The 55,167-nt window shown below is 65.9% G+C and carries 56 protein-coding genes (2 of these 56 only partly in view); 27 read left to right on the top strand and 29 right to left on the bottom strand.

Going from position 1 to position 55,167, the window contains the following annotated elements:
* The 7 genes in view from fliE to AVJ23_RS17120 are tightly spaced (at most 10 nt apart) and all read left to right on the top strand, a layout consistent with a single transcriptional unit that may run on beyond the window.
* Positions 1-101, top strand: partial view of a flagellar hook-basal body complex protein FliE gene (gene fliE, locus AVJ23_RS17150; RefSeq protein ID WP_058863440.1) — the end only. 193 nt of this gene lie to the left of the window's left edge; the window shows 101 of its 294 coding nt (coding positions 194-294); its start codon lies beyond the left edge, outside the window; its stop codon occupies positions 99-101.
* A 3-nt stretch (positions 102-104) separates the two neighbouring features.
* Positions 105-374, top strand: a complete 270-nt coding sequence (locus AVJ23_RS17145; RefSeq protein ID WP_058863439.1) for a flagellar biosynthetic protein FliQ — start codon at positions 105-107, stop codon at positions 372-374.
* Position 375: 1 nt separating this feature from the next.
* Positions 376-1,089, top strand: a complete 714-nt coding sequence (locus AVJ23_RS17140) for a flagellar hook-basal body complex protein (protein WP_058863438.1) — start codon at positions 376-378, stop codon at positions 1,087-1,089.
* 10 nt (positions 1,090-1,099) lie between these two features.
* A complete protein-coding gene (gene flgG, locus AVJ23_RS17135; protein WP_058863437.1) occupies positions 1,100-1,885 on the top strand; it encodes a flagellar basal-body rod protein FlgG in 786 nt (261 codons plus the stop codon).
* On the top strand, positions 1,885-2,301 hold the full coding sequence (flgA, locus tag AVJ23_RS17130) for a flagellar basal body P-ring formation chaperone FlgA (protein WP_058863436.1): 417 nt from the start codon (positions 1,885-1,887) through the stop codon (positions 2,299-2,301). The genes flgG and flgA overlap by 1 nt, the downstream gene beginning before the upstream one ends.
* Positions 2,298-3,038: a flagellar basal body L-ring protein FlgH gene (gene flgH / locus AVJ23_RS17125; RefSeq protein WP_058863435.1), complete on the top strand. Its 741-nt coding sequence runs from the start codon at positions 2,298-2,300 to the stop codon at positions 3,036-3,038. Before flgA ends, flgH begins: the two co-directional genes overlap by 4 nt.
* A 10-nt stretch (positions 3,039-3,048) precedes the next feature.
* The gene (locus tag AVJ23_RS17120) at positions 3,049-3,552 is read left to right on the top strand and encodes a flagellar basal body-associated FliL family protein (protein ID WP_058863434.1); all 504 of its coding nucleotides are present in this window, start codon (positions 3,049-3,051) and stop codon (positions 3,550-3,552) included.
* On the opposite strand, the gene AVJ23_RS17115 is transcribed toward AVJ23_RS17120, so the two are convergent.
* The 11 genes from AVJ23_RS17115 to AVJ23_RS17065 all read right to left on the bottom strand — a co-directional run bounded on the left by AVJ23_RS17115 (position 3,549) and on the right by AVJ23_RS17065 (position 17,176).
* The gene (locus tag AVJ23_RS17115) at positions 3,549-3,977 is read right to left on the bottom strand and encodes a hypothetical protein (protein WP_058863433.1); all 429 of its coding nucleotides are present in this window, start codon (positions 3,975-3,977) and stop codon (positions 3,549-3,551) included. The genes AVJ23_RS17120 and AVJ23_RS17115 overlap by 4 nt on opposite strands.
* Positions 3,974-5,065 (bottom strand): EscU/YscU/HrcU family type III secretion system export apparatus switch protein, encoded by a 1,092-nt coding sequence (locus AVJ23_RS17110; RefSeq protein ID WP_058863432.1) that lies wholly within the window; start codon positions 5,063-5,065, stop codon positions 3,974-3,976. Before AVJ23_RS17110 ends, AVJ23_RS17115 begins: the two co-directional genes overlap by 4 nt.
* A gap of 6 nt (positions 5,066-5,071) precedes the next feature.
* The gene (locus tag AVJ23_RS17105; protein ID WP_058863431.1) at positions 5,072-5,839 is read right to left on the bottom strand and encodes a flagellar biosynthetic protein FliR; all 768 of its coding nucleotides are present in this window, start codon (positions 5,837-5,839) and stop codon (positions 5,072-5,074) included.
* Positions 5,836-7,923 (bottom strand): flagellar biosynthesis protein FlhA, encoded by a 2,088-nt coding sequence (flhA, locus tag AVJ23_RS17100; RefSeq protein ID WP_058863430.1) that lies wholly within the window; start codon positions 7,921-7,923, stop codon positions 5,836-5,838. The genes AVJ23_RS17105 and flhA overlap by 4 nt, the downstream gene beginning before the upstream one ends.
* Before the next feature lie 243 nt (positions 7,924-8,166).
* Entirely contained in the window at positions 8,167-10,416 is a 2,250-nt protein-coding gene (locus tag AVJ23_RS17095; RefSeq protein WP_058863429.1) for a hypothetical protein, read from the bottom strand.
* A complete protein-coding gene (gene motA / locus AVJ23_RS17090; RefSeq protein ID WP_058863428.1) occupies positions 10,413-11,282 on the bottom strand; it encodes a flagellar motor stator protein MotA in 870 nt (289 codons plus the stop codon). The genes AVJ23_RS17095 and motA overlap by 4 nt, the downstream gene beginning before the upstream one ends.
* Before the next feature lie 56 nt (positions 11,283-11,338).
* Positions 11,339-12,442, bottom strand: coding sequence for a flagellar basal body P-ring protein FlgI (locus tag AVJ23_RS17085; RefSeq protein WP_058863427.1), 1,104 nt, complete (start codon positions 12,440-12,442; stop codon positions 11,339-11,341).
* A complete protein-coding gene (locus AVJ23_RS17080) occupies positions 12,442-13,440 on the bottom strand; it encodes a flagellin (RefSeq protein ID WP_058863426.1) in 999 nt (332 codons plus the stop codon). Before AVJ23_RS17080 ends, AVJ23_RS17085 begins: the two co-directional genes overlap by 1 nt.
* Before the next feature lie 10 nt (positions 13,441-13,450).
* Positions 13,451-14,899: a flagellar hook-associated protein FlgK gene (gene flgK / locus AVJ23_RS17075; RefSeq protein WP_058863425.1), complete on the bottom strand. Its 1,449-nt coding sequence runs from the start codon at positions 14,897-14,899 to the stop codon at positions 13,451-13,453.
* A 35-nt stretch (positions 14,900-14,934) separates the two neighbouring features.
* Positions 14,935-16,245 carry a flagellar hook protein FlgE gene (locus tag AVJ23_RS17070; RefSeq protein ID WP_058863424.1) on the bottom strand — a complete coding sequence of 437 codons (1,311 nt, stop codon included), beginning with the start codon at positions 16,243-16,245 and terminating at the stop codon, positions 14,935-14,937.
* 94 nt (positions 16,246-16,339) lie between these two features.
* On the bottom strand, positions 16,340-17,176 hold the full coding sequence (locus tag AVJ23_RS17065) for a flagellar motor protein MotB (protein WP_058863423.1): 837 nt from the start codon (positions 17,174-17,176) through the stop codon (positions 16,340-16,342).
* A 210-nt stretch (positions 17,177-17,386) separates the two neighbouring features.
* On the opposite strand from AVJ23_RS17065, the gene AVJ23_RS17060 reads away from it, so the two are divergent.
* Together AVJ23_RS17060 and AVJ23_RS17055 are read left to right on the top strand one after the other, a co-directional pair.
* Positions 17,387-19,555 (top strand): YjbH domain-containing protein, encoded by a 2,169-nt coding sequence (locus AVJ23_RS17060; RefSeq protein ID WP_058863422.1) that lies wholly within the window; start codon positions 17,387-17,389, stop codon positions 19,553-19,555.
* A gap of 5 nt (positions 19,556-19,560) precedes the next feature.
* Positions 19,561-20,223, top strand: a complete 663-nt coding sequence (locus AVJ23_RS17055) for a YjbF family lipoprotein (RefSeq protein WP_058863421.1) — start codon at positions 19,561-19,563, stop codon at positions 20,221-20,223.
* On the opposite strand, the gene AVJ23_RS17050 is transcribed toward AVJ23_RS17055, so the two are convergent.
* On the bottom strand, positions 20,220-20,843 hold the full coding sequence (locus AVJ23_RS17050; protein WP_058863420.1) for a sugar transferase: 624 nt from the start codon (positions 20,841-20,843) through the stop codon (positions 20,220-20,222). The two genes, AVJ23_RS17055 and AVJ23_RS17050, sit on opposite strands and share 4 nt — an antisense overlap.
* Complete coding sequence (locus AVJ23_RS17045; RefSeq protein ID WP_240484701.1) at positions 20,840-21,661, bottom strand: NAD-dependent epimerase/dehydratase family protein; 822 nt, start codon at positions 21,659-21,661, stop codon at positions 20,840-20,842. Before AVJ23_RS17045 ends, AVJ23_RS17050 begins: the two co-directional genes overlap by 4 nt.
* 214 nt (positions 21,662-21,875) lie before the next feature.
* Here AVJ23_RS17045 and AVJ23_RS17040 point away from each other — a divergent pair, with 214 nt between their 5' ends.
* Positions 21,876-22,913 carry a polysaccharide biosynthesis/export family protein gene (locus AVJ23_RS17040; RefSeq protein WP_240484699.1) on the top strand — a complete coding sequence of 346 codons (1,038 nt, stop codon included), beginning with the start codon at positions 21,876-21,878 and terminating at the stop codon, positions 22,911-22,913.
* A 69-nt stretch (positions 22,914-22,982) separates the two neighbouring features.
* Here the strand turns inward: AVJ23_RS17040 and AVJ23_RS17035 are convergent, their stop codons facing one another.
* Positions 22,983-23,447 carry a c-type cytochrome gene (locus tag AVJ23_RS17035; protein WP_058863418.1) on the bottom strand — a complete coding sequence of 155 codons (465 nt, stop codon included), beginning with the start codon at positions 23,445-23,447 and terminating at the stop codon, positions 22,983-22,985.
* 143 nt (positions 23,448-23,590) lie between these two features.
* On the opposite strand from AVJ23_RS17035, the gene AVJ23_RS17030 reads away from it, so the two are divergent.
* Positions 23,591-24,802, top strand: coding sequence for an MFS transporter (locus AVJ23_RS17030; RefSeq protein ID WP_205626878.1), 1,212 nt, complete (start codon positions 23,591-23,593; stop codon positions 24,800-24,802).
* A gap of 2 nt (positions 24,803-24,804) precedes the next feature.
* Here AVJ23_RS17030 and AVJ23_RS17025 read toward each other — a convergent pair whose 3' ends face one another.
* The 3 genes from AVJ23_RS17025 to AVJ23_RS17015 are packed head-to-tail and all read right to left on the bottom strand — an operon-like array spanning position 24,805 to position 27,088.
* Entirely contained in the window at positions 24,805-25,398 is a 594-nt protein-coding gene (locus AVJ23_RS17025; RefSeq protein ID WP_058863417.1) for a Smr/MutS family protein, read from the bottom strand.
* Entirely contained in the window at positions 25,395-26,393 is a 999-nt protein-coding gene (mltA, locus tag AVJ23_RS17020) for a murein transglycosylase A (protein ID WP_058863469.1), read from the bottom strand. The genes AVJ23_RS17025 and mltA overlap by 4 nt, the downstream gene beginning before the upstream one ends.
* 38 nt (positions 26,394-26,431) lie before the next feature.
* A complete protein-coding gene (locus AVJ23_RS17015; protein WP_058863416.1) occupies positions 26,432-27,088 on the bottom strand; it encodes a Tim44/TimA family putative adaptor protein in 657 nt (218 codons plus the stop codon).
* A gap of 103 nt (positions 27,089-27,191) precedes the next feature.
* Here AVJ23_RS17015 and AVJ23_RS17010 point away from each other — a divergent pair, with 103 nt between their 5' ends.
* Together AVJ23_RS17010 and secB are read left to right on the top strand one after the other, a co-directional pair.
* Positions 27,192-27,710, top strand: coding sequence for an FxsA family protein (locus AVJ23_RS17010; protein WP_058863468.1), 519 nt, complete (start codon positions 27,192-27,194; stop codon positions 27,708-27,710).
* Positions 27,711-27,758: 48 nt separating this feature from the next.
* Entirely contained in the window at positions 27,759-28,277 is a 519-nt protein-coding gene (gene secB, locus AVJ23_RS17005; RefSeq protein WP_058863415.1) for a protein-export chaperone SecB, read from the top strand.
* 10 nt (positions 28,278-28,287) lie between these two features.
* Here secB and dnaQ read toward each other — a convergent pair whose 3' ends face one another.
* From dnaQ to AVJ23_RS16985, 4 genes are read right to left on the bottom strand one after another with little or no spacing between them, the layout of a single operon-like run.
* A complete protein-coding gene (gene dnaQ / locus AVJ23_RS17000) occupies positions 28,288-28,977 on the bottom strand; it encodes a DNA polymerase III subunit epsilon (RefSeq protein ID WP_058863414.1) in 690 nt (229 codons plus the stop codon).
* Positions 28,970-29,563, bottom strand: a complete 594-nt coding sequence (coaE, locus tag AVJ23_RS16995; RefSeq protein ID WP_058863413.1) for a dephospho-CoA kinase — start codon at positions 29,561-29,563, stop codon at positions 28,970-28,972. Before coaE ends, dnaQ begins: the two co-directional genes overlap by 8 nt.
* Positions 29,560-30,393: a shikimate dehydrogenase gene (locus tag AVJ23_RS16990; RefSeq protein ID WP_058863412.1), complete on the bottom strand. Its 834-nt coding sequence runs from the start codon at positions 30,391-30,393 to the stop codon at positions 29,560-29,562. The genes coaE and AVJ23_RS16990 overlap by 4 nt, the downstream gene beginning before the upstream one ends.
* Positions 30,390-30,989, bottom strand: coding sequence for a Maf family protein (locus tag AVJ23_RS16985; protein WP_058863411.1), 600 nt, complete (start codon positions 30,987-30,989; stop codon positions 30,390-30,392). Before AVJ23_RS16985 ends, AVJ23_RS16990 begins: the two co-directional genes overlap by 4 nt.
* A gap of 535 nt (positions 30,990-31,524) precedes the next feature.
* Here AVJ23_RS16985 and rho point away from each other — a divergent pair.
* The 6 genes from rho to AVJ23_RS16955 are packed head-to-tail and all read left to right on the top strand — an operon-like array spanning position 31,525 to position 38,317.
* The gene (gene rho / locus AVJ23_RS16980; RefSeq protein ID WP_058863410.1) at positions 31,525-32,796 is read left to right on the top strand and encodes a transcription termination factor Rho; all 1,272 of its coding nucleotides are present in this window, start codon (positions 31,525-31,527) and stop codon (positions 32,794-32,796) included.
* Between the two features lie 6 nt (positions 32,797-32,802).
* Positions 32,803-34,086 (top strand): tRNA uridine-5-carboxymethylaminomethyl(34) synthesis GTPase MnmE, encoded by a 1,284-nt coding sequence (gene mnmE / locus AVJ23_RS16975; RefSeq protein WP_058863409.1) that lies wholly within the window; start codon positions 32,803-32,805, stop codon positions 34,084-34,086.
* 3 nt (positions 34,087-34,089) lie between these two features.
* Positions 34,090-35,967, top strand: a complete 1,878-nt coding sequence (gene mnmG, locus AVJ23_RS16970) for a tRNA uridine-5-carboxymethylaminomethyl(34) synthesis enzyme MnmG (RefSeq protein ID WP_058863408.1) — start codon at positions 34,090-34,092, stop codon at positions 35,965-35,967.
* A complete protein-coding gene (gene rsmG, locus AVJ23_RS16965; protein ID WP_058863407.1) occupies positions 35,964-36,584 on the top strand; it encodes a 16S rRNA (guanine(527)-N(7))-methyltransferase RsmG in 621 nt (206 codons plus the stop codon). The genes mnmG and rsmG overlap by 4 nt, the downstream gene beginning before the upstream one ends.
* Entirely contained in the window at positions 36,577-37,386 is an 810-nt protein-coding gene (locus tag AVJ23_RS16960; RefSeq protein WP_058863406.1) for a ParA family protein, read from the top strand. Before rsmG ends, AVJ23_RS16960 begins: the two co-directional genes overlap by 8 nt.
* Before the next feature lie 28 nt (positions 37,387-37,414).
* On the top strand, positions 37,415-38,317 hold the full coding sequence (locus tag AVJ23_RS16955) for a ParB/RepB/Spo0J family partition protein (protein ID WP_058863405.1): 903 nt from the start codon (positions 37,415-37,417) through the stop codon (positions 38,315-38,317).
* Positions 38,318-38,323: 6 nt separating this feature from the next.
* Here the strand turns inward: AVJ23_RS16955 and hemW are convergent, their stop codons facing one another.
* The 3 genes from hemW to rph are packed head-to-tail and all read right to left on the bottom strand — an operon-like array spanning position 38,324 to position 40,813.
* Positions 38,324-39,475 carry a radical SAM family heme chaperone HemW gene (gene hemW / locus AVJ23_RS16950; RefSeq protein WP_058863467.1) on the bottom strand — a complete coding sequence of 384 codons (1,152 nt, stop codon included), beginning with the start codon at positions 39,473-39,475 and terminating at the stop codon, positions 38,324-38,326.
* 13 nt (positions 39,476-39,488) lie between these two features.
* Positions 39,489-40,103 carry an RdgB/HAM1 family non-canonical purine NTP pyrophosphatase gene (rdgB, locus tag AVJ23_RS16945; protein ID WP_058863404.1) on the bottom strand — a complete coding sequence of 205 codons (615 nt, stop codon included), beginning with the start codon at positions 40,101-40,103 and terminating at the stop codon, positions 39,489-39,491.
* A complete protein-coding gene (rph, locus tag AVJ23_RS16940; protein WP_058863403.1) occupies positions 40,100-40,813 on the bottom strand; it encodes a ribonuclease PH in 714 nt (237 codons plus the stop codon). The genes rdgB and rph overlap by 4 nt, the downstream gene beginning before the upstream one ends.
* Before the next feature lie 114 nt (positions 40,814-40,927).
* On the opposite strand from rph, the gene hrcA reads away from it, so the two are divergent.
* Both hrcA and AVJ23_RS16930 read left to right on the top strand, forming a co-directional pair.
* On the top strand, positions 40,928-41,992 hold the full coding sequence (gene hrcA / locus AVJ23_RS16935; protein WP_058863402.1) for a heat-inducible transcriptional repressor HrcA: 1,065 nt from the start codon (positions 40,928-40,930) through the stop codon (positions 41,990-41,992).
* Between the two features lie 9 nt (positions 41,993-42,001).
* Positions 42,002-42,565, top strand: a complete 564-nt coding sequence (locus AVJ23_RS16930; RefSeq protein WP_058863401.1) for a nucleotide exchange factor GrpE — start codon at positions 42,002-42,004, stop codon at positions 42,563-42,565.
* Positions 42,566-42,587: 22 nt separating this feature from the next.
* Here AVJ23_RS16930 and mutS read toward each other — a convergent pair whose 3' ends face one another.
* A complete protein-coding gene (mutS, locus tag AVJ23_RS16925) occupies positions 42,588-45,209 on the bottom strand; it encodes a DNA mismatch repair protein MutS (protein WP_058863400.1) in 2,622 nt (873 codons plus the stop codon).
* 129 nt (positions 45,210-45,338) lie between these two features.
* On the opposite strand from mutS, the gene AVJ23_RS16920 reads away from it, so the two are divergent.
* Both AVJ23_RS16920 and AVJ23_RS16915 read left to right on the top strand, forming a co-directional pair.
* Positions 45,339-47,594 (top strand): NADP-dependent malic enzyme, encoded by a 2,256-nt coding sequence (locus AVJ23_RS16920; protein ID WP_058863399.1) that lies wholly within the window; start codon positions 45,339-45,341, stop codon positions 47,592-47,594.
* 61 nt (positions 47,595-47,655) lie between these two features.
* A complete protein-coding gene (locus tag AVJ23_RS16915) occupies positions 47,656-48,528 on the top strand; it encodes a ribokinase (protein WP_058863466.1) in 873 nt (290 codons plus the stop codon).
* Between the two features lie 65 nt (positions 48,529-48,593).
* Here the strand turns inward: AVJ23_RS16915 and msrA are convergent, their stop codons facing one another.
* Positions 48,594-49,241 carry a peptide-methionine (S)-S-oxide reductase MsrA gene (gene msrA / locus AVJ23_RS16910; RefSeq protein ID WP_058863398.1) on the bottom strand — a complete coding sequence of 216 codons (648 nt, stop codon included), beginning with the start codon at positions 49,239-49,241 and terminating at the stop codon, positions 48,594-48,596.
* 182 nt (positions 49,242-49,423) lie between these two features.
* Between msrA and AVJ23_RS16905 the strand changes: the two genes are divergently transcribed.
* Positions 49,424-49,837 (top strand): DUF7282 domain-containing protein, encoded by a 414-nt coding sequence (locus AVJ23_RS16905; protein WP_058863397.1) that lies wholly within the window; start codon positions 49,424-49,426, stop codon positions 49,835-49,837.
* A gap of 63 nt (positions 49,838-49,900) precedes the next feature.
* Here the strand turns inward: AVJ23_RS16905 and AVJ23_RS16900 are convergent, their stop codons facing one another.
* Both AVJ23_RS16900 and AVJ23_RS16895 read right to left on the bottom strand, forming a co-directional pair.
* Positions 49,901-50,317, bottom strand: coding sequence for a DUF1810 domain-containing protein (locus AVJ23_RS16900; RefSeq protein ID WP_058863396.1), 417 nt, complete (start codon positions 50,315-50,317; stop codon positions 49,901-49,903).
* Positions 50,318-50,327: 10 nt separating this feature from the next.
* A complete protein-coding gene (locus AVJ23_RS16895; RefSeq protein ID WP_058863395.1) occupies positions 50,328-51,572 on the bottom strand; it encodes an argininosuccinate synthase in 1,245 nt (414 codons plus the stop codon).
* Positions 51,573-51,734: 162 nt separating this feature from the next.
* Between AVJ23_RS16895 and AVJ23_RS16890 the strand changes: the two genes are divergently transcribed.
* Together AVJ23_RS16890 and ilvA are read left to right on the top strand one after the other, a co-directional pair.
* Complete coding sequence (locus AVJ23_RS16890) at positions 51,735-52,442, top strand: hypothetical protein (protein WP_169795950.1); 708 nt, start codon at positions 51,735-51,737, stop codon at positions 52,440-52,442.
* Between the two features lie 37 nt (positions 52,443-52,479).
* Positions 52,480-53,706, top strand: a complete 1,227-nt coding sequence (gene ilvA / locus AVJ23_RS16885; RefSeq protein WP_058863465.1) for a threonine ammonia-lyase IlvA — start codon at positions 52,480-52,482, stop codon at positions 53,704-53,706.
* Positions 53,707-53,746: 40 nt separating this feature from the next.
* On the opposite strand, the gene AVJ23_RS16880 is transcribed toward ilvA, so the two are convergent.
* A complete protein-coding gene (locus AVJ23_RS16880) occupies positions 53,747-54,082 on the bottom strand; it encodes an Hpt domain-containing protein (RefSeq protein WP_058863393.1) in 336 nt (111 codons plus the stop codon).
* Positions 54,083-54,247: 165 nt separating this feature from the next.
* On the opposite strand from AVJ23_RS16880, the gene AVJ23_RS16875 reads away from it, so the two are divergent.
* Positions 54,248-55,167, top strand: the 5' portion of a protein-coding gene (locus AVJ23_RS16875; protein WP_240484697.1) for a PP2C family protein-serine/threonine phosphatase. It continues 331 nt past the right edge of the window; the window shows 920 of its 1,251 coding nt (coding positions 1-920); the start codon lies at positions 54,248-54,250; its stop codon lies off the right edge, out of view.

Below are 55,167 nucleotides of genomic sequence, written 5' to 3'. Positions count from 1 at the left end.
TCGAGGCACTGGCCCAGTCCGAACTGGCGGTCCAGACCGTGGTCGCGGTCCGCGACAAGGTGGTCGAGGCCTACCAGGAAATCCTGCGCATGCCGGTCTGAGCCATGCTGACCGAGACCATCTTCTTCGACACGCTGCGCCAGGGCCTGTGGATCGCCACGATCACCTCGGTCCCGATCCTCAGCGCCGCGCTGATCGCCGGGGTTGGGGTCGGTCTGTTCCAGGCGCTGACCTCGATCCAGGAAATGACGCTGACCTTCGTGCCCAAGCTGATGGCCATCGTCGCGGTGTTCTGGATGTCGATGAGCTTCATGACGAACACGCTGGTCAGCTTCTTCCAAGACCAGATCATCCCAATCATTACAGGAGGCTGACGTGGAAACAGCCGGCTATACCGCCCTGTCCCGGCAATCGAGCCTGATGCGGGAAATGCGGGTGATCGCGAACAACATCGCCAATGCCAACACGACCGGCTATCGCCAGCAGGGCGTGATCTTCTCGGAATACATCACGCAGGGCGACGGCGCCGAGGCGGTGGCCATGGCCAGCGCGCGGGTGCGCAACACCTCCTTCGCGCAGGGCACGCTCGAGCAGACGGGCGGGCAGCTCGATTTCGGGATCGAGGGCGACGGGTTCTTCCTGGTCGGCACGCCCGAGGGCGAACGCCTGACCCGCGCGGGCGCCTTTGCCATCAGCGGGGCCGGCACGCTGGTCACGCCCGATGGCCACCCGGTGCTGGATGCCGGCGGTGCGCCGATCCTGCTGCCGCCCCTTGCCACCGACCTGGCCGTGGCCCGCGACGGTACGATCTCGACCGAGGGCCGCCCCGTCGGCCAGCTGGCCATCATGCGCCCGCTCGACCCCAAGGGCATGGTGCGCGAGGGCAATACGCTGTTCTGGGCCGAGGCGGGGATCGAGCCGGTGGCAGACCCGCGCGTGATGCAGGGTTTCGTCGAGGCATCGAACGTGGACCCGATCCTGCAGATCACCCGCATGGTCGAGGTGCAGCGCGCCTACGAGCTGGGCCAGACCTTCATGGAGCGCGAGGATGAACGCGTGCGCGCCGCCCTGAACACCTTCGTGAAATAGGAGACAACCGATGCGAGCCCTGAAAATCGCCGCAACCGGCATGAGCGCGCAGCAGATGCGGGTCGAGGTCATCTCGAACAACCTCTCGAACATGAGCACGACCGGCTACAATGCGCGCCGGGCCGAGTTCGCCGACCTGCACTACCAGCAGATGGCCCGGCCGGGCACGGTAAACGCCGCCGACGGCACGGTCCTGCCCACCGGCATCCAGCTGGGGCTTGGCGTGCGGCCCTCGGCCGTCTCGGTGCAGCTGGCGCAGGGCGCGCTGTCGGCCACCGGCGGCGATCTCGACATGGCGATCGAGGGTGCGGGCTATTTCGAGGTCACCCTGCCCTCGGGCCAGATCGCCTATACCCGCGACGGCGCGCTGAAACGCACCGGCGAGGGGCTGATCGTCACCGCCGACGGCCACCCCGTCGCGCCCGAGATCACCATCCCCTCGGATGCGCGCAGCATCTCGATCAATGCCGATGGGGAGGTCTATGCCTATTTCGCCGAGGCGGCCGAGGGCCAGCTGCTGGGTCAGTTCACCTTGTCGGGCTTCACCAATGCCAAGGGGCTGGAGGCGATCGGCTCGAACCTTTTCGTCGAGACCGAGGCCTCGGGCCCCGCGATCCAGACCACCCCGGGCCTTGATGGCCTGGGCACGGTGCGGCAGGGCTATCTCGAGGACAGCACCGTCGATGCCGTGCGCGAGATCACCGAGCTGATCGAGGCCCAGCGCGGCTACGAGCTAAACTCCAAGGTGATCTCGGCCGCCGACCAGATGCTCGCCGCCACCAGCCAGGTGCGCTGATGCGGGGGCTGGTTCTTGTCGCCGCGTTGGCCGGACAGGGCGCGATGGCCGACACGGTCGTCGCCACCCGCACGATCCGCGCCCAGAGCATCATCACCGCCGCCGACATCCGGCTGGACCCGGCCAGCGTGCCCGGCGCGCATGAAGACGTGGCGGCAGTTCTGGGCCAGGAAGCCCGCATCGCCATCTATCCCGGGCGCGCGGTCATGCGCGGCCACGTGGGCACGCCGGCGCTGGTCGATCGCAACCAGGTGGTCGAGCTGATCTACAGCCAGGGCGGGCTGCGCATCGTGACCGAGGGCAAGGCGCTGGGCCGCGGGGCCGAAGGCGACCGCATCCGCGTCATGAACACCAGCTCGCGCTCGGTCCTGTTCGGACGGATCCATGCCGACGGTTCGGTCCGGGTGGCGCAATGATCGGGCCATCCCTGCGCCTCGTACCGCTTGCCGCGCTGGTGCTGGCCGCCTCCGCCTGCGGCCGCGTCGGCCATATCGGCAAGCCGCCCGAGTTCACCCCGAACACCACCAGCACCGAGAAGGTCGCCATGGTCGCCTCAGGCGTGGCCGCCAGCCCGCAGCGCAAGCATGGCGTGGCCTCTGCCTCGCTTTGGAGCGGCGGGCAGACCTCGCTGCTGGGCGACCGGCGCGCGATGAAACGCGGTGACATCCTGACCGTGGTGATCGAGATCGACGAAGAGGCCGAGATCTCGAACAGCACCTCGCGCTCGCGCTCCGGATCGGAAAGCCTCGGGATCCCCGGGCTCTTCGGCATCCCGCAACGGGTCAACCAGAAGATCACCGACGGGGCCAGCCTGGACGAGGCGGTGTCGATCGACAGCTCGAGCAGTTCCAGCGGCGACGGCTCGGTCCGACGGGCCGAGAGCCTGACCTTGCGCGTCGCGGCCACGGTGACCGACGTGCTGCCTAATGGCGTGCTGTCGATCGTGGGCTCGCAGGAGGTGCGGGTGAATTTCGAAATGCGCGAGCTTCTGGTGTCCGGCTACGTCCGGCCCGAGGACATCTCGCGCCAGAACGAGATCACCTATGACAAGATCGCCTCGGCCCGGATCTCCTATGGCGGGCGTGGCCAGATCACCGATGTCCAACAACCACGGATCGGCCAGCAGGTGCTGGACGTGATCCTGCCCTTCTGAGGAGGCCATGATGCGGAAACTCCTGCCCATCCTGCTCGCCCTGATCGGCACCGGCGCCGGGGTCGGCGCCGGGTTGTTCCTGATGCCGGATCCGGAAGCGGCCGGCACGCAGGCGGCGGTGGACTGCCCGCCCCCGGCCGAGACCGCGACGCTGGAGACCCCGGCACCCGACGATGATCTGCCGCCCTCGGGCCGCGAATATGTCAAGCTGAACAACCAGTTCGTCATTCCCGTGATGGGGCCGGAGCGGGTGCAGGCGCTGGTCGTCGCCTCGCTCAGCGTCGAGGTCGCCAGCGGCACGAGCGAGCAGGTCTACACGCGCGAACCCAAGCTGCGCGACGTGTTCCTGCAGGTCATGTTCGACCACGCCAATATCGGCGGGTTCGAGGGGACCTTCACCAATGGCGACCGGATGCAGATCCTGCGCAAGGCCCTGCTCGAGGCGGCACGGCCCGTGCTGGGCACGGATGTGAGCGACGTGCTGATCACCGAGATCGCCCGACAGGACACCTAGAAATCGCGCGCCGCCAGCGCCCGGCGCAGCAACGACAGATCATCCAGCGCGTCGGCCTCGGCCGAGCGCTGTTTGCGCATGCGCGCGCGCTGGTCATCTTCCTGCAGGGTCCGGGCCGCTTCCTCACGGGCAAAGGCATTGCGCGCCCGGTCGAGGCTCTCCAACTCGCGGGCGCGTGCCATCGCCATCTGGCGCAGCACCTCGGTCCGGCGGCGTACCAGCCAGCCCTGCCAGAGCGCATCCGCCCCCAGGATCTGGCGCGCGCCCAGCGATCCGCCATCGGCCTGTGCCGCGGCACGCAGCTGGTCGATCTGCGCCAGTTCGGCCTCGATATCCTGCCTCGCCCGAACCCGCTCGCGATGCCGCTCCAGCGCCTGCTCCTTGAGCAGCGAGGAGGCGGAAATCAGGTCGTCATAGCGTGTCATTTCCAGCCTTTCTCGCGCGCCTTCCTGCGCATCGCTTCGGCAAAGCGGATCGCCGCGGCAACCGCCATGTAGTGCTCGGGCGAGATCTCGGCGCCCAGTTCGGTTGTCGCAAACAGGGCCCGGGTCGCGGGCGGGTTGGAATGGATCGGCACGCCCGCCTCCTGCGCTTTGTCGCGGATGCGCTGGGCGACCAGGTCCTGCCCCTTGGCCACGCAGGTCGGGGCCGAACCGGGCCGGCGGCTCCATTTCAGCGCAACCGCGTAATGGGTCGGGTTGACAAGGATCACATCCGCCGTCGGCACGTCGCGCATCATCTGGTTCATCGCCATTTCCTGCGCGCGCCTGCGGCGGTGATGCTTCAGATGCGGATCACCCTCGGCCTCTTTCGACTCGTCGCGCAGCTCCTTCTGGGACATCCGGTTCTTGCGACGGTGCTCGGCCTGTTGCCAGAACAGGTCGATGATCCCGATCGCCACCGCGATCAGCGACACGATGAACAGAAAGCGCATCATCAGCCCGGTCATCATCAGGATCGCCTCGGCAGGGCTTTCCTGCGCGGTGCCGACGATGGGTTCCAGCTGGCCGCGCAGGAACAGCGCCAGCAGGATCGAGTAGACGGTGAGCTTGACGAAGCTCTTGAAGAACTCGAACAACCCCTTGCGGCCGAACTTGTTCTTGGCATTGTCGACGGGCGAGAGGCGCGAGATCTTGGGCGTCAGCTTGGTCCCGGCAAAGGCAAAGCCCCGCGTGGCAAAGAGCGCCGCCAGAACGCACAGCCCGGGCAGGACGAAGAGCGGCGCCACCGGGCCCAGCGCGGCCGTGAGCAGACCGCCGGCGACGGGCGTTGCACCATCTTCGAAGAACAGCGGTCGCAGACGGTCAGGCTGTTCCAGAAGCGGCAGCATCGCCTCGGACATCCCCTGTACCATGGCGCCGCCCAGCATCGTGCCGGCGACCAGCAGCCCGAGATAGGCCACCGCGGTCAGGAAATCCGGCGCGCGGGCAATCTCGCCCTTCTTGCGCGCCTCGTCGAGCTTGCGCTGCGATGGCTCGTGGCTCTTCTCGGCGCTGTCCTCCTGCCCGGCCATGATGCGCTACCGGAAGGGCACGGCGAGGAAGCGCTCGAACGCCGTGAGCCACGCGCTCAGCATGACGGGCGCCGAGACCAGCAGCATGGCGATCGCCCCGAAGCTGATCACCGGCGCGCCGACAAAGGCCACCATGAGCTGCGGCATCGCCTTGTTGATCACGCCAAGCGTCAGATTGTAGATCACCGACAGGGTCACGAAGGGCGCGGCCAAGCTGAAGGCCAGCGCAAAGCTTTCCGAGACGCGCTGCCGCCCGGCCTCGGCGATGTCGGCGGGGTTGGGAAAGCTCAGCACGGGCAGGATCTGGTAGGTCTGCACGAAGAAGGCGGCGGCCTTGACGTGAAAGCCGGTGCTCATCAACAGGGCCAGCGCCGCCGTTGTCAGGATGTGGCCGACCGCCGGCAGCGGGTCCAGCCCGGACTGGCCCATCAACTGCGCAAGCGAGGTCGATTGCGCCGCGATCGACCCCGCGGTCTGGATCGCCATGATGAAGAAGCGCAGCACGAGGCCCAGGAAGAGGCCCGACAGGGTTTCGGTCGCGAGGCCCAGGAAGAACAGCTCACGCCGGAAAGGCGGCAGGGTGTCGAGAAACGGGGCGCCCGGGGCGACGATGGCTGTCAGCATCAGCACCAGCACCAGCCGCACCCGGACCGAGATCACCTGCTCGCCCAAGCCGGGAATGGCGAACATCGCGGCCGCGACGCGCAGGAAGACCAGCAGAGCCGCCCAGGCCATGCCGGCCAGCGGATCGACCAGGGCGGGCAGGCCGGTCATGCCGCCACGACCCCGACCAGGGCCGGGCGCGCCTCGAGCCCGATTTCCTCGAAACTCATCACCGGGTTGGTCATCCCCTTGGCCGCCATGATCGTGCGCAGAAAGCGCCGCCGGCGGGACGAGGTGACCACGGCGGCATTGACGCCGCGCTTGCTGGACTCGCCGATCTGCTCGGCCAGCGCGGTGGTCAATGTCTCGAATTTGTCGGGCGGCAGGGCCACGTCCATGGCGCCCTGCGTGCCCTCGATCTGGTAAGCAAGGAAGGTCTCTTCCCATTCCGGGGCCAGCTGGATCAGTGGAATGGTCCCGTCCTCGCGCCGCAGCCCTGCGACCAGCTGGAACCCCAGCCGCTGGCGCACATGTTCGCAGATCGCCTCTGCCTGGTTCTGGTGACCGCGCATCTCGGCGATCGCCTCGAGGATCAGCGGCAGGTTGCGGATCGAGACCTGCTCGTCCAGCAGCAGCCGCAACACGTGGTGCAGCGTGTCGATCTGAACCTTGTCGGGGATCAGCTCGTCCAGCAGCTTGCGGTTCGCCTCGGCCCGGGCCGGGTTGGAGAGCGAGACCAGCTCGTCCAGCAGGCGGCGCAGGGTCTTCAGGGTCAGCAGCCGGCCGAAATTGCGGCGGATGATTTCCAGCAGATGCGTGGCCAGCACCTCGGTCGGCGAGACGATGGTGACCCCGGTAATGGCCGCACGCTCCTGCTCCTCGGGGCGGATCCAGCGCGCCGGTGCGCCATAGACCGGCTCGGTCACGTCCTGCCCGCCCGGCAGCGCCGCCGTGTCGTCGGGCACCAGCGCGAGAACCAGATCGGGGTTCAGCTCGCCGCGCGCCATTTCGACCCCGTGGATGCGGATGACATAGGTTCCGGTGGGCAGGGCGGCGGCATCGGTCAGGCGGATCTCGGGCAGGATCAGGCCGAAATTCGACGCGATATGCGTGCGCATATTGGCGATCCGGACGTCGAGCCCGGTGCCCGGGTCCAGTACCATGTTCACGAGATCGGGCGCGAATTCCACGTGGATGTCGTCGAGATCGAGCACGTCGCCCATGGGCCGCCTGGCCGGTACGGCGGTCGCGTTCTCATCCGGCTTCGGGGGCGCGGCGGCCTCTTTCCGGCGCCGGTCAGCCAGATACCAGGCCGTGCCCATCAGGACCAGCGCCCCGGCCATGAACGGCAGGAAGGGCAGGCCCGGCACCAGCGCGAACAGCGCCATCAGCACGCCCACCGCCGCAAGGGCCGCCGGGTGTCGACCCAGCTGGCTGGCCACCGCGACGTCGGTCGCGCCCGTTGCCCCGCCGCGCGCCAGCAGAAGACCCGCGGCGATCGAGATGATGACCGCCGGGATTTGCGAAACCAGTCCGTCGCCCACGGTCAGGATCGCGTAGGTCTCGAGCGCCTGTCCCAGCGGCAGGTCATGCACCACCGTGCCCATGACGATGCCCATGACGAGGTTCAATACCGTGATCAGCAGACCCGCCACCGCATCGCCCTTGACGAATTTCGACGCCCCGTCGAGCGAGCCGAAGAACGTCGTCTCCTGCTGCTCACGCTCGCGCCGCGCCTTGGCCTCGGCATGGTCGATGGCGCCCGCGGACATGTCGGCATCGATGGCCAGCTGCTTGCCCGGCATCGCATCCAGCGCGAAACGGGCCGAAACCTCGGCCATGCGGGCCGAGCCGCGCGTGATCACCGCGAAATTCACGATCATCAGAACGCCGAACACGACAAGGCCGAGGAACACGCTGCCGCCCATCACGAAATTCGCAAAGCCCTGGATCACCGCGCCGGCGGCATGCGTGCCAGTATGCCCCTCGCCGATGATGAGCTTGGTCGAGCTGACATTGAGCGACAGGCGAAGCATCAGCGAAGTCAGAAGGATGGTCGGGAAGGCGGAAAAATCCAGCGGCCGTTCGATGAACAGCGTCACGGTAAAGATCAGGATGGCCAGTCCAAAGGACGCGGCCAGCCCGATATCCAGCACCCAGGACGGCATGGGCAGGATCATCATGATGATGACCGCCATCAGCGCCAAGGCCATCAGAACGGTGGGCTTGAAGTGAGACGTGCCTGTGAGGGTCATTGCAGCATCCTCGGTTAACGGGGCGCGCGGCGCCTTCAGGGCATGTCTTGCAGAAACTTGATTAAGATTGCGTAAGCCAGCTTTCGCTGTTGGGTTTGAGGCCGAGGGTCCACGCAGCGGCTTGGCACTGATCGACATTCGTCAAGGGATCGTCGCTCGCGACGAACTCGGTTGCGTCGGCGCCCTTTTGAGGTGCCGTCAAGCAGTACGGGAAAGGGACGGTCATTTTGCGACACGTGCCGATCAGGGTGAGGAAACGGGTTCGGTTTCGCTTTGTTCAACATCGGTCTGGGCCAGAAGCGCCTCAAGCACGGATCGTGTGGCAGAGGTCTCGTCGATCGCGGCGCTGATATCCGTCAGGGTGATATCCGCCTCGGGGTTTATCGCGCTGTCGGACTCGGCAAGGCGGGCGGCTGCAGCAAGGATCGGATCCTCCCGTTCGATCAGGATCGGCCATTCCCCGGCCAGCCAGGCTGCGGTGGACACCTGCTCGGATCGGCCAAGCTGATCGTACATCGCGCGAGCATACTCGTAATCCTCCATCTCGAAGCGGGCGCGGGCGCGCAACAGGCCCACGTCATCTCCGGTCAAGCCGATCAGCAAGGTCTCAGCCTCGCCTGGTCGGGACAGGTCGATCAACGCGTCGGCGATGAGCAGCCGCACCGTGCGATCCGTATCGGAGGGCGGCACGCGTCGAAGCAAGTCGAACGCGACATCCGGCAGACCGATATCGAGCAGCCGCCGAGAAAGAGCCTTGGTTGCCGCCCGATCAAGAAGAGTGCCCGTTCGGATCACGGGCATGGCAACCTTGAGAAACTCCATGTCGCCAGCTTCGCCCACCAGCCGCGGAATGGCCCGGTTCACGAGCTCCTCGCGTCGCGCCGCGGGAAGCGTATCCGAGCTGTCCAGCGCGTCGAAAGCACCGGCGAAATCCCGGTTCGCAATGAGGGACTTGAAATGCGCCTCGGCATGATCCGGTCCAGCCTCGGTATGCTTCAACTCCTTGGCGTAGCTGTCCGTCAGTTCGATCACGCGGTCGGGCAGGGCTGCGCCGCTGTCATGCGCGGCATCGACCCGCGCAAGCACGGAGTCCGGGGTGACCGGACCGGGACGTTCGATCAAATCGTCCAGGATCGGCTCTGCTTCGGCTGCATCGCCCCGGGCCAGGGCAAGTTCGGCCCGGCCCAAAGCGATCTCATCCGTCCGCTGACCTGCCATACGTTCGAGCCGCCGCAACATGTCTCCGGCCAGCCCGACCTGGCCCAGAGCAATGAGTTTCCGCGCCAAGGCCGGCCCGAGATGCAGGGCAAGATGCCTCGGAAGTCTTTCAAGCGCACGTATCAGCGCTGCCTCGTTCACGACTGCAGACCCCGTTGGATCATGGTCCAGCAGCGCCCAGAGCGCCGCCGCCGACTCGCAATCCGTCAGCCCAGCGAACCTGTTCGCCGGATCGTTCTCGAGATCGACGAGATAGGACAGGGACAGGAGCGTTTCGTCCGGGCCATCGGGATCGAGTGCCAGTGTCGCACGCGCCTCGGCGCCGAAACCGAATTGCAGCAATGCGCGGGCATGTCGCTTGACAGCGGCCCCGTTGATCCGATCAAACTCGCCGAAGATGGCTGAACCTGTTGCGGCAAGCACGGCAGATACCGTTTGATCGGTAGCCGCCCAATCCGCGATCCGCAGCGCTTCATCAGGGACACAATCTTGCGCACCGGCCGAGATGCGCCCGTCCTCGATCACCTCGAGACCAAGCCGTGCGGCCTCTCTTGAAAACCGTTCGATGATGTCACTTTGCCCGGGTGTTTCCGCGACCGGGCCGGAGGTGGTCTCTCGGTGCTCCGCAGGTTCTTGGGCCGTCACGCGACTGGGCGAACCCACTGGCTCGAGCAATCCGCGCGTCGCCGCGGCGGCGACATCGCGTGCTAGACTATCCGCGATATCGGTTGCTTGGTTGGTGATCGCCGGAGAGCTGGTAACGGACGGCCCCGCCATGTCGACAGGAAAGAGTGTCACCGGGGCTGCCACACGGCGCGGGCCGATCCCGGGCGTCTGACCAACGCGGACCTGGGTCAAGTCAGCCGTCAGACCGGTGGGCAGGGCGTCCGACCGATCCGCATTGGTGTCGACGGTGTCAGAAGGCGCGATGTCGATCACGAGCATCCGGTCGCCCAGGCGAAAGCTGTTGGCAACGCAATCGCAAGCCAGCGGGATATCGAGAGTGGATGAACCCGCTGACGCGCGAAGATCAGCAACGCGGCTTCGGTCGATCCGATCGAACGCATCGGACAGGTCGAACGACCAATCACCCGGCGACAGGGCAAGCCGCAAGAGACGATCTTCGGCGACATCGACCTGCCACTCGGTCTCGCCAGGGACGTCCAGGACCAGACGCGTGAAGGAACCATGTTCGCCGGAGCGGACCTTGGCCGTCTGGGCGGCCACCGCCGCTCCCCAGACCATCAGCAAAAACAGAAGGAAAGCCCGGGTCATGCGGCCTCCTGCTTGACCGATTTCAGCGCCTCCTCGAGATCTTCGAAGCTGGGCCGGTTGTGTCCGGGCGTGTTCTGGCGACCCACCTCGATGCAGATATTGGTGGCGTGGTTATAGAGGTTGGCGACCAGGACCTCGCGGATCAGATGGTAGAAATGCATGTCCTCTTCGGCCACGGATTTGACCTTGGCGGCGAAGGGACCGACCAGACCATACGCAAGGAAGACGCCAAGGAACGTGCCCACCAAAGCGCCACCGATCAGCTTGCCCAGCACTTCGGGCGGTTGGTCGATCGAGGCCATGGTCTTGATCACCCCCAGAACGGCGGCCACGATGCCGAGCGCAGGCAGCGCATCCGCCATGTTCTGAAGCGCGTGGCTGGGATGCAGGGCGTGATGCTCCATGCTGTCCAGCCGCTTGTCCAACACCTCTTCGACCTGGTGCGGATCGTCATAATTCATCGAGACCGAACGCATCGTGTCGCAGATCAGTTCGATCGCGTATTTGTCTGCCAGGATCTTCGGGTATTTTCCGAAAATCGAACTCTCCGAAGGCGCCTCGATATGCTCCTCGATCGCGACGGGATTCTGTCGGGCCAGGCGGATCAGCTCGAACAGGAGGCATAGAAGGTCGCGGTAATCATCGGGTTTCCACCTGGCGCCCTTGAACACCTTGGCGACATCCCTGAGCGTGTGCTTCACTGTCGCGCCGTCATTGCTGATCAGGAAGGCGCCGGTTGCCGCACCGCCGATCATCATGAACTCGAACGGCAGGGCCTTGAGAATGATGCCAAGCTTGCCGCCGGCCGCAAGATAGCCGCCAAAGACCATGGCAAAGATGACGACGATCCCGATGATACCCAGCATTCGGTAATTCCCTGTTCGTGGCGCTCAGCGTGCGATGAAGTTGCGGTTGCCGTTGGTCACATCACGACGAAATCGGCATGAAGCGCGCCTGCGGCCTTGATGCTCTTGAGAATGTCGATCATGTCCCGCGGGCTGACGCCCAGCGCGTTGAGCCCGGCAATGACCTCGGAGAGCGAGGTGCCCGTCGGAACCTCGGCCAGGCTGATGCCGGGATCCTCCTCGATCGCGGCCCCGGTGCGCGGGATGACGACGGTTTCGCCCTCGGAAAACGGGTTCGGCTGGATGGCCAGCGGCGCCTCTTCGATGCGCAGCGTAAGCCCGCCCTGAGAGACCGCGACCCGGGAAATGCGCACATCCGCCCCCATGACGATGGTGCCAGAGCGCTGATCGACCACGACCCTGGCCCGGCGCTGCGGCTCGACCTGCAGGTTCTCGATGGCCACCACCGCGCGCGCCGGTGAGCGGGCCCCGGTCTGCGAGAGGTTCACGCGGACCGTACCGGCGTCCAGCATCGTCGCCGCGTGGCGGCCCACCGCGCGATTGATCACGTCCTCGATCCGGGCCGCCGTGGTGAAGTCCGGCTCCCGCAGGGCGAGCCGCAGCGTGGAGAGCTTGGAAAAATCGAAGGCAACCTCGCGCTCGACCCGGGCGCCGGAGGGAATGACGCCGGCGGTGGGCACGCCCTGGACGACGCGGGCCGCGTCGCCCTCGTCGCCGACCCCGCCGGCGATGACCGTGCCTTGCGCCACCGCGTAGATCTGCCCGTCCGCCGCGTTCAGCGGCGTCATGATCAGCGTCCCGCCCAGCAGGCTCTTGGCATCGCCGATGGCGGAAACCGTGACATCCACCTGCCCACCGATCCGCGCGAAAGGCGGCAGGCGGCTGGTGACCAGAACCGCTGCGACATTGCGCGGGCGGAACTGTTCTCCCGTCACGTTCACGCCCAGACGTTCGAGGATGTTGGACATGATTTCCTCGGTAAAGGGCGAATTGCGCAGCCCGTCGCCCGTGCCGTTCAACCCCACCACAAGCCCGTAGCCCACGAGATCATTGGCGCGCACGCCGTCGACTTCGACCAGATCCTTGATGCGCACGGATTGTGCCGCGGCCGCGCCGGCCTGCAGCGTCAGCAGAAGCAGGAAGAGGAGGCGTTTGACCATCACAGGTACTCCGCCAGGGACAGCCGTTGCGACCGCGCGGTGATCGCGTAAAGGCTTTCCAGCTGGGCGCGAATGGTCTCGTACCGGGTGGCGGCTTCGTACTGGTCGGCGCCCACCAGATCGAGCCGCGCCAGCTGGGTGGCGGTCCGCTCAGAAGCGTTGCGCGCGGTCGTCTCCTCGATCCGCGCCTCGAGCGCGCCGAGCCCTGCGCGCAGCTCCACAACGTCCTGCTGGGCCGCCAGCAGGTCACGCCCGGCCTTGGCCAAAAGCTCCACCTGCACCTTGCCATCAAGCGCCAGCGTTCCGTCCGCGGCCAAGGCCGCCATGGCCAGAGGTTGCAAGACCTTGCGGAACACCGGGTCGGAGGCGCGGATATCCACGCTTGCGCTTTCGCTGTCGCTCAGCTGGAGAGGCGAAAGGCCCGTATTCGACCCTTGGTAAATGGCCGTCTCAAACCCGCCGCCGGGGCCGAAATACGCATCCAGCGCGGCATCGATCCCCGCAACGGTGGTTTGGCCGGCCAGCGTGCCTTGCAGGTCGGCCAGTACTGCCGGCAAGCCTTGCACCGCGGGGCGATCGGTCGCCGTGCCGGAGAACATGAAGCGCCCTGCGACAGACCTGTTGAGCGCGTTCAGCGTCTGATCCAGCGCGTTCGCCGCGTCTTCGGACATGGTGCCGAGCAGCGCGTCGTTGGGGGTCAGGTCCGCCGCGATCAGGGACTGCGACAGGGTTTCGCTGCGGCTCTGGATCTCGTCCAGCGCGGTCTGCATCGCATCCGTGAGGAAAGCGGCCTCGGTGGTGTTGACGCGAAAACTCTCCAGCCGGGCCAGGGAGCGATCGATGGCCTGAAGGCCGGTGAGGTCGCCACCGAGATGCCGGGCCGGATCCTTGACGATCCCGGTCGACACTTCGACCGCAAGTTGATCCATTTCCTCACGCAGCCGAACCTGGTTGGTTCGCAGCACCAGCGCGCGGGCCAAATCTCCTACCGAGTCCATGTCATTCTCCTCAAATCGAGATCAGCCGGTCGAAGAGGTCATCGACCACGGACATGACCTTGGCATTCGCGGTGTAGAGCTGTTCGATCTGCATGAGTTTCTGCAGCTCCTGATCGGTATCCACGCCCTCGGAGAGTTCCAGCTCCTTCAGCGCGGTGTTCTGCGTGGTCGCGTAGGTCAGCGCACCCTCGGCCCGCACGCGTTGCCCCGAGATGGCAGACGAGAAATCCGACATCTGGTCGGCAAAGCTCCGGGCGACGGGGGCCAAGGTTGACGAGCCCGGTGGCACGGCGGCCTCGAGCGCGGCCGAGAGGCCTTGCAACAGCGCGGCATTGCCGACCTCAGCCTGGGTTGCAGCACCCAGGCCGTCACGCAGCCGCCATGTCCCGCCACTGCCCGGCGCGACCAGCGCGTTGAGCGCGATCCGACCAGCGAACCCGGTCTCATTGATTGCATCGAAGGCCAGGCCCTGGTCGGTGAAGAGCCCCGGGTCGCCGCCGGCCAGCGTGGTGTCCGGACCGGCGGGGCCGAGCCGTTCGGCAAGATCACGGGCGACGGCGTCAAGCCGGGCCTGCATCGCGACCGCCGTGCCATCCCGGATCTCGAATTGCGCGGCAAGGCTGCCGCCGGCGAACATCCCATTGGGCGTGCTGTCCACGCCGACCCCGTTGAGCGTCAGCCCGGACAGGGCGGCATTGGCCAGCGTGGCCCCCGGACCGATAGCGGTGCTCGGCGTGAAGCCAACCTCCATCGGGCGGCCATCGAGGAGAACTGCGCCGGCTGCGGCGAAGACGGCGATCTCGCCGCTCTCGCGAGTCACCACGCGCAGCGGCACGATTTCCGAGACCGTGTCCAGCAGCCTCTGGCGTTCATCGAGCAGGCTGGTGACATCGGTGTTCGTGGTACCGGCGCGCACGATGTCGGTATTGATCCGGTCGAGCCGCTGCATCGTGTCGTTCAGCGTCTCGACCTGGCTCGCGATGGTCCGGTCGGCGGTCTGGCGGGCATCCTGCACCTCGGCCGAGAGGTCGTTGAGTTTCGTGGCAAGGTCGCGGGCCGCGCTGGCCACCGCCTCGAGCCGCTGGGTCGAGGCCGGGTTCGACGCTGCTGTGAGCAGGGTGTTTTCGAACGCGTTGACCCGCGCACCGAGAGAACCCGGAGTTCCGGATGTGCCCAGCTGCGTCTCGAGCCGCTGGACAAAGTCGAACGCATCCCGCGCGGCACCAAGCCGCGCGTCGGAGCGCCGGCGATCGCCCTGCAGGATCGCATCTTCGTGCCGGATGGTGCCGGTGACGCGCACCCCGCCATGCGTGCCCTGCGCACCCGGCGTCAGGCCCAGCTCGCGCCGCCCGTAGCTTTCGGTCGCGGCATTGGCGATATTGGTCGAGACCAAACCGGCGGCAAGGCCGTTCGCGCGCAGACCGCTGAACGCGTTGTACAAAGCACCTGTGAGAGACATCTAGCGACCTCCGTTCAGGGCCGACGCGGAACGCGTCAGCGCTTGATGTTCGTGGTTTCCTGCAGCATCTCGTCGACGGTCTGGATGACCTTCGCGTTCGAGGAATAGGCCCGCTGGGTCTGGATCATCGCCGTCAGCTCGTTCGCCACGTCGGTAGCGCTTTCCTCACGCGCAAAGGGCACCACGTCGCCCACCGGCCCATCACTGGCATTCCACAGGAAGAAGCTGCCGCTTTCGGGCGAAGGCATGTAGATCTGCTTGTCCATCGCGACGAGCCCGTTGGGGTTGGGCACATCGACCAGCGGGACCTGGTAGACGACGCGCGAGGCGCCGGTGTCGAACAGCGCGTGGACAAAGCCGTTCTCGTCGATCTCGACCGTGGTCATCGAACCGGCGGCCGACCCGTCCTTGGAGGTGTTGAGAGCAGCAAAGCTCTCACCCACCTGGGTCAGACCCTCGCTGGTGCCGGGGCGGCCCAGCGTGATCTCGACCGGGCCGCCGGCCACGGTGACGATGGCCGTGCCGGTGACCGGGTCATAGGTGCCGCCCGAGACCGTGGTCACCGTGCCCAGCGTACCGCCATCGGTCGGCCCGGCATTGAAGGCGATGGTGTATTCGGCGATCGGATTGGCGGCCGGGTCAGTCGCGGAATCGTCGATCGTCACCGTCCATTCGTTCGAGGGCGGGCTGCCTGCCGCGGGAACGGTCGGCGAGAAGCTGGCGGTCAGCGTCTCGGACCGGCCCATATTGTCGAAATACTCGATCGGCAGGCTTTCCGCCGTGCCGGGGGCGCCCACGATTGTAGCCGAGGCCGGCAGGTTGGCGCCCATCGTGATCGCCGTGGTCGGCTCGCTCGTGACCTGGTTGCGGTTGATCCGGACGGGTTCGAGGCTGTCTGCCGTGTCACGCGGATAGGAGGGCACGGTGCCGTCGGCATTGGCCGGCCAGCCCTGCAGCAGCAGGTCGGATTCGGTGCGCAGGTAGCCATCGGCATCGACGCGGAACGAGCCTGTCGTGGTCAGGTACATCTGGGCATCATTGGTCGCTACGAACTCGGACGCTTCGGCCACGGGGAAGAAGCCGTTGCCCCGCACGGCGAGATCGGTGGCGTTGGTCGTGCCCACCAGCGCGCCGCTCTGGTCGATCTGCCGCGTCGTCGTCGTGCGCACCCCGCCCGCCGTATACCCGCTGCCGTTCGACGACATGACCATCGAGGAGAAATCCGTTTCGACCCGTTTGTACCCCTTGGTGGACGCGTTCGCGATATTGTCGGAAATCGTCCCAAGCCGGGTCGCGTTGGACGCCAGCCCCGCGACACCGGCATTGAGAGAGGATGAAATCGTCATGGACACGCCTTTCTGCTGTCTCGATCAAATTCTCGGACAACAGATACGCGCTGTGGTTTAACGTCGGGCTAACAGCTCCCAAGCTTTCCGCGGGTCAGTCGCTGCGCAGGAAGACGACCTCGATCCGGTTGTTGCGCGGATCCATGAGGTTGGCATGGGCGGGCTCGCGATCGGCATGCGAGGTCACGCGATGCACCCGTTCGGCCCCCAGCCCGTTGCGCACCAGCAGCTCTCGGAAGGCTGTGGCGCGCAGGCCCGAGACGTCCCAGGACGGGTTGCGCGCCAGCACGACCGGCGAGGCGGCAACATGCCCCTCGACCGCCACAGGGTTCGTAACCAGAGACGCGGCGCGCACGAGCACCAGCGAGAGATCGCGCAACAGCTGGGTCGGCGCATCGGCGCCGGTGAACAGTGGTGCCGCCTCGGTACCAAAGAACTCGATCACCAGCCCCTCGTCGGTGACGCGGGTGACGATATGCTTGAGCATGTCATCGGCGACCATGCTTTCGCCACCCCGGCCCATCAGCAGATCCTCGACCTGTTCGAAGGCCTCCTGCTCGGCCTCGGCCTCGGCGGTCTCGCCATCGGCAAAGCTGCCGCGGGCGCGGTTTTCGGCATTCGGATGCAGGCTGGTCGCGCCGGTGCCCATGCGCGGCAAGGTGTTCTCGGCAAAGACCGAATCCCCTCCGAGAGGACCGTTCCCGCCCCCCGAAACGCGTGCCATCGCCACCGTCGGCGTGAAGTAATCCGCAATCCCCTTGCGTTGCTTTTCCGTCGTTGCGTTCAACAGCCACATCAGCATGAAGAAAGCCATCATCGCGGTCACGAAGTCGGCATATGCCACCTTCCAGGCCCCGCCATGGTGCCCGCCGCCCGAGACGACCTTCTTACGCTTGATGATGACCGGCGCCATATTGCTGTCGCCACTCATCTCACCACCTTCAGTCCCACCGAATTCAGGGATAGCGGACGGCTCTTACCGCTGGCTTAAACTGTAAAAATCGCGCGTTAATGCGGCGCCGCGCGCCGATCCGTGCCGATAATCCCACAAGCCGTGCTGCGCCTGCGTTGTCACGTGGACTTGACCCGCGAAAACCATTAGCAAGGGTCTGACGCTTTGAAACAGGGTTGGGGGACTGGCATGTCAGAGCCTACGCGAAACAGGTCGCGGGCGACGCTGGCGGTGGTTGCGGCGCTTGCGCTGGCGGCCGGCATTGCGCCGGCGCGGGCCGAGACGGACCGCAATACACCCTCCTTCAACCTCTACGGCTCGCCCGGCCTGGTCGACATGCCCACGGCCGAGGTTCTGCCCGACGGGACATTGTCGGCCACGGTCGGAAATTTCGGCAACACGACCCGCACGACGCTGAACTTCCAGATCACGCCGCGCCTGTCGGCCGCGTTCCGCTACTCGGCGATCCGCGACTTCAACCACCCGCGCTCGAAGCCGGCCAACGATCCCGAGGGCATCTATTACGACCGCAGCTTCGACATGCGGTTCCAGCTGCTGACCGAATCACCCTCGCGCCCGTCGATCGTGATCGGCCTGCAGGATTTCATCGGCACCGGCGCCTATGGCGGCGAATACATTGTCGCGACCAAGACGGTCGCCCCGGGTCTGAAACTGACCGGCGGTCTCGGCTGGGGACGGCTGGGCAGCTACAACCCCGTGGCCACGACCGGCACGCGCCCCGCGACCGTACTGGGACAGGGCGGTATCCCGACTTATGACCGCTGGTTCCGTGGCGACATGGGTGTGTTCGGCGGGGTCAGCTATGCGCCCAATGACCGACTTAACTTCAAAGTCGAGTATTCCTCGGACGATTACACCCGGGAACGCGCCCGCGGTGCGCATGTGAAGTCCAGCCCGTGGAATTTCGGGCTGGACTACCGGTTCCGCAATGGCGGGCAGGTCTCGCTCTACCACGTGCTGGGCGAAGAGGTGGGCGCACAGTTCACCATCGTCACCAATCCCAAGACACAAGGCATCCCCGGCGGCATCGAATCGGCCGGCCTGCCCGTCGCGCCGCGCGCACCCGGCGCCGCGCAGGACCTGGGCTGGACCTCGGATGCGACCCGCGGCACCGCGGCCAAGGCCTCGCTGACCGAGCTGGCCGCCAAGGATGGGCTGATCATCGAGGGTGTCCGGCTGGAGCCGACCCGCGCCACGGTGCGGCTGCTGAACCCGCGCTACGGTGCCGTCAGCCAGGCCATCGGGCGCACGGCCCGCGCCATGACCCGCGCCCTGCCCGCCTCGATCGAGGAATTCGTGATCGTGCCGGTGGTCGACGGGATGCCCATGTCGGCGGTCGTCATGCGCCGCTCGGATCTCGAACGACTGGAGCACGAGGCCGCGGACGAGATGCTGGCCCGCACCAGCATCGTCGACGCCTATGGCCGCGCGCCGCGGCCCGACCCGGGCACCTATCCGAAATTCGAATGGTCCATCGCGCCCTACCTGCAGCTGTCGGTCTTCGACCCGGACAACCCGGTGCGCGCCGACAGCGGGGTACGCGCCTCGGCCAAGGTCGAGATCACGCCGAACCTGATCCTGTCGGGCTCGGTCACCAAGAAGGTCGGCGGTAATCTCGACACGGTCACGCGGCGGGACAAGTCGAACCTGCCCCGCGTGCGCACCGACCAGTCGCTCTACTCGTCGCAGGGCGACCCGGCGATCGAGTACCTGCAATTCGCGCTTTATGGCCGGCCCGCGCCGAACCTCTATTCGCGCGTGACCGTCGGCTACCTGGAACAGATGTATGGCGGCGCCTCGGCCGAGCTTCTGTGGAAGCCCGTGGGCAGCCGGCTGGCGCTGGGCGCCGAGGTCAACTACGTGCAGCGGCGCGAGTTCGACCAGCTCTTCGGCTTCCAGGACATGGTCACCACCGACCCGGTCACCGGCATCCAGCGCGAGATCCCGAATTTCAACGGCCATGTCTCGGCCTATTACGACATCGGCAACGGCTTCCACGGCCAGCTGGACGTGGGCCGCTACCTGGCCGGGGATTACGGCGCGACCGTGACGCTGGACCGCGAGTTTGCCAATGGCTGGAAGGTCGGCGCCTATGCGACCTTCACCGATGCCAGCTTCGAGGATTTCGGCGAAGGCTCCTTCGACAAGGGCATCCGGGTGACAATCCCGTTGTCGCCCTTCCTCGGCACGCCCTCGCGCAAGGACAACGCGATCAACATCCAGTCGCTGTCGCGCGACGGCGGCGCCCGCCTGAACGTGCGCGGCCGGCTCTATGACAAGGTCCGCGACTATCACGAGCCCGAAGCGGTGAAATCCTGGGGAAGGTTCTGGAGATGACGAGAATGACGGCGCTCCGCCGCACCCTTGCCGTGGCCGGCCTCGGTCTTCTGGCAGCCTGCGGCAACGGCACAAACGACGCGGCCAAGTTGCTTGCGCAGTTGCCGGCCGCCCTGTCGGGCGAGAAACAGCAGGAGGCGCGCGTCACGCCCCAGCAGCTTGCCCAGGCGCTGGGCGCCACCGATGCCTCGGTTCATCTCTACGAGATCGAGGAACGCAAGGCCCAGTTCCTGATGTTCGACATCCAGCGCAACGGCCCCTACCAGAGCTTCGGCGCCTCGAGCCGACAGGTCATCGTGATGCGGGACGGGATGATCGTTTCGACCCGCGGCTTCGGCGGCGACCTGATGTCTTCGGAAGAGGATGCGCTGATCTCGCTGGTCAAGGCGCGCCAGGCGGGCTCGGCCCAATACGTGCAGCGCTTCCTCACCTCTGACAACCAGACGCGGGTGGTGGGCTATAGCTGCATCGTCGCGCCCGCCGGGGGTATGCAGGTGACGGTGGGTCTGATCGACGAGCCGGCGCAGACGGTGAACGCCAAATGCAGCGGCCCGGGCGGCACGTTCAGCAACACCTTTGTGGTGGCACATGACGGCTACATCCTCAGCGCGCGGCAATGGATGGGCGAGGTGATCGGCTACATGGCGACGCAGGCGATCCGCCGCTAGCGCTTGCGATCGTGCATCGTGACGCTCTTGAAGACCGTCGCGCACATCAGCCGGAAGTCCGAACAGACATTGCGGCGCCGCGCATACAGGATGTCCAGACGAGCCTTTCGCGGCACGCAACGCCGGCAATAAATCTCTTCGGTCTCTTCCGGCGTCCGCGTCCGGGCCAGCAGGCGCTCCTCGGTCTTGTGAAAGGCGATGGTCGCCAGGCCCGTGATGCCCGGTCGGTCCTTCAGCACCTCGGCATAGAGTTCGGGAAACATCTCGACATAGTGGCGCAGCGGCGGGCGGGGCCCGACAAAGCCGATATCCCCGCGCAGGATGTTCCAGAGCTGCGGCAGCTCGTCCAGACGCGTCCGGCGCAGCATCGCCCCGGTCGGCGTGATCCGCGCCGCCTTGTCGCCGCCCGAGACGCCGCTGTCGGTCTCGACCACGGTCATGCTGCGAAACTTGATCAGCTGGAACGGCTTGTCCGGGCGGCTCATCCGCTCCGAGCAGTAAAACAGCGGGCGCCCCTGTTTGATAAGGACCAACCCGGCAACATAAAGGATCAAGGGCGACAGAATTATCCCCAGCCCCAGCGCATACAGGATATCCAGCGTCCGGCGCAGGGGCGTCATGGCCAGAGCCCCGAGTCGCGCGCCGCCTGCACGACGTACTCCGCGTCAGAGGCTTCGTCCGGCAGCGTGCAAAGACGTGACAGCCGCGTGGTATCCAGCCAGACCGTCCGGTTCGCCGTCTCAGGCGCGTCCTGCCAGGTGACTTCGCAGTCCGCCGCCCTTGCGATCTCTTCCATGGGGGTCGGGCGCGGCGCGCAGACGTTCAGGACATGGGGCCCCTGCCCTGCCGCGATCAACGCGCCGCACACCCGCAGGATATCGGCCGCGGTGGCGTAGCTGCGGTTTGGCCCCGCACCATCGGGGAAGCGGTCGAGCCGCAGGGTCCCACCCGGTTTGAGATTGCGAAACAGGCTGTCAGCGCCTGCCACGTTGCCGATCCGCAGAAGGATCGGCCGAGGCCCGTCGGGATGCCGCGCCGCCCAGTCGATCACCGCCTGCTCCATCTCCAGCTTGGCGCCACCGTAAGGCGCCGGCGGGTCGGCGGGCACATCCTCGCTCAGCGGCGCGTCCTGCGGACGATAGACCGCGGCCGAGGACATGTGCAGCACCATATCGGCACCGGTCGCGGCCCCAACCTCCATCGCACACCGCGCCAGCTCGACATTCGCGGCAAGCTCTTCACTGGTGCCTTCGGTCACACCCCAAGCGGCGATCACGGCCCGGGCCGGAGGCAAGGCCGTCATCGGATCGCCCGGCGCCCATTGCAGGACCTCGTCACCAGCACGGCGGGCGACGGGCACGATCTCATACCCAATGCGTGCCGTCCCGCGCTGCGCCGCCAACATGCCACGCCCGAGTTTCCCGGTGGCGCCCAGCAACAGAACGGGGCGGGGATGCGGTTCTGGCGCCACGATTCGGCCTCAATCTGCTTTCAATCCGGCAAAGGACTGTCTATCAGCTTGGGGGGACGCTAGAAAGTACAAAGCGCGCCGGACCACCTTGGGGGGCAAATTGCGGGTGTCTATCAGATTTGCAGCCATTCTTCTGGCGACCTTGGCCGTTTCGGCCTGCAGCCTGCCGCGCGGTGCCGCCGTGCAATCCGAAGTCATCAAGGAACGGGATGCAGAAATCCCCACCTTCCAGGTGGTCGAAGTCAGCCGCGCCAATATCCCGGCCCTGAACCAATGGCCCTCGACCGGCTGGCACGGGCATTACCACTGGCCCAACACCAGCAGCGGCAGCAGTTCCTCGGTGATCCGGACCGGTGACCTGGTCAATATCACGATCTGGGACAGCCAGGAAAACTCGCTTATCACCAATCCCGGTCAGCGCTTCACCAAGATCGAGGGCGTCGAGGTCGATGCCAATGGTTCGGTTTTCCTGCCTTACGTGAACAAGGTCGGCATTCGCGGCCTGACACCGGCCGGGGCGCGCTCCAAGATCCAGCAGCGGCTGGAGCCGATCGTGCCCTCGGCACAGGTCCAGCTGAGCCTGCAGCAGGGGCGCGACCATTCGGTCGATGTCGTCGGCGGCGTTGCCCAGCCCGGCGCCTTCCCCATGCCTTCGCGCAATTACAAGGTCCTGAACGTCATCGCCGATGCGGGCGGGATCCCGCCCAACCTGCGCAACCCGCAGGTCCGCCTGCTGCGCGGCTCGAAAACCTACGAGATCTCGGCCGATATCCTCTTCGCCGACGGCTCGAGGAACGCGCTGCTCTATCCCCGCGACACGATCATCGTGGAAGAGGATGACCGCAGTTTCGTCGCGCTGGGAGCCTCGGGCCAGGAAGACCTGATCTATTTCCCCAAGGACGAGATCACCGCCTTGGAAGCCATGTCGCTGATGGGCGGGCTGAACGATACACGTGCCGACCCCGAGGGCGTTCTGATCCTGCGGGAATTCGCGGCCGGCGACTTGCGGGCAGATGGCTCCGGCCCCGAGTTGCAGCAGGTGGTCTTCACGCTGGACCTGACCACGGCGGATGGCCTCTTTGCGGCGCGCAAGTTCTATATCCAGCCCGACGACACGGTCCTGGCGACCGAAAGCCCGGTGAACTCGGCCCAGACCATCATCGGCCTGTTCGGCTCTGTCTTCGGTCTGACGACGCGGGTGGCCAACGCCGCCAACTAATTCGACCGGACCGCAAAGAAAAAGGCGCGCCCCGCGGGGCGCGCCTTTTCTGTGTCGCAGACCAAGGGCTTACGAGTCGCCTTCGCCCTCTTCGGCGTCCATCTCGGGGCCGACCGAGACGAGATAGGCATAGACATCTTCGCCGCCGCGACGCAGGCGGAAGGACATCTTGGACCGTGCGCTGTTGTCATCAAGGTAGGTCTGCAGGAACGAGCGCGGATCCTCGAGATAGGGGATCAGGTTCTCTTCATCCCAGACCAGCCCGGCCTCGCCGGCCGCAACCAAGTCTTCACCGTAGCCGCGGAAATCCTCGACCGACCCGGCCTGACGGCCGATCACGCCATACAGGTTGGGGCCCGTGCGACCACCCTTGACGATCTCGGTGCCGTCATCGGCCACGATCATGTGGCAGGCCTTGCACTTGTTGAATTCACGCTCGCCCGCCGTGGCATCCCCCGACCCCATGTGGGACTCGGCATGGGCCACGGTGGCCAGCGAAGCAGCGGCAATGGCCGATGCGATCTTGAGTTTCATGAAAGTACTCCCTTCCAGCGTTTCCCGAGATCAACCTAGCGCAGTCACGGCGGTGTCAACAATAGCCGTGCAATCCCGCGGTCAGCACAGTTTTCATGGCAGGCGATCTTGCACATGGCGGAACGGCGGGGGATAGGCAGGGCATGACGATTTTTGGATTTCTTGCCCGGAACGCCCGATGGCTGGCGGCCGGCGCGATGCTGACCTTTCTGTCGAGTTTCGGCCAGACCTTCTTCATCTCGATCTTCGCGGGCGAGATCCGCGAGACCTTCGGCCTCAGCCACGGGGCCTGGGGCGGGATCTACACGCTGGGCACGGCCGCTTCGGCCGCGGCGATGGTCTGGGCCGGGGTGCTGACCGACCGGTTCCGGTCGCGGGTGCTGGGCAGTTTCGTGCTGGTGGCGCTGGCCTCGGCCTGCCTGTTCATGGCGCTGAACACCGCCGCCGCGCTGATCCCCTTTGTCATCTTTGCGCTGCGCTTCTGCGGGCAGGGCATGGCCAGCCATATTGCCGTGGTCTCGATGTCGCGCTGGTTTGTTGCCACGCGCGGCCGCGCCCTGTCGGTGGCCGGGCTGGGCTTTGCCTTCGGCGAGGCGGTGCTGCCCGTGACCTTCGTGTCGCTGATGCTGGTGCTGGACTGGCGCTGGCTCTGGGTGGGGGCCGCCGTGACCAGCATCGCCGCAATCCCGGTTCTGCTGATGCTCTTGCGGCAGGAACGGACACCGCAGAGCCATGCCGACACGGATCACGCTCTGGGCATGGCGCAGCGGCACTGGACCCGCAAGGAGGTGCTGGGCCACTGGCTGTTCTGGTTCATGGTCCCTGCCCTTCTGGGCCCTGCCGCCTTCAACACGGCGTTCTTCTTCCAGCAGGTGCATTTCGCCGAAATCAAGGGTTGGGCGCATCTGGATCTGGTGGCGCTCTTCCCCTTCTACACGGCCACGGCCGTGGGCGCTCTGGTGCTGTCGGGCTGGCTGCTCGACCGGTTGGGGACGCCTCGGCTGATGCCGTGGTTCCAGACCCCGATGATCGTCGCCTTCCTGCTGTTCGGACTGACCGAGAGCCTAGCGCTGACCTTCCTGGGGCTGATCTTCCTGGCGCTGTCGGCCGGGGCGAACAACACGCTGCCCAACGCCTTCTGGGCCGAGTTCTACGGCACGCGGAACCTTGGCGCGATCAAGTCCATGGCCGCGGCGGTCATGGTCTTCGGATCGGCCATCGGGCCGGGCATCACCGGGGTGCTGATCGACGCCGGGATCGGGATCGAGACACAGTATATCGGCGTCGCAACCTATTTCGTCGTCGCTTCGGTCCTGATGGGCATCGGCGTCACCCGCGCTCGCGCCCTGCTCTGAGCTCAGCTGCGCCGCAGGTAGACGTAATAGGCGCCGGTTCCGCCATGGGCGCGATGCGCCTCGGACACCTGCAGGACCGATCGGCCGACCGGCGGCAGGCGCAGCCAGTGGGGCACCTGGCTTTTCAGCACGCCGCGCCGACGGGGCGAGGCATCATAGGGGTCCTCGCGGCTGCCCTTGCCGGTGATCACCAGAACGAGCCTGCGGCCCCGCGACTGGCTGTCCATGATGAAACGGATCAGCGCGGGATGCGCCTGGTCCAGCGTCATGCCATGCAGGTCGATCCGTGCCTCGGGACGCAGCTTGCCGCGCTTCAGCCGGGTGAAGGTCTTGCGGTCCATCTGGACCGGCGCGCCGTTCACGTGATCGCTGGTGGTGCGGGGGAAGACATGCGTCTCGGTCCGGCGCATGGCATTGCCGCCCAGCTCGAATTCCGGGATCGGCGCGGGTTTCGGCGATGGCTCGGGGCGCTCGGATCGCGCGGGCTCGGCCTGTTTCGGCGCAAAGCTGCGGCGATCCTTGTGCAGGGGATCGGTGCCGCGGGCGACTTGCTGCCACAGCTCCAGCTCTTCGGGGCGGACGCGCCGTCGGCTCATTGCAGCGGATCCGGCAGCATCGCGTAGGCGCGCTGGATCGGCAGCAGCACGACCATGCGCCCGGTATCGCGGATGCGCCCGGCCTCGCGCCCGGCGGCATCGCCGGTGCCATAGAAGATATCCGCCCGCTGCGCGCCCTTGATGGCCGAGCCGGTATCCTGCGCGATCATCAGCCGGTTGAGCGGCGAGCGACCCTGTTTCTCGATCCAGACCGGCGCGCCCAGGGGCACGTAGGCCGGATCGACGGCCACCGTCCGCATCGTCGTGATCGAGCGGTTCATGGCGCCCAGAGGCCCCTTGTGGGCGGGCACGTGGTCGACCTTGCGGAAAAAGACATAACCGTCGTTGTGATAGAGCAGCTCGGCCCCGTCCACCGGGTTGCGGCGTACCCAGTTCTTGATGACCTGGGCCGAGACCTGGTGCGGCTGATAGGTGCCGCGACGCACCAGCTCCTGCCCGACGGAACTGTACTGGTGCCCGTTATAGCCGCCATAGCCCACGCGCACGTAGCGCCCGTTGGGAAAGCGGATCCGGCCCGAGCCCTGGATCTGCAGAAAGAACAGCTCGACCGGGTCATCGACCCAGGCAATCTCCAACCCCCGCCCCTCCATCACGCCCGATGTCAGGATGTCGCGGCGTGTCAGCCAGGGCCGGGTCACCTTGGCTTCGGGCGGCATGCGATAGACGGGATAGCGATAACGCGGCGTCCGCACGGGCGAGCCGTCCAGTTCGGGCTCGAAATACCCGGTGAACAGCGCATCCTGCCCATCGTCGATCATGACCGGGCGAAAGAACAGCTCGAAGAAGGCGCGCGCATCCGTGGCATCCTGCGCGACGCGGCAGAGGGCCGACCAATCGACATCGCGCAGGTCACCGCAGGTCTCGAGAAAGGCGGCCAAGGCCGCCGCGTGGTCGTCCTCGCCCCAGCCTTCCAGATCCTCGAACCCGAGGATCCGGATCTCCGGCTCGGCCTCCGATGCCTCTGCCCCGGTCATCGCTGAAAAGGCCAGACAGACACCGAACAGCAGGTGCTTCATTCGTCCGTGGCGACCAGCTGCCAGTTGGGATCGTCGCTGCCCATGTTGCGGGCATAGGTCCAGATGTCCTTCTGGCGCTTGACCGCGGTGGCAGAGCCCTCGACGATCTCGCCTTCGGCATTGCGCACGACCGAGGTCAGCTCGCCGACATAGCGCACGGTGATCTCGGCGCGGCCGCTCTGGCTGTCGAAGGTGGCATCGGCCAGCGTCAGCTCGCGCACACCGATGAACTCGGCCTCGATGGTCAGGCCCTGTTCCTCGCGCTGCGCCACGACCTCCTCGAAGGTCTGGTAGACGTCATCGGCAAGGAAGGGCTTGAGCTCTTCGACATTGCCGCGCTCGAACCCCATGAGGATCATCTCGTAGGCACCGCGCGCCCCCGAAAGGAACTCGGACACCGAGAAGGACGGCTCGGCCCGCTTCATCTCGGCCAGTGCCGAGGCGGCATCGCTGCCTTCCTCGACATGGTCGGTGATGTCGCGATCGGGGCCACCCTCGATCACCTCGAACCCGCGGCGGCTGGGCGCCTCGCTGGTCTGGGGAGCGGGCGGCTTCTCGAACCCCTCCCGCGTGCCCAGGACGCTGCGCAGCCGCAGGACGAGGAAGATGGCAATTCCGGCGAGAACCAGAAGCTGAAGGATGGGCGAATTCATCGGCACCTCGTGGCGGCGGACGTTTAATTATGACGGTTGAAACCTTATGTAGGTGACGCATCCGGGTGAGTCCACCTGAGAGCCGGTAATGGAGGTGCGCCATATGTGGTTGCTAGCAGCCTTTATCCTTGTCCCGCTGATCGAAATCGGCCTGTTCATTCAGGTCGGCGGATGGCTTGGCCTGTGGCCGACGCTGGCCATCGTCGTGCTGACCGCGATCATCGGCACCTGGCTGGTGCGGGCGCAGGGACGCATGGCGCTGGACGATCTGCGCAACAGCTTCGAGCGGATGAGCAACCCCGGCGAGCCGCTGGCCCATGGCGCGATGATCCTGTTCTCGGGCGCGCTGCTGCTGACGCCGGGTTTCTTCACCGACGCGGTGGGCTTTGCGCTGCTGGCCCCGCCGGTGCGGCGCGCCGTGATGGTCTGGGTGCGCAAGCGCGTGAAGGTGCAGGAATTCCGCATGGGCCCGCAACAGCCGGGGCCGGGGCAGGATCCGCGCCGCACACCGCCCGGCCGGCCGCAACGGCCCGGGCAGGGCGACGTGATCGATGGCGAGTTCACCGAGGTGCCGCCGGGCAAGTCGCCCAATCACCCGGGTTCGGGCTGGACGAAACACTGAGCGCACTGTTATGCGATGAGCCGAGAGTGACATTTGGAGACAGTTTTCATGCCTCAGGATAATGGTGCGCAGGACCCGCAGCAGCCGCAACAACCGCAACAGGCGCAGCAGCCGCCCAAGATGAGCATTCTTGCGCAATTCATCCGCGACCTGTCCTTCGAGAACATCCTGTCGCAGAAGGGTGTCACCGGCGAGGTGCAGCCCGACGTGCAGGTGCAGGTGAATCTCGACGCCAAGAAGCGCTCGGCCGAGAACCAGTACGAAGTGGTGATGAAGCTGAAGGTGGACAGCAAGTCCAAGGGCAGCGATGACCGCCTGTTCCTGCTGGAGCTGGACTACGCCGGTGTCTTCAGCGTCGAGAACGTGCCCGAGGAACAGCTGCACCCGTTCCTGCTGATCGAGTGCCCGCGCATGCTCTTCCCCTTCGTGCGCCGCATCGTGTCGGACATCTCGCGCGACGGTGGCTTCCCGCCGCTGAACCTCGAGACGATCGATTTCCTTGCGCTCTACCGCAACGAGATCGCCCGCCGCCAGCAGGCCCAAGCCGCGGCCCCGGCACAGGCGTAAGACCGGGCGCTCAGGTCTTGAGCCAGAGCGCCTCGTCCCCCAGCTTCTCGACAAAGGCGGCGTGAGCCGCCTTTTCCTTGTCCGACAGCCGCGAGGGCAGGGGCGTCGGACGCGGCTTCGGACGCCACGCCGTCTCGGCCGCCGCCGCGTTGCGCGGCGAACCGCCCGCGCTCAGCCCGAAATCCGGCTGCTTGCCCCCGATCAGTTCCAGGTAGACCTCGGCCAGGATCTCGCTGTCGAGCAGGGCGCCGTGCAGGGTCCGCGCCGCGTTGTCGATGCTGAACCGGCGGCACAGCGCATCCAGCGACGCGGGCGAGCCCGGAAAGCGGCGCCGCGCGATATCCAGCGTGTCGATGGCGCAATCGGCGGGCAGGGGCGGCTTGTTCACCCAGCGCAGCTCGGCATTGAGGAATTTCACGTCGAAGGCGGCGTTGTGGATGACCAGCTTGGCCGTGCCGATGAAGGTCAGGAGTTCGTCCGCGATGTCGCGGAAAACCGGCTTGTCCCGCAGGAAGTCATCGCCCAGCCCGTGCACCGCGAAGGCCTCCTGCGGCATGGAGCGTTCGGGGTTGATGTACTGGTGATAGGTCTTGCCGGTGGGCACGTGGTTGAACAGCTCCACCGCACCGATCTCGACGATCCGGTCGCCCTGTTCGGGCTCGAAGCCGGTTGTTTCCGTATCGAGTACAATCTCACGCATCTTGCAGCCTCTGTTCGATATCCTGCACCACGTCACGCACCTGTGCCCGCGCGTAGTCCAGCGTGTCGGTCTCTATCACGTAATCCGCCCGGGCGCATTTCTCGGTATTCGGCATTTGGCGCGCCAGGATCGCGTCCAGATCCTCGGCACTCATCGTGCCACGGGCCAACACGCGCGCGCGTTGCTCCTCGGCCGGGATCGTGACGCAGGCGGTGGCATCCATCTCGGCCTCGGCCCCCGTCTCGAAGAGCAGGGGGATGTCGAACACCCCGATCCGGCCAGCATGCTGCGCGGCAAAGGCATCACGATCCGCACGCACAAGCGGATGCACGATTTCCTCGATCCGGGGCAGAAGGGCAGGGTCGTCGCGCAACGCCTCGCGCAGGACGGCACGGGACACGCTCCCCTCGACGATCGCCTCGGGAACCAGCGCGCCCAGTGGCGCGACCGCCGCGCCACCCGGCCCGTAGAGCCGGTGCACCGCCGCATCCGCATCCCAGACGGCGCAGCCCAGATCGGCAAACATCGCGGCCGTGGTCGACTTTCCCATGCCGATGGAGCCGGTCAGGCCCAGCTTGAACCTCATCTGAGTACGGCGGCCCGGATCGACTCGTCTACATCCGGGCGCATGCCGAACCAGCGCTCGAACCCCGGGACGGCCTGGTGCAGCAACATGCCCAGCCCGTCCACCGTGGTGCAGCCCTGCTCTTCGGCCGTGCGCAACAACCGAGTGCGCAACGGCGTGTAGACCAGGTCGGTCACCAGCATGCCCGGCTCCAGCGCATCCAGCGGGACGCGGAACTCGGGCTTTCCCGCCATGCCCAGCGAGGTCGTGTTCACCACGGTCGCACAGTCCTCGATGATATTGCCGGCCTGCACCCAGTCATGCACCTCCACGCGGTTGCCGAAATCCTGCGCCACGGCCTCGGCCCGGTGGCGGGTGCGGTTGGACAGCCGGATCTCGGGCACGCCGACATCGAGCAGCGAGGCGATCACGGCCCGCGCGGCACCGCCCGCGCCGAAGACGACCGCCGGCCCGGCCTCGGGCTGCCAATCTGGCCCGTTCTGGCGCAGGTTCTCGATGAAGCCGTAGCCGTCGGTATTGTCCGCGTGGATACGGCCATCCTGTTGGAAGATCAGCGTGTTCGCCGCCCCGATCAGCGTCGCGCGATCCGAGACGACATCCGCGATCTGCATCACCCGTTCCTTGTAGGGAATGGTCACGTTCAGCCCGACAAAGCCGAGATCGGGCAGCAGGCGCAAGGTCTCTTCCAGCTTGTCGGCCGGCACCTCCATCGGGATGTAATGCCCGGGCAGGCCGTATTTGCGAAGCCAATGCGCGAAAAGCCGGGGCGACCGGGAATGCGCGACAGGCGCGCCGATCACGGCGGCCAGGGGAATGCGGGCGAGCGTCATGCGTGGATGGTTCCTCGGATCGAGAGAAAGTTCAACAGCTCCAGAAGCGGCAGGCCCAGAATGGTGAAATGATCGCCCTGGATGCGTGAGAAGAGGCGCACGCCCTCGCGCTCCAGCTTGTAGCCGCCGACGGAGGTGGCGATATCCGGCCAGTTCCGGTCGAGATAAGCGTCGAGGTAGCTGTCCGAGACATCCCGCATGGTCAGGCGCGCCGTCGTGATCTGGCGCCAGACGGGTTTGCCATCCTCGCAGAGCACCGCGGCCGAGAGGAGCTGATGCGTCTGACCGCGCAGGTTGCGCAATTGCTGCGCTGCGGCATCGCGCGTCTCGGGTTTTCCGAGGACCATGGCGTCATAGTTCAGCACCTGGTCGCAGCCCAGCACGCGGGCCTCGGGGAAACGGCGGGCGGCCTTGAGCGCCTTGGCCTCGGCCAGCGCATCGGCGATTTCGCGCGGCGTGCCGCCCTCGGCCAGCATCGATTCGCGAATCGCGGCCTCGTCAAGCGCGACAGGATGCGCCTCGACCGACAGCCCGGCGGATTGCAGCAGCGAGAGCCTGATTTGCGAGCCGGAGGCGAGGAGAAGATCAAGATTCATGGGGATGGATCTGAGGACAGTTCTGTGCGGGACGTTAAGACGGTTTTGAGGAAAAAGCGCCGCGCTTGCAAGCATGGGGGAGAACCCGGGCGTGCTGCACAGCAGCGCAGGCTTTTTCGGCCTGTGAGCGGGGAGAACCCGATGCTGGGGGCAGGGGGGTCGGACACGTGATCCTCCCGCGTTTGTCCGCATCAGGCTTTTCCCTGATTTTCGTTGTATCTTGTTGAATCCCTGCGGCTTTTGCGAAACCGGTCAGATCTGTCTGCATTTGATCCACGAAACGATCCACAACATCCTGCCTTTTGGATAACCCTGTGAGAACCTGGACAATCCACAGGACTCGGCGCCCCCAAACACAAACAAAATCCCTTCTTTCTTTCTTTATCTTTAAGGAATACCGCGCCCGCCGGCGCCGCGGGGCGGCAAGATTGACTTTTGCACCTGTGCCACGATATCTAGGCCTACCTCCTGTTCTGGAGGCTTCTTCCGAAATAATGCGATGACATGGGCCGCGCGGCCCGTGAGCGGAGTTGGCATGTCCCAAGAACGACTGAACCTGGCGGATCTGAAGGCGAAGAGCCCCAAGGATCTGTTGTCCATGGCCGAAGAGCTGGAGATCGAGAACGCCTCGACCATGCGCAAGGGCGAGATGATGTTCCAGATCCTGCGCGAACGCGCGGATGAAGGCTGGGACATTTTCGGCGATGGCGTGCTGGAAGTGCTGCAGGACGGGTTCGGCTTTCTACGCTCGCCCGAGGCGAACTACCTGCCGGGTCCGGATGACATCTATGTCTCGCCGGACATGATCCGGAAATACTCGCTGCGGACCGGGGATTCCATCGAGGGCGAGATCAAGGCGCCCGACGGCGAAGAGCGCTATTTCGCGCTGGTCTCGGTGACGCGGATCAATTTCGAGGAACCCGAGCGCGCGCGGCACAAGATTGCCTTTGACAACCTCACGCCACTCTACCCGGATGAGCGGCTGAAAATGGAGGTCGAGGATCCGACGATCAAGGACAAGTCCGCCCGGATCATCGACCTGGTCGCGCCGATCGGCAAGGGCCAACGGAGCCTGATCGTCGCGCCGCCGCGCACCGGTAAGACCGTGCTGCTGCAGAACATCGCGAACTCCATCGAGAAGAACCATCCCGAGTGCTACCTGATCGTGCTGCTGATCGACGAGCGGCCCGAGGAAGTGACGGACATGCAGCGCTCGGTGAAGGGCGAGGTCGTGTCCTCGACATTTGACGAGCCGGCGCAGCGTCACGTGGCGGTCAGCGAAATGGTGATCGAAAAAGCCAAGCGCCTGGTCGAGCACAAGCGCGACGTGGTCATCCTGCTGGATTCGATCACGCGTCTGGGCCGCGCCTACAACACGGTGGTGCCGTCCTCGGGAAAGGTGCTGACCGGCGGTGTCGACGCCAACGCGCTGCAGCGGCCCAAGCGGTTCTTCGGTGCCGCACGGAATATCGAGGAGGGCGGGTCGCTGACCATCATCGCGACTGCGCTGATCGATACCGGCTCGCGCATGGACGAGGTGATCTTCGAGGAATTCAAGGGCACCGGCAACTCCGAGATCGTGCTGGACCGCAAGGTCGCCGACAAGCGCGTCTTCCCGGCACTGGACATCCTGAAATCCGGCACCCGGAAAGAGGACCTGCTGACCGACAAGGTGGACCTGCAGAAGACCTTTGTCCTGCGCCGGATCCTGAACCCGATGGGCACCACGGACGCGATCGAGTTCCTGCTGTCCAAGCTCAAGCAGACCAAGACGAATTCCGAGTTCTTTGACTCGATGAACAGCTGATCGGCCATGGATACGATCTTTGCGCTGGCCAGCGCGCCGGGGCAGGCCGGGGTCGCGGTCATCCGCGTCTCCGGCCCCGAGGCCATTGCGGCGGGGCAGGCGCTGGCGCGGAGCGTGCCGGCGCCGGGGCAGGTGCGGCTGCGCCGGCTTCATGCGCCGGATGGGCTCTTTCTGGACGAGGCGCTGGTGCTGCGCTTTGCGAAAGGCGCGAGCTTTACCGGCGAGGACGTGGTCGAGTTCCAGACCCATGGCAGCACCGCCGTCATTGCCGCGATCCTGCGCGCCCTGACTGAATTGCCCGACTTGCGGCAGGCCGAACCGGGAGAGTTCACGCGTCGCGCGCTTGAAAACGGCATGATGAACCTGACCCAGGTCGAGGCGCTGTCCGACCTGATCGAGTCCGAGACCGAGGCGCAGCGGCGCCAGGCATTGGAAACCCTGACCGGCGCCTTCAGCAAGGAGATCTCGCGCTGGCGTCAGGACCTGATCCGCGCGACAGCCCTGCTGGAAGCCACGATCGATTTCGCGGATGAAGAGGTGCCCGTCGACGTGTCGGGCGAGGTGCTGGAGCTGATCGGCTCCGTCGCCTCGGATATCGGCCGGATGCTGTCGGGCGCGCGCGCCTCGGAACGGATCCGCACCGGCTTCGAGATTGCCATCGTCGGCCCGCCGAATGCGGGCAAGTCGACCTTGCTGAACCACCTCGCCGGGCGCGAAGCCGCGATCACCTCGGAGATTGCCGGGACGACGCGCGACGTGATCGAGGTGCGGATGGATATCGGCGGGCTGGCGGTCACGCTTCTGGACACGGCGGGTCTGCGCGCGACCGAAGACAGGGTCGAGAGCATCGGCGTGGAGCGTGCGTTGCAGCGCGCCGAGCAGGCAGATCTGCGGGTACACCTTATCCTTCCGGGAGAGGCTCATATGCTGGAGCCCTCCGATGGCGATATCGTTTTGTCAGCCAAGGACGACACCGGAGACCTCGAAAACGGGATCTCGGGCAAGACGGGGCAGGGGGCTGGCCGCTTGCTCGCGCAGATCGAGGCACAACTGCTTCAGCGGACTGCGGGCTCCAGCCTTGCGTCGCGGGAACGACATCGCCAGGTCTTGCGGGACGCGCGAGTGCACCTGGCGCAAGCCGCGGCCTTGATCGAGGATGGTCCGGACCAGTACGATATGGCCAGCGAGGACATGCGACTCGTCCTGAGACGTCTGGAATCGCTTCTGGGCTACGTGGATGTGGAGCATCTGCTGGACGAAATCTTCTCGAGTTTTTGCATTGGAAAGTGAGGAGTGTTTCACGTGAAACAGAAGCGCTTCGACGTGATCGTCATCGGTGGAGGCCATGCGGGCTGTGAAGCGGCCGCGGCTTCGGCCCGGATAGGCGCAGATACCGCCCTTGTGTCGCTCAAGATCGAGGACCTGGGCACGATGTCCTGCAATCCCGCGATCGGTGGGCTGGGCAAGGGGCACCTCGTGCGCGAGATCGACGCGATGGACGGAATCATGGGCCGTCTGGCCGATCGGTCCGGGATCCAGTTCCGACTGCTCAACCGCGGCAAGGGGCCGGCGGTGCAGGGGCCGCGGGCCCAGATCGACCGCGCGCTCTATCGCGCGGCCATGCGGGCCGAGATCGAAGGGACCAAAAACCTGACATTCCTCGCAGGCGAGGTCGTCGACCTTGTCCAAGAAGGTGATCGCGTTGTCGGCATCCGGCTTGCGGATGGCAGTGAGGTCCTGGGGACGGCCGTCATCCTGACCAGCGGCACCTTCCTCAACGGCGTCATCCATGTCGGGGACGTCCAGTATTCCGGTGGCCGCATGGGCGACCGCGCGTCCCAACCCCTGGCCGAGCGGCTCAAGTCGTTCAACCTGCCCACCGGGCGCCTCAAGACAGGGACACCGCCCCGGCTGGATTCGCGGACAATCCGCTGGGAGGGGCTGGAAATGCAGCCTGGCGATCCGGATCCGGTGCTGTTTTCCTTCCTGTCAAAAGCTCCGGAAGCACGGCAGCTGTCCTGCGGGATCACCCATACGACCCCGAAGACCCATGAGATCATCATCGCCAACCTCGACCGTTCGGCCATGTATGGCGGGCATATCGACGGGGTCGGTCCGCGATATTGCCCATCGATCGAGGATAAGGTTGTGCGCTTTGCCGACAAATCCTCGCACCAGGTGTTCTTGGAGCCCGAGGGGCTCGACTCCCACGTGGTCTATCCGAACGGGATCTCGACCTCTCTGCCAGAGGAAATCCAGGAAGCTTATGTCCGGACCATTCCGGGCCTCGAGGATGCGAAGATCCTGCAGCCGGGTTACGCGATCGAATATGACTACATCGATCCCCGCGCCTTGGACAGCACGCTTGCGCTGCGCGATGTGCCGGGGCTCTACCTCGCCGGGCAGATCAACGGCACGACGGGCTACGAGGAAGCGGCAGCGCAGGGGCTTGTGGCCGGGCTGAACGCGGCCTTGGCCTGTCAGGGCAAGGACCCGATCCTGTTCAACCGGCATAACAGCTATATCGGTGTGATGCTGGACGACCTTACGACCAAGGGTGTGCAGGAACCCTATCGGATGTTTACCTCCCGCGCCGAGTTCCGCTTGTCCCTGCGCGCCGATAATGCCGATCAGCGGTTGACGCCCGAGGCTGAGCGTCTTGGCTGCGCATCGACAGAGCGGCTGCGGAGCTTCCACGACAAGCTGGACCGTCTGGAGGCGGGCCGGGCGCTGCTGAAGGAACTGCATCTTTCGCCGGCCCGGCTGCGCGAGGTCGGGATCGAGGTCAAGGCCGACGGCGCAAAGCGCAGCGCCTATCAGCTGTTGTCTTTCAAGGATATCGACCTGTCCACGCTGCGACCTTTGGCCGAGGAGCTGCAAAATGTCGACGGTGAGACGGGCGCGCAGCTGGAACGTGAAGCGCTCTATGCGAATTACATCGAGCGGCAGGAACGCGATGTCATGGCGCTGCGTCGTGATGAGAACGCGCGGTTCCCGGCCGGTTTCGATTTCACCGGGATCCCGGGCCTGTCCAACGAGTTGCAAAGCAAGCTCGCCCATGCGCGGCCCGAGAATATCGCCCAGGCCGGACGGATCGAAGGGATGACGCCAGCTGCGCTGACCCTCCTATTGGCCCGGCTGCGGCGTGCCGAGAAAAGCAAATCTGCATGAGAGAGCTGTCTTCCGTCCTCGCGGGCAGTGTTTCACGTGAAACAGAGGAACGGCTTCATGAGCTGCTCGCCCTGTTGCGCAAGTGGAACCCGGCCATCAACCTCGTCTCGCGCAGCACGCTCGACGACGCATGGACGCGGCACATCCTCGATTCCGCGCAGATCCTCAACCACGCACCGGCCAACCCGACATCATGGGCCGATCTCGGCAGCGGCGGCGGCTTTCCCGGGCTCGTCGTCGCCTGCATCCTCGCCGAATGGTCGCCCGAAACCACGGTATCTCTGATCGAAAGCGATACCCGTAAGGCCAGTTTCCTGCGCCGCGCGTCCGGCGCGCTTTCCCTCAATACCGAGGTTCTGGCCAAGCGGATCGAAGATGTCGCGCCCCGGAACGCACAGGTACTTTCCGCCCGCGCCCTCGCGCCGCTGCCAAACCTGCTCACCCACGTGCATCGGCACCTCTCTGCCGAGGGCACTGCACTCTTGATGAAGGGTTCGGGCCACAGGTCGGAAATCGCTGATGCAGAGCGCTCCTGGCACTTCACTTGCCGCGCACATCCCAGTAAAACGGATCCACACGCCGTCATCCTCCAAATCGAAGAGCTCTCCAATGTCTGACCCGACGCGTCCGGCCGGTCCCAAAATCATCGCCATCGCCAACCAGAAAGGCGGCGTCGGCAAGACCACGACCACGATCAATCTCGGCGCCGCACTGTCCGAGATGGGGTTCAAGATCCTTGTCGTGGATCTCGACCCGCAGGGCAACGCGTCCACCGGCCTGGGGATCGAGGTCGAAGATCGTGAGAATACGACCTACGAGTTGTTGCTCGAAGAGATCGAGCTCGACGAGGTCGTGCTGCCCACCTCGACCAACGGGTTGCATCTGGTCCCCGCCACGGTCGATCTCAGCTCGGCCGATATTGAGTTGCTCTCCAACGAAAAGCGCAGTTTCCTGCTGCACGACGCACTGCGCCAAAAGGCGATCGATCTCTACGGTTTCGATTTCGTGCTGATCGACTGCCCGCCCTCGCTCAATCTGCTGACCGTGAACGCGATGGTCGCAGCGCATTCCGTTTTGGTCCCGCTGCAATCCGAGTTCTTCGCGCTGGAAGGTCTGTCGCAGCTGATGATGACCATCCGCGAAGTGCGCCAGACCGCCAATCCCGATCTCCGGATCGAGGGGATCGTCCTCACCATGTACGACGCGCGCAACAACCTCTCGCAACAGGTCGAGGATGACGCGCGCAGCAACCTGGGCGAGCTGGTTTTCTCCACCGTGATCCCGCGCAACGTCCGCGTCAGCGAGGCGCCGTCCTACGCTGTACCGGTGCTCAGCTACGACACCAATTCCAAGGGCGCCGCCGCCTATCGCGCGCTGGCCGCCGAACTCATCCGCAAGAATGACAAGCTCGCCGCCTGAAGGCGCGAGGAACAGGGCAGGGGGCAAGATGTCCGAGAAAAAGGAAAACCGCCGCGGTCTGGGCCGGGGCCTGTCGGCGCTCATGGCAGATGTCACGCCGAACGAGCCGGTCGAATCGCAACCGGTCGAACGTCGCGCGGATACCGTCGTCCCGATCGAGCGGCTGGTGCCCAACCCGGATCAGCCGCGCCGCCAGTTCACGCAGACCCAGCTCGATGAGCTCGCCGAGTCCATCCGCACCAAGGGCGTGCTGCAACCGCTGATCGTCCGCGTCAGTCCGCAGGATCCTGCCCAGTACGAGATCGTCGCCGGTGAACGCCGCTGGCGCGCCGCGCAGATGGCGCAGGTGCACGAGATCCCGGTCCTGGTGCGCGACTTCAACGACACCGAGGTGCTCGAAGTCGCGATCATCGAAAACATCCAGCGGGCCGACCTGAACCCGATCGAAGAGGCGGCGGGCTACAAGCAGCTGATGTTCAAGTTCGGCCACACGCAGGAAAAGCTGGCCGAGGCCCTGGGGAAAAGCCGCAGCCATATCGCGAACCTGCTGCGCCTGCTGAACCTCCCCGACGGTATCCAGGACATGGTCTCCAAGGGCGATCTCAGCGCCGGTCACGCCCGCACGCTGATCACTGCACAGGATCCCGACGCCTTGGCGCGCAAGATCGTGCAAGAGGGGCTTTCGGTCCGGCAGGCCGAGAAACTGGCAAAATCCGGTGGGGAACAGCCGGCGCGACCCAAACCGAAAAGCGGCGGTTTCGAGGTCGACAAGGATGCGGACACCAAGGCGCTCGAAGGCGATCTTTCCGCGGCGGTCGGGATGAAGGTCCGGATCGACCACAAGCCGGGACAGGAATCCGGCCGGGTGACGATCAGCTATGACACGCTCGAACAGCTCGACGTGCTGTGTGGCCTGCTCGGGCGGGGCTGACCCCGCTCAGGCCATCAACTCGCGGATCACCCCGTTCAGAACAAGCCGGCCGCGCGGCGTCGTCCGCACGGTCGCACCCTCAAGGACCAGCAGCCCATCGCCGACCAGATCGGCCAGTTTGTCGTCGGGCAAAGCAGCGTCCCACATGGCACGGGCCCGGTCGATTTCTATGCCATCGAAGCTGCGCAACCCCATCATGATGTATTCTCCTGCCTGATCTTGTGGCGAGAGGGAAGTCCGGCGCGAAATGCCGTCACCAGCTTCGGCCGCGGCCAGCCAGGCTGTCGGGGCCAGCGCTGTCTCCGTCGCCACCCGCTGCGCGCCGGATCCCAACCGACCATGCGCGCCGGGGCCGATCCCGGCCCAATCCCCCGCATGCCAGTAGATCAGGTTGTGGCGCGATTCCGAGCCCGGCCGCGCATGGTTCGACACCTCGTAGGCCGGCAAGCCCGCCGCGTTGCACAGCTCCTGCGTCAGCTCGTACATCTCCGCCGCCAGGTCCTCGCCCGGAAGGCCTCGAAAGCCGCCGGCCTGCGCCCGCGTCCAGAAAGCCGTGCCAGGCTCCACCGTCAGCTGGTAAAGCGACAGGTGGTCGCCCGCCATCTCCAGCGCCTCGGACAGCTCGGCCCGCCAGTCTTCCAGAGATTGCCCCTGCCGCGCATAGATCAGGTCGAAACTCACCCGATCGAACACTTCGCGCGCCAACCCCAGCGCACGGCGGGCATCCTCGACGCTGTGCAAGCGGCCCAGCCGGCGCAGATCCGGCGCCCGCAACGCCTGCACGCCCAACGAGACCCGGTTGACCCCGGCCGCGCGATAGCCGTGAAAACGCGCCGCTTCGACCGATCCGGGATTGGCCTCCAGCGTGATCTCGATGTCATTGGCAAAGGTCCAGGTGTCGCGCGCGGTGTCCAGCACGGCCGCGACGGTGTCGACCTCCATCAGGGACGGGGTGCCGCCACCGAAATAGATCGAAGAGAGGATGCGGCCGGGGGTCTCTGCCCCGGCCCGCGCGATTTCCGCCCGGAAGGCTTCGGCCCAGCGGGCCTGGTCGACACGGCCGACCACGTGGCTGTTAAAATCGCAATAGGGGCACTTGGCCGCGCAGAACGGCCAATGCACGTAGAGGCCAAAGCCGGCGCGCTGCCAGGTCTCCAGCCCGGGCCGGTCCTCAGGCAAGGCAACCGGCCACGAATTTCCGGAACGCATCGGCCCGATGGCTGATCTTGTTCTTCTCCCAGCGGTCCATCTCGCCAAAGGTCAGATCGTGCCCTTCAGGCTGGAAGATCGGGTCATAGCCATGGCCCTGATCGCCCCGCATCGGCCAGACGACACGCCCCTCCATCACGCCGGGAAAGACGGCGTCCGTGCCGTCGGGCCAGGCCAGCACCAGCGTGCAGCAAAAGCGCGCGGTCCAGGGCTCGGCCGCGCCGGCCTCGACCAGACGGGCGTGGGTCTTCTCCATCGCCATGGTGAAATCGCGCCCGTCTGGCGTTTCGGCCCAGTCGGCCGTGTAGACGCCGGGCGCCTTGCCCAGCGCGTCCACCTCGATCCCGCTGTCATCGGCCAGCGCCGGCAGACCCGTCGCCTTGGCCGCGGCATGCGCCTTGATCCGGGCGTTCTCGACGAAGGTCGTGCCCGTCTCCTCCGGCTCCGGCAGATCCATCTCGGCTGCGCCCACGACGGTGACGCCGTAGGGCTCCAGCAGATGCGCGATCTCTTCCAGCTTGCCACGGTTATGCGTGGCAACCAGCAGCCGCGTGCCGCGTTCCAGCCTGCGGCTCATGCCACCGCCGCGCGCTGCGCTTCGACCAGCTGGGCGACACCCGCCTCGGCGAGGCCCATCAGCTCGTCCATCTGGGCGCGGCTGAACGTGCCGCCCTCGGCCGACATCTGCACCTCGATCAGACGCTTGTCACCCAGCATCACGAAATTGCCGTCCACCCCGGCCTCGCTGTCCTCGGGATAATCCAGGTCCAGCACCGGTTGCCCGGCATAGATCCCGCAGCTGACCGCGGCCACTTCGGACACCAGCGGATCGGTCGAGACGTCGCCCGCCTTCATCAGCTTGTTCACTGCCAGCCGCAGTGCGACCCAGCCGCCGGTGATCGCGGCGCAGCGCGTGCCGCCATCGGCCTGGATGACGTCGCAATCCACGGTTATCTGGCGCTCGCCCAGCGCATTGCGGTCGACCCCGGCGCGCAGGCTGCGCCCGATCAGCCGCTGGATCTCCACCGTGCGGCCACCCTGCTTTCCGGCCTGCGCCTCGCGCCGCATCCGGGACGAGGTCGAGCGCGGCAGCATGCCGTATTCCGCCGTCACCCATCCCTGGCCCGAGCCCTTGATGAAGGGCGGCACGCGCTCTTCCAGCGAAGCGGTGCACAGCACATGCGTGTCGCCCATCCGGATCAGGCACGACCCTTCCGCATGTTTCGTCACGCCTGTTTCGATTGAAACGGCGCGCATTTCGCTTAAGTCTCGTCCCGACGGTCGCATGGCAAGTCCTTGTTGTGATCCGGCCCCGGGATAGACGGCCGCGCCCCCGCGGTGCAACCCCGATTGACGCGCCGGTCAAGCCGTCTTTAATACGCCCGGGCAAAAGGCCGAGAGATGACAGAGGCACGCGACACGCTCTCACAGATGAACGATCGCTCGCGCGAGGTGTTCCGCCGCGTGGTCGAGGCCTATCTCGACACGGGCGAGCCTGTGGGCTCGCGCACGCTGACCCGCGCCCTGACCGAAAAGGTCTCGGCCGCGACAATCCGCAACGTGATGCAGGATCTCGAATTCCTTGGCCTGCTCGACAGCCCCCATGTCAGCGCCGGCCGCGTGCCAACGCAGGCCGGGCTGCGCATGTTCGTGGACGGTCTGCTCGAGGTGCGCGCGCTGGATGACACCGACCGCGAAAAGCTCGACGCCACGGTGGGCAGCAATTCCAGCGATGTCTCGGGCCTGCTCGACCAAGTGGGCTCGGCGCTCTCGGGCGTCACGCGCGGCGCTTCGCTGGTGCTGACCCCCAAGCACGAGGCGCCGCTGCGCCATATCGAGTTCGTCAGCCTCGCGCCGGAACGCGCGCTGGTGGTGATCGTTTTCGCCGACGGCCATGTCGAGAACCGCGTCTTCACCCCGCCGGCGGGGCAGACGCCCAGCTCGATGCGCGAGGCGGCGAATTTCATCAATGCCCATCTCGAAGGGCGCACCCTGTCCGAGCTGCGGCTGGTCATCGGCGAGCAGATTGCCCGCCGTCGGCGCGAGATCGACGGGCTGGCCGCCCAGCTGATCGACAGCGGCATCGCGATCTGGGACGGCGAGGATGACAGTTCCGAACGGCTGATCGTGCGCGGCCGGGCCAACCTGCTGGGCGAGGAGACCGCCGAGGAAGAGCTCGACCGGATCCGTTCGCTCTTCGATGATCTCGAGCGCAAGCGCGACATCGCCGAGTTCCTCGACCTGACCGAGGATGGCGAGGGTGTGCGCATTTTCATCGGCTCCGAGAACAAACTTTTTTCGCTTTCGGGTTCCTCTCTGGTGGTGTCTCCATATATGAACGCGGACCGGAAGATCATCGGCGCGGTGGGCGTCATCGGACCCACACGTCTCAACTACGGCCGGATCGTCCCGATCGTGGACTACACGGCGCAACTGGTCGGCAGATTGCTGTCCGACCGGAGCTAGAGGTACAAAATGGCAGACCCGAACAAAGACGAGTTTCTTGACGATATCGACGAGATCGAAGCAGAAGCCGAGGCGCTGGACGGGCAGGAAATCGACGACGAGGCGCTCGAGATCGATCAGCTGCGCGCCGAGCGTGATGTGCTGAAAGACCGCTTCATGCGTGCGCTGGCCGATGCCGAGAACGCCCGCAAGCGCGCCGAGAAGGATCGGCGCGAGGCCCAGGCCTATGGCGGCACCCGCATCGCCCGCGACCTGCTGCCCGTCTACGACAATCTCAATCGCGCGCTGACCGCCGCCAAGGAAGACGAGGGCGAGGCCTCGAAGGCGCTGGTCGAAGGGGTGGAGCTGACGCTGAAAGAGCTGCTCAACGTCTTCGATCGTCACGGCGTGACGCGGATCACCCCGCAGGTCGGCGACAAGTTCGACCCCAAGGAGCACGAGGCCATGTTCGAGGCCCCGGTCCCCGGCACCACCGCCGGCGAGATCATCCAGGTCTCGGCCGAGGGCTTCTTCCTGCATGACCGGCTGCTGCGCCCCGCGCAGGTCGGTGTCTCCTCGATGCCCGCCAGCTGAGCGGGTCGCGCGGGACGGGGCCTTACCCGTCCTGCGCCAGCTTGGTCTTCAGCGCATAGATCGCCTGCAGCGCGTCCCGCGGCGTCATCTCGTCGGGATTGAGCGCGCGCAGCTCACTCTCCACTTCAGACGCGGTCTCCGCCGGTTTCGGCGGTACCTCGCGCAGCGCGGCCGCCGAGAACAGCGGCAGGTCGTCGATCAGCGCCTTCGGCGAGGCCCGCTCGCGCTCGCCGCTTTCCAACGCATCCAGCACCATCCGCGCCCGCTCGATCACCGGCTGCGGCAGTCCGGCCAGTTGCGCCACCTGCACGCCATAGGACCGGTCAGCCGCCCCGTCACGCACCTCGTGCAGGAAGATCACCTCGCCCTGCCATTCCTTCACTGCCACGGTGGCGTTGCGCACACCCGGCAGCTTGCCGGCCAGGGCGGTCAGCTCGTGGTAATGCGTGGCAAAAAGCGCGCGCACCCGGTTCTCGGCATGCAGCTGTTCCAGCACGGCCCATGCGATGGACAGCCCGTCATAGGTCGCCGTGCCGCGCCCGATCTCGTCGAGGATCACCAGCGCCCGGTCATCCGCCTGGTTCAGGATCGCCGCCGTCTCGACCATCTCGACCATGAAGGTCGACCGTCCGCGCGCCAAGTCGTCCGAGGCGCCGACACGGCTGAAGATCTGGCTGACCAGCCCCACATGCGCCGCCCGAGCGGGCACATAGGATCCCATCTGCGCCAGAAGCGCGATCAGCGCGTTCTGCCGAAGATAGGTCGACTTGCCCGCCATGTTGGGCCCGGTCAGCAGCGTGACCGAGGCCGCGTCGCCCTCGGCCGACAGGTCGCAATCATTGGCGATGAAGGGCGCGCCATCCCCGGCCAGCGCCGCCTCGACCACCGGGTGCCGCCCGGCCTCGACATGGAAGGCGCGGCTGTCATCGACCCGCGGCAGGCACCAGTCGCGCGCCCGCGCAAGGTCGGCCAACCCCAGTGACAGGTCGATCTCGGCCAGAGCCAGCGCCAGTTCCGACAGGGCAGGGGCCACCGCCATCACCGCGTCCCGCAACGTGTCGAACAGCCGCTTCTCGATCTGCAGCGCTTCGTTGCCCGCGTTCAGGATGCGCGTCTCCAGTTCGGACAGCTCCACCGTGGTGAAGCGCACCTGGTTGGCCGTGGTCTGGCGGTGGATGAACTGCTCCGACAAGGGCGGGCTCATCATCTTCTGCGCATGGGCGGCGGTGGTCTCGACGAAATAGCCCAGCACGTTGTTGTGCTTGATCTTCAGCGATCCGATGCCGGTCTCCTCGGCATAGCGGCCCTGCAGCCCGGCGATCACGCCGCGCCCCTCGTCGCGCAGGGTGCGCGCCTCGTCCAGCGCAGCGTCAAAGCCGGGCGCGATGAACTCGCCATCGCGTACCATCAGCGGCGGGTCTGCCACCAGCGCCGCGTCCAGACGGTCCAGCAGCGCGTCCTGCCCGGTCAGCGTCTCGGCCGCCTGCCGGACCAGCGCGGGCAGCTCTGCCTCGGTTAGCTGCGCGTGGATCTGCTCGGCCTGCGCCAGCGCCGCACGCACCGCGGCCAGGTCGCGCGGCCCGCCACGCTCCAGCCCCAGCCGCGACAGCGCCCGGTCCAGGTCGGGTACCTGCCGCAACGCGTCGCGCAGCCGGCCATCGCCCTCAACCCCCCAGCGAACTGCCTCCAGCCGCTCGCGGATCACGGCCAGGTCGCGCGAGGGCGAGGCGATCCGCCGCTCCAGCAGCCGCGCCCCGGCCGCCGTCACCGTTCGGTCGATCACCGACAGCAGGCTGCCCGCGCGCCCGCCCTGCAGGGACGCGGTCAGTTCGAGGTTGCGCCGTGTCGCGGCGTCGATCTGCATCAGCCGGGTGACGACCTCCTGCCGCGGCGGTCGCAGGCGGGGCAGGCGGCCCTTTTGCGTGATGTCCAGATAGTCGACCAGCGCGCCCATGGCCGACAGCTCCACCCGGGCGAAATCCCCGAACCCCGCCAGCGTCTGCACGCCGAACACCCCGGCCAGCCGGCTCTCGCCCGAGCCCGAATCGAAGGAGGCGGCGCCCAGAACGGTGGGCTGCATGCCGAGATCTTCCAGCACCGGGCGCAGCACCTCGTCCACCTTGTCCGAGACCAGCAGCTCGGAGGGGGCCAGCCGCGCCAGCTCGGCCCCGATCCGCGCCCGCGACAGGGGCATCACGTGAAACGCGCCGGTCGAGATGTCGCACCAGGCCAGGGCCCAGTCGTCGCGCACCGCGGCGATGGCGGCCAGGAAGTTGTGCCGCCGCGCATCCAGCAGCGCGTCCTCGGTCAGCGTGCCCGGCGTGACCAGCCGCACCACGTCGCGCTTGACCACCGCCTTGTAGCCGCGCTTCTTCGCCTCCTCGGGACGCTCCAGCTGTTCGCCCACGGCGACGCGGAACCCCTTGCGGATCAGCGTCAGCAGGTAGGCCTCGGCCGCGTGCACGGGCACGCCGCACATGGGGATATCATCGCCGTCATGCTTGCCGCGCTTGGTCAGCGCGATGTCCAGCGCCTCGGCCGCCGCCACAGCGTCGTCGAAGAACATCTCGTAGAAGTCGCCCATCCGGTAGAACAGCAGCGCATCCGGGTATTGCGCCTTGATCTCCAGGTATTGGGCCATCATCGGCGTCACCGCCGATGCCTTTGTCCTGCCGCTCGCGCTCAATGCTTCCCCCCGCCGGTTTCGCGTGACATTAAGGCTGTCGGAGCCGAGGGAAAACCCGAGAGACACCATCGGGACAAGGAGACGACAGTGGCCAAGCAGAAACTCACCCGCGAGGAGGCGCTGGCCTTCCATCTCGACCCCACCCCCGGCAAGTGGGAGGTGCAGGCCACCGTGCCCATGACCACCCAGCGCGACCTGTCGCTGGCCTATTCCCCGGGCGTGGCCGTGCCGTGCGAAGAGATCGCCGCGAACCCCGAGCTGGCCTATGACTACACCAACAAGGGCAACCTCGTGGCCGTGATCTCGAACGGCACGGCGGTGCTGGGGCTGGGCAATCTGGGCGCGCTCGGCGGCAAGCCGGTGATGGAGGGCAAGGCGGTGCTCTTCAAGCGCTTCGCCGACGTGAACTCCATCGATATCGAGCTGGACACCGAGGATCCGGACGAATTCTGCAAGGCGGTCAAGCTGATGGGGCCGACCTTCGGGGGCATCAACCTCGAGGACATCAAGGCGCCGGAATGTTTCATCATCGAGCAGCGGCTCAAGGAAGAAATGGACATTCCCGTCTTCCATGACGACCAGCACGGCACGGCGGTGATCTGCGCCGCGGGGCTCATCAACGCGCTGCACCTGTCGGGCAAGAAGATCGAGGATGTGCGAATCGTCCTCAACGGAGCCGGCGCGGCGGGCATCGCCTGTATCGAGCTGCTGAAATCCATGGGCGCGCGGCATGACAACTGCATCGTCTGCGACACCAAGGGCGTGATCTACCAGGGCCGCACCGAGGGCATGAACCAGTGGAAATCGGCCCATGCCATCGCCACTGACCTGCGCACGCTGGAGGAGGCGATGAAAGGGGCCGACGTGTTCCTCGGCGTCAGCGTCAAGGGTGCCGTGACGCAGGACATGGTCGCCTCGATGGCCGACAACCCGGTGATCTTCGCCATGGCCAATCCCGACCCCGAGATCACCCCGGAAGAGGCGCATGACGTGCGCGTCGATGCCATCGTCGCCACCGGCCGGTCGGATTATCCCAACCAGGTCAACAACGTGCTGGGCTTCCCCTATCTCTTCCGCGGCGCGCTGGACATCAACGCCCGCGCGATCAATGACGAGATGAAGATTGCCTGCGCCCAGGCCCTGGCCGAACTGGCGCGCGAGGACGTGCCCGACGAGGTCGCGCTGGCCTATGGCAAGGCGCTGACCTTCGGGCGCGACTACATCATCCCCACGCCCTTCGACCCGCGTCTGATTCACCGCATCCCGCCCGCCGTAGCGCGTGCCGGCATGGCGACCGGGGCCGCGCGGCGCCCGATCGTGGACATGGACGCCTACGAGACCAGCCTGCGCTCGCGCATGGACCCGACCGCGGCGATCCTGCGCTCGATCAATGCGCGGGCCCGCGCTGCGCAGGCCCGCATGATCTTTGCCGAGGGCGATGACCCCCGCGTGCTGCGCGCCGCAGTGATGTACCAGCGGTCGGGCCTGGGCAAGGCACTGGTCGTCGGGCGCGACTACGACGTGAAGGCCAAGCTGGAAGAGGCCGGCCTGGGCGATGCGGTGCGCGAGCTGGAGGTGGTCAATGCCGCCAATACCCGCCACTTGGAGACCTACAAGGATTTCCTTTACGAACGGTTGCAGCGCAAGGGCATGGACCGGCAGGACATCCACCGGCTGGCCGCCCGCGACCGCCATGTCTTTGCCGGGCTCATGCTGGCCCATGGCCATGGCGACGGGCTGATCACCGGGGCCACGCGCAAGTCGGCCCATGTGATGCAGCTGATCAACCATGTCTTCGACGCCGATGCCGCCAATGGCGCCGCCGGCATCACCGCGCTGCTGCACAAGGGCCGCATCGTGCTGATCGCCGACACGCTGGTGCATGAATGGCCCGACGAGGAGGATCTTGCCAATATCGCCGAGCGCGCCGCCGACGTGGCACGGCACTTGGGCCTCGATCCGCGCGTGGCCTTCGTCTCTTTCTCGACCTTCGGCTACCCGGTCTCGGAACGCGCCGAGAAGATGCACAAGGCGCCGGTGGTGCTCGACAAGCGCGGCGTCAATTTCGAGTACGAAGGCGAGATGACCGTGGACGTGGCGCTGAACACCCGCGCGCAGGAGCACTACCCGTTCCAGCGCCTGACCGGCCCGGCCAATATCCTTGTCGTGCCGGCGCGCCACTCGGCCTCGATCTCGGTCAAGCTGATGCAGGAAATGGCCGGTGCCACGGTGATCGGGCCGATCCTTGCCGGGATCGACAACTCGATCCAGATCTGCTCGACCAACTCCACCGCCAGCGACATCCTGAACATGGCCGTGCTTGCCGCCTGCAAGGTGGGCTGAGCGGTCGCGCAGGGCCGGCCTCGCCCGGCCCGTCACCATGGACCAACCGCGGGGGATGCCCATGACGATCTACAATCTCGGCTCGATCAATGCCGATCTTGTCTACCGCGTGCCGCATCTGCCCGGCCCGGGCGGCACGCTGGCCGCGCGCACGCTGACCCGCGGCCTGGGCGGCAAGGGGGCCAACATGTCCGTCGCCTGCGCCCGCGCGGCGGCGCATTGCCGCCATATCGGCGCGGTCGGCCCGGACGGGCAATGGGCCGTGCAGCGGCTGATGGAATACGGTGTCGACACGCGCGCCATCGCCAACGCCGCCGAAGACACCGGCCACGCCATCATCGCCGTCGATGATTCGGGTGAGAACAGCATCATGATCTATCCCGGCGCCAATCAGGCCCTCTCCGAGGAGGAGATCGCCTTGGCACTGGAGGAAGCGGGCCCCGAGGATGCCTTCCTCTTCCAGAACGAAACCAACGCCCAGCGGGCCGGGGCCGAGATGGCCTCGGCCAAGGGGATGCGCGTGGCCTATGCCGCTGCACCCTTCGATGCCGGTGCCGTGCGCGCGGTGATGCCGCTTCTGGACCTGCTCTTTCTCAACGAGGTCGAGGCCCAGCAACTGGCCGAGGCGACCGGCACCGCGCCCGAGGCGCTGCCGGTTCGCGATGTCATCGTCACGCTGGGGGCACGTGGCTGTCGCTGGTACAACACCGATACCGGGGCGGTGCAGGACTTTCCCGCCGTGCCCGTGCAGCCGGTGGACACGACCGGCGCCGGCGACACTTTCACCGGCTATGTCATGGCCGGGCTCGACCGCGGGCTGCCCATGGCACAGGCCATCGGGCAGGCCACCCGCGCCGCCGCGATCATGGTGACCCGCCCCGGCGCGGCCGACGTGATCCCCGACCTGCGCGACGTGCAGGATTTCAGCGGTTAACGCTTCCTTGCGCGTTTGGCCGTTTTGGCGAAATCGGCGTCCGAAATGTACGAAACGGGCAAATCTCAGTTCACGAAGGGCGCGTCGCTGCCCCAGAGCGCCTCGACCCGCTCGTCCCGGCGGCAGCCGTCGCGATAGCGCTTGTAGGCATCCTTCTGCTGGATGATGCCGAAGCGCGTCACCACGCGGTTGGTGCCCTTGTAGTAATCCTGGTGATAGTCCTCGGCCAGGTAGAAGGTCTTGGCATCCAGGATCGGGGTCACGATCTCCTGTCCCAGCTCGGCCTCCGCCGCGGCCTTTGCCGCCTCTGCCGCGCGTCTTTGGGCAGGATCAGTGACGAATATCGCCGTGCGATAGCTCTCGCCCCGATCGCAGAACTGCCCGCCCGCATCCGTCGGATCGACCGAGCGGAAGAACAGGTCATAGAGCTGCCGCGCCGAGATACGTCCGGCATCATAGTTGATCTGCACCGCCTCGTAATGGCCCGTGCCGCCGCGCGTCACCTGCCGATACGTCGGGTCCGCCACCGTGCCCCCGGTATAGCCCGAGACGACTTCGCCCACTCCGGGCACGCGTTCGAAATCCGCCTCGACGCACCAGAAGCAGCCACCGGCCACGTAAAGCTCGGCCGCCGCGGCGCGTTCGGCCCCCAGCGCCGTCGCGCAAAGGGCAAGCGCGCCCAGACCAAGCGCGCACAATCTGTCAGTCCACATGAAACACCTCCAAATCTGCCCGGGAATCTGGCCGCTGCGGAGTGATCGGGCAACAGGGGAACGGCATTGTCACCCGATGGTGAGCCCCTGTGACCCCGAATTTTTTCGCGTTTCCCGTGAAACTGCGCGGCCCCGTACTTCGTGTCTGTTGATACAAGCTCATTCAGACAGGGAGAAACCTCATGACTTTCAAGATGTTCACCGCCGCGCTGATCGCCACCGCCAGCACCGCCTTCGCCGGTGGCCACGGCATGGCGCCCATGGTCGAAGCCTCCGACCAGGATGTCTCCGGCGGCACCGTCACCGCCTCCAAGATCGTCGCGCCGGCCAATGGCTGGCTGGTGGTGCACCGCACCGATTCCGAGATGAAGCCCGGTCCGGTCGTCGGTCACGCGCCCCTGAAAGAGGGTGAAAACATGGATGTCGCCGCCATCCTGACCGAAGAGGTCGCGTCCGGCGACATGCTGATGCTGATGGTCCATGGCGAGGATGGCGGCATGCAGACCGGTATCTTCGAGTACACGCTGGGCGCCAAGGAAGACGGCCCGATCCGCCAGGATGGCGAGCTCGTCACCGCGACCGTGACGGCCCAGTAACCGAACCCTCCCCGTCGGCAGCTGCCGACCGCCTCCGGCGGGCCTTCGCGGTCCGCCGGCTTTTTAGGTCATGATCTCTGTCTGCGTCAGCGGACATCTTTCGCCGGCATAGAGCCGCTCCAGCACGGTTGTAAAGATCGGGTCGGCACCCGGCACGGCCTCGAACAGCGTCATGCTCGACCGAACCTTGAGCGCGTCGACCTCGCCCAGGATCTTGCGCGGATCTGTCCCGGAATGCCGCAGCAGCAGTCTGGCGACCTCGATCAGCCGCGGGCCCAAGACCGGGTGATCGAGATAATCCTGCGCTTCTCCCAAGCCGGACAGTCCGAAATACCTCGCGCGCGGCGACCGCCCCAGCGAGGCAAGCTGCGGGAAAACCCACCAGATCCAATGGGTTGTCTTGCGACCGCCGCGCAGTTCCCGGCAGACCTGTGGCCAGACCGGATCCTGCGCGGCGACGAATTCCTCCAGCGTGGCCATGGGCCGTGGATTACTGGCCGGTCTCGATTCGCCGCTTGCGGGCCGCCAGAAGGCGGAGGCGCAGCGCGTTCAGCTGGATGAACCCGGCCGCGTCCTTCTGGTCATAGGCGCCCGCATCATCCTCGAAGGTGACATGTGCCTCGGAATACAGGGAATTTTTCGACCAGCGCCCCACGGTCCGGGCCAGCCCCTTGTACAGCTTGAGCCGCACCGTGCCCGAGACATGGGCCTGGCTGGCATCGATCGCGGCCTGCAGCATCTCGCGTTCGGGCGAGAACCAGAACCCGTTATAGATCAGCTCGGCATAGCGCGGCATCAGCTCATCCTTCAGATGCGCGGCGCCGCGATCCAGCGTGATCTGCTCGATCCCGCGATGCGCCTCGAGCAGGATGGTGCCACCCGGCGTCTCGTAGATGCCGCGCGACTTCATCCCGACAAAGCGCCCCTCGACCAGGTCAAGCCGCCCGATTCCGTGCTTCCGCCCGTATTCGTTCAGCGCGGTCAGCATCGTAGCCGGCGACATCGCCTCGCCATTGATCGCGACCGGATCGCCCTTTTCGAAGGTGATCTCGATGAATTCCGGCGTGTCGGGCGCATCCTCGGGGTTCACCGTGCGCTGGTAGACATAATCGGGCGCGTCGACGGCCGGATCTTCCAGCACCTTGCCCTCGGAGGAGGTGTGCAGAAGATTCGCATCGACCGAGAACGGCGCCTCGCCCCGCTTGTCCTTGGCAATCGGGATCTGATTCTTCTCGGCGAAATCCAGCAGCGAGGTGCGCGAGTTCAGGTCCCATTCGCGCCACGGCGCAATGCAGCGGATATCGGGGTTCAGCGCGGCGGCGGAAAGTTCGAACCGGACTTGGTCGTTGCCCTTGCCGGTGGCGCCATGGGCCACGGCATCCGCGCCGGTTTCCTCCGCAATCTCGACCAGGCGCTTGGAGATCAGTGGACGCGCGATCGAGGTGCCCAGCAGGTAAAGCCCCTCGTATACTGCATTCGCGCGGAACATCGGGAAGACGAAATCGCGCACGAATTCCTCGCGCACGTCTTCGATATAGATATTCTCGGGCTTGATCCCCAGCATCTGTGCCTTCTCGCGCGCGGGCTCCAGCTCTTCGCCCTGGCCAAGGTCGGCGGTGAAGGTCACGACCTCGCAACCATACTCGGTTTGCAGCCATTTCAGGATGATCGAGGTGTCGAGACCGCCGGAATAGGCCAGGACGACCTTCTTCGGCGCGAATTTGGACGCGGACATGGCAGGGGTTCCCTTTCAGCGGTTTGGCGCGCGGATTAGACCGTTTTGTGCGCTGCTGCAAGGAAGCGGCGTTGACGCGGGCCCGGGGCGTGGTAGCCCTGTGCAAAACGTATGAAAGGTCGGACGATGCACGCGTGGAAGATGTTTCTGCATTCTGCCCGGATGGTTCTGGACAATCTGGGCCCGGCGCTGCGCGTCTCGCTGCTGCTCTACATTGTATCATCTGCGCCTCAACTCTTCCTTTACGCGAACCCGCCAGCGGTCGATGCACAGGGCTTGCCGATGATGGAGCCGGGCGCGGCCTCGCTGATCTTTGTCTTGGGGCTGGTGGCCATCTGCAGTTCGCTGTGGATCGCCGTAGCCTGGCACCGCTATGTACTGACAGGGGAACTGTCGGGTGGCTGGGTGCCGGCCTGGCATGGGCCGGAGGTACTGCGCTACCTCGGCTACTCCCTGCTGCTGGGGTTGATCGTCGTGGTCGCAGCCTTCCTCGCCGCAATTCCTGCCGCAATCGTGATGATGGTGCTGTCGCCATTGGCGCCGATTGCGCTGCTAGGGATCGCGGTAGCCTGCCTATATGTGGCGCTGCGTCTGGGCACGGCCTTGCCGGGGATCGCCATGGGTCAGAAAATGAACCTGCAACAAGGTTGGAGCGAGACGGCCGGACACAACAAGACCATCGTCGTGCTCGCCGTGATCGTGGCGGGTGTCGGCCTGCTGGTACAGGTGCCGACGCTAATGAATGCCGATCCCGCTTCGGTACTGAATCTGGTCTACGGACTTGTCGTGGGCTGGTTTGCGACCATGATCGGCGTGTCGGTCCTGACCACGCTCTATGGCGTCTGTGTCGAAGGGCGTCACATCGACTGACTTGCGCCGGCGCGCGCTCTGCGCCACTGCTTTGGGCATGACCGATTTCCAGCACAAAGCCCGCGCCGCCTGCGCGGCCATGCGCGCCGTATTCCCTGCCACCCCATTGCAGCGCAACGAGCACCTGTCGCAGAGCTACGGTGCCGATATCTGGCTGAAACGCGAGGATCTGAGCCCGGTGCGCAGCTACAAGCTGCGCGGCGCCTTCAACGCCATGTCGCGCCATCCGGATGAGGAACTGTTCGTCTGCGCCAGTGCCGGCAACCATGCGCAGGGTGTTGCCTACATGTGTCGGCATTTCGGCAAGCAGGGCGTGATCTTCATGCCGGTGACGACGCCGCAGCAGAAGATCCAGAAAACCGCGATGTTCGGGGGTGACGCGGTCGAGATCCGGATGATCGGGGATTATTTCGACGAATGCCTTGCTGCGGCGCAGGCCTTCTGTGCCGAGGCGGGTGGGCATTTCCTGTCGCCCTTCGACGATGACGACGTGATCGCGGGCCAGGCCAGCGTTGCGGTCGAAATCGCCGAGCAGATGAACGGCCTTCCGGATCAGATGGTGATCCCGGTGGGTGGCGGCGGGCTGAGTTCGGGGATCCTCAGCTATTTTGGCACGGATATCGGCTATACCTTTGTCGAACCTGCCGGCGGCGCCTGCCTGAAGGCGGCGCTTCAGGCCGGTCGGCCGGTGACGCTTGACAAGGTCAACACCTTCGCCGACGGGGCGGCCGTGGCGCGTCTGGGCGCGCGCACCTTTGCCTGCCTGAAAGGTGTCGGGCTTGCCAACACGCTGACCATCCCCGAGGATCGGCTGTGCACCACCATGCTGGACATGCTGAATGTCGAGGGGATCGTGCTGGAACCAGCCGGTGCTCTGGCGGTCGACGCGCTCAAGGACATGGGGCAGGCGATTCGCGGCCGGACCGTAGTCTGCGTGACCTCGGGCGGGAATTTCGATTTCGAGCGGCTGCCCGAGGTGAAAGAGCGGGCGCAGCGCTATTCCGGCGTCAAGAAATACTTCATCCTGCGCCTGCCGCAGCGCCCCGGCGCGTTGAAGGGTTTCCTTGAACTGCTTGGCCCCGAGGATGACATTGCCCGCTTCGAATACCTGAAGAAATCCGCGCGCAATTTCGGCTCGGTGCTGATCGGCATCGAGACGCTGCATCCCGAGAATTTCGATCGCCTGTACCGTGAGTTCGACGCGCATGGTTTCACCTACCAGGACATCACGGATGACGAGGTCCTGGCGCAATTCGTGATCTGACCGCGCGACATGCCAGCCGTTTTCGGGTGGGCATGTCGGTTCAGGCGGCATAGCGGTCGCCCAGTTCCGCCTCGAACCGGACGCGCGAACTGGCGAAGACCTTGCGCACCTCCTCGACCGGAACAAGCGCGACCTGCCCCTCCGAGGCGGCGCGCTCACCCGTCCGGCAGACCTGCGCGAGCTTCCTGAAACCGAGATTCAGCGCAGCGCCCTTGAGGAAATGCATCTGCTCCTCGATGACGACGGGATTGCCGTTCGACGCTTCAAGCAACTCGATGGCGGTCTCGACCTCGGCAAGGAACAGCGTCACGACCTCGGAAAAATCCTCGGCGCCGATTTCCTCGACGAGTTCATCCACTCGGGCCCAGTCGATCATGTAACACCTCCTGCGCGTCAAGGCTATGCCCGAAGGGTGAACAACAGGTTTCGACCGCACGGTGATCCATGAAAGTTTTAAGCTTCACGATGGGTTAACACATCTGCCCTTAGACAGGGCCGAAGCAGTTCTTTCGGCAAAGGGATCACCGTGCAGCCAAACCCCGTGGATCGACCGGCACCGCTGACCGGCGCCATAAGGCGCGTGCTGATCGTCGATGACAGCCGGCTGCAACTGCGGATCCTGAACGCGATCCTGACGCGCTGGGGGTTCGAGGTGCTGCAGGCCGTATCGGGGGTGGAGGCGCTGCGCATTGCCGCCGTGTCCGAGCCCGACCTGATCCTGTCGGACTGGATGATGCCGCAGATGACGGGGCTGGAACTGTGCCGTAGGTTCCGTGCGCTCAAGCGCGAGGGGTACGGATATTTCATCCTGCTCACCTCCAAGAGCGAGAAGGGCGAGGTCGCCGAGGGGCTGGATGCCGGGGCCGACGACTTCCTGACAAAGCCGGTGAATGCCGAGGAGCTGCGCGCCCGGATCAACGCGGGGGAGCGGGTCGTCAGCATGGAACGTCAGCTGAGCGAGAAGAATCGCGAGGTGTCCGAGGCCTTTGCCCGGCTGAAGGAGGTGCACGAGGCGATCGACAAGGACCTGCGGCAGGCCCGCACGATCCAGCAATCGCTGATTCCCGAACGGGTCAAGGAGATCGGCACCTCGCGTGTCAGCCTCTTCCTGCAACCCTGCGGCCATGTGGGCGGTGATCTTGTCGGCATGTTCAACCCTGGGCACGAACGGCTGGGCCTCTACAGCATCGACGTGTCGGGGCACGGGATCACCTCGGCCATGGTGACGGCGCGGGTGGCCGGCTACCTGTCCAGCAAGTTCCCCGATCAGAACATCGCCCTCGAGAAGCGCTTTGACCGGTTCTACGCGATGCGCGATCCGGTCGAGACGGCCCGCCTGCTCAACCAGCGGCTTGCCGCGGATCCGGGGGTCGAGGAATACCTGACCATGGCCTACGTGGCGGGCGACCTGCGCACCGGGCGGATGCGGATGGTGCAAGCCGGGCATTCTCAACCGCTCTT

This window comes from Pseudoponticoccus marisrubri (assembly GCF_001482405.1).
In the GTDB taxonomy this organism is placed as follows: Bacteria; Pseudomonadota; Alphaproteobacteria; order Rhodobacterales; family Rhodobacteraceae; genus Pseudoponticoccus; species Pseudoponticoccus marisrubri.
This window is presented reverse-complemented; position numbering and strand designations above follow the sequence as displayed.

Coding starts and splice junctions, on each gene's coding strand:
- AVJ23_RS17145 (WP_058863439.1), top strand. CDS start 105: ATGCTGACCGAGACCATCTTCTTCGACACGCTGCGCCAGGGCCTGTGG.
- flgG (WP_058863437.1), top strand. CDS start 1,100: ATGCGAGCCCTGAAAATCGCCGCAACCGGCATGAGCGCGCAGCAGATG.
- flgA (WP_058863436.1), top strand. CDS start 1,885: ATGCGGGGGCTGGTTCTTGTCGCCGCGTTGGCCGGACAGGGCGCGATG.
- flgH (WP_058863435.1), top strand. CDS start 2,298: ATGATCGGGCCATCCCTGCGCCTCGTACCGCTTGCCGCGCTGGTGCTG.
- AVJ23_RS17120 (WP_058863434.1), top strand. CDS start 3,049: ATGCGGAAACTCCTGCCCATCCTGCTCGCCCTGATCGGCACCGGCGCC.
- AVJ23_RS17115 (WP_058863433.1), bottom strand. CDS start 3,977: ATGACACGCTATGACGACCTGATTTCCGCCTCCTCGCTGCTCAAGGAG.
- AVJ23_RS17110 (WP_058863432.1), bottom strand. CDS start 5,065: ATGGCCGGGCAGGAGGACAGCGCCGAGAAGAGCCACGAGCCATCGCAG.
- AVJ23_RS17105 (WP_058863431.1), bottom strand. CDS start 5,839: ATGACCGGCCTGCCCGCCCTGGTCGATCCGCTGGCCGGCATGGCCTGG.
- flhA (WP_058863430.1), bottom strand. CDS start 7,923: ATGACCCTCACAGGCACGTCTCACTTCAAGCCCACCGTTCTGATGGCC.
- AVJ23_RS17095 (WP_058863429.1), bottom strand. CDS start 10,416: ATGACCCGGGCTTTCCTTCTGTTTTTGCTGATGGTCTGGGGAGCGGCG.
- motA (WP_058863428.1), bottom strand. CDS start 11,282: ATGCTGGGTATCATCGGGATCGTCGTCATCTTTGCCATGGTCTTTGGC.
- AVJ23_RS17085 (WP_058863427.1), bottom strand. CDS start 12,442: ATGGTCAAACGCCTCCTCTTCCTGCTTCTGCTGACGCTGCAGGCCGGC.
- AVJ23_RS17080 (WP_058863426.1), bottom strand. CDS start 13,440: ATGGACTCGGTAGGAGATTTGGCCCGCGCGCTGGTGCTGCGAACCAAC.
- flgK (WP_058863425.1), bottom strand. CDS start 14,899: ATGTCTCTCACAGGTGCTTTGTACAACGCGTTCAGCGGTCTGCGCGCG.
- AVJ23_RS17070 (WP_058863424.1), bottom strand. CDS start 16,245: ATGACGATTTCATCCTCTCTCAATGCCGGTGTCGCGGGGCTGGCGTCC.
- AVJ23_RS17065 (WP_058863423.1), bottom strand. CDS start 17,176: ATGAGTGGCGACAGCAATATGGCGCCGGTCATCATCAAGCGTAAGAAG.
- AVJ23_RS17060 (WP_058863422.1), top strand. CDS start 17,387: ATGTCAGAGCCTACGCGAAACAGGTCGCGGGCGACGCTGGCGGTGGTT.
- AVJ23_RS17055 (WP_058863421.1), top strand. CDS start 19,561: ATGACGGCGCTCCGCCGCACCCTTGCCGTGGCCGGCCTCGGTCTTCTG.
- AVJ23_RS17050 (WP_058863420.1), bottom strand. CDS start 20,843: ATGACGCCCCTGCGCCGGACGCTGGATATCCTGTATGCGCTGGGGCTG.
- AVJ23_RS17035 (WP_058863418.1), bottom strand. CDS start 23,447: ATGAAACTCAAGATCGCATCGGCCATTGCCGCTGCTTCGCTGGCCACC.
- AVJ23_RS17030 (WP_205626878.1), top strand. CDS start 23,591: ATGACGATTTTTGGATTTCTTGCCCGGAACGCCCGATGGCTGGCGGCC.
- AVJ23_RS17025 (WP_058863417.1), bottom strand. CDS start 25,398: ATGAGCCGACGGCGCGTCCGCCCCGAAGAGCTGGAGCTGTGGCAGCAA.
- mltA (WP_058863469.1), bottom strand. CDS start 26,393: ATGACCGGGGCAGAGGCATCGGAGGCCGAGCCGGAGATCCGGATCCTC.
- AVJ23_RS17015 (WP_058863416.1), bottom strand. CDS start 27,088: ATGAATTCGCCCATCCTTCAGCTTCTGGTTCTCGCCGGAATTGCCATC.
- AVJ23_RS17010 (WP_058863468.1), top strand. CDS start 27,192: ATGTGGTTGCTAGCAGCCTTTATCCTTGTCCCGCTGATCGAAATCGGC.
- secB (WP_058863415.1), top strand. CDS start 27,759: ATGCCTCAGGATAATGGTGCGCAGGACCCGCAGCAGCCGCAACAACCG.
- dnaQ (WP_058863414.1), bottom strand. CDS start 28,977: ATGCGTGAGATTGTACTCGATACGGAAACAACCGGCTTCGAGCCCGAA.
- coaE (WP_058863413.1), bottom strand. CDS start 29,563: ATGAGGTTCAAGCTGGGCCTGACCGGCTCCATCGGCATGGGAAAGTCG.
- AVJ23_RS16990 (WP_058863412.1), bottom strand. CDS start 30,393: ATGACGCTCGCCCGCATTCCCCTGGCCGCCGTGATCGGCGCGCCTGTC.
- AVJ23_RS16985 (WP_058863411.1), bottom strand. CDS start 30,989: ATGAATCTTGATCTTCTCCTCGCCTCCGGCTCGCAAATCAGGCTCTCG.
- rho (WP_058863410.1), top strand. CDS start 31,525: ATGTCCCAAGAACGACTGAACCTGGCGGATCTGAAGGCGAAGAGCCCC.
- mnmE (WP_058863409.1), top strand. CDS start 32,803: ATGGATACGATCTTTGCGCTGGCCAGCGCGCCGGGGCAGGCCGGGGTC.
- rsmG (WP_058863407.1), top strand. CDS start 35,964: ATGAGAGAGCTGTCTTCCGTCCTCGCGGGCAGTGTTTCACGTGAAACA.
- AVJ23_RS16960 (WP_058863406.1), top strand. CDS start 36,577: ATGTCTGACCCGACGCGTCCGGCCGGTCCCAAAATCATCGCCATCGCC.
- AVJ23_RS16955 (WP_058863405.1), top strand. CDS start 37,415: ATGTCCGAGAAAAAGGAAAACCGCCGCGGTCTGGGCCGGGGCCTGTCG.
- rdgB (WP_058863404.1), bottom strand. CDS start 40,103: ATGAGCCGCAGGCTGGAACGCGGCACGCGGCTGCTGGTTGCCACGCAT.
- rph (WP_058863403.1), bottom strand. CDS start 40,813: ATGCGACCGTCGGGACGAGACTTAAGCGAAATGCGCGCCGTTTCAATC.
- hrcA (WP_058863402.1), top strand. CDS start 40,928: ATGACAGAGGCACGCGACACGCTCTCACAGATGAACGATCGCTCGCGC.
- AVJ23_RS16930 (WP_058863401.1), top strand. CDS start 42,002: ATGGCAGACCCGAACAAAGACGAGTTTCTTGACGATATCGACGAGATC.
- mutS (WP_058863400.1), bottom strand. CDS start 45,209: ATGATGGCCCAATACCTGGAGATCAAGGCGCAATACCCGGATGCGCTG.
- AVJ23_RS16915 (WP_058863466.1), top strand. CDS start 47,656: ATGACGATCTACAATCTCGGCTCGATCAATGCCGATCTTGTCTACCGC.
- msrA (WP_058863398.1), bottom strand. CDS start 49,241: ATGTGGACTGACAGATTGTGCGCGCTTGGTCTGGGCGCGCTTGCCCTT.
- AVJ23_RS16905 (WP_058863397.1), top strand. CDS start 49,424: ATGACTTTCAAGATGTTCACCGCCGCGCTGATCGCCACCGCCAGCACC.
- AVJ23_RS16900 (WP_058863396.1), bottom strand. CDS start 50,317: ATGGCCACGCTGGAGGAATTCGTCGCCGCGCAGGATCCGGTCTGGCCA.
- AVJ23_RS16895 (WP_058863395.1), bottom strand. CDS start 51,572: ATGTCCGCGTCCAAATTCGCGCCGAAGAAGGTCGTCCTGGCCTATTCC.
- AVJ23_RS16890 (WP_169795950.1), top strand. CDS start 51,735: ATGGTTCTGGACAATCTGGGCCCGGCGCTGCGCGTCTCGCTGCTGCTC.
- ilvA (WP_058863465.1), top strand. CDS start 52,480: ATGACCGATTTCCAGCACAAAGCCCGCGCCGCCTGCGCGGCCATGCGC.
- AVJ23_RS16880 (WP_058863393.1), bottom strand. CDS start 54,082: ATGATCGACTGGGCCCGAGTGGATGAACTCGTCGAGGAAATCGGCGCC.